This window comes from Streptomyces sp. SID14515, assembly GCF_010548505.1.
GTDB classification, from domain to species: domain Bacteria; phylum Actinomycetota; class Actinomycetes; order Streptomycetales; family Streptomycetaceae; genus Streptomyces; species Streptomyces caviscabies.
Map to the genome: position 1 here is coordinate 1 of NZ_JAAGMH010000083.1, position 47,907 is coordinate 47,907.

Below are 47,907 nucleotides of genomic sequence, written 5' to 3' on the forward strand. Positions count from 1 at the left end.
GGGGGCCGCTCCGCTGGCGGCGCCGCCGACCCATGTCCGGGGCTCCGCGCAGGGCGGCGCGCCGCTCGCGTACGCTCCCCCGGCGCAGGTTCCGGTTCCGGCGCCCCGGGCGGCGGAGCAGGCGCAGGGCGGCACGGACGGACCGTACGTCGCGACCGCCCCGTACGGTCCCTTCGGGGCGACCGCCGGAGGTGTCCGGCTCGCCCTGTTCGACACCCGGGCCACCTCGCTGGCGCTGCCGGTCCCCCGGGTCGACGCGATGGACCCGAACGCCGGTTTCCTCGCCGGTCTGATGGCCTCCGCCCCGGCCGAGCTGATCACCGCCCTGCACACGGTGCCGGCCCCCTCGCTGGAGACCCGGCTGCGGGAGCTGCGGGCCCGGCTGGAGATGCGGGAGCTGGATTCGGCCGCGCGTGCGCTGACCACCCTGGAGGGTGAACACGCGGACGACTGGCGGGTCGTCTGGTATCGGGGCGTCACCTCGCTGGTGACCGGCGACCACGAGACGGCGGCGCTCTCCTTCGACGCGGTCTACGACGCGTTCCCCGGCGAGATGGCGCCCAAGCTGGCGCTCGGGATCTGCGCGGAGGTGCTGGGTCAGCTGGACAACGCCGCCGAGTACTACCGCCTGGTGTGGGCGACCGATCCGGGCTTCGTCAGCGCCGCGTTCGGCCTGGCCCGGGTGCAGATCGCCGCCGGGGAGCGGGCCGCGGCGGTGAGCACCCTGGAGTCGGTGCCGGAGGCCTCGATCCACTACACGGCGGCCCGGGTCGCCGCCGTCCGGGCGCGGCTGCGCGAGCGCTCGCACCGGGAGCCGCTGCTGGTCGACCTGACGGCCGCCGGGATCCAGGTGGCGGCGCTGGCCGCCTTCGGCCTGGACCCGGTGCGCCACGAGCAGTTGTCGACCGAGGTACTGGGCAAGGCACTGGACTGGGTACTCTCCGGTAGTCCCGGTGTCCCGGGGCTGGGCGGACCGGCCGCCGGTTCGCCGGACGCACGCAAGCTGCTCGGCGCCGAACTGAACGAGCGGGGGCTGCGGTTCGGGCTGGAGCGCTCGTACCGGATGCTCGCCCGGCTCGCGCAGCGGGGCGACGAGAGGATCGAACTGGTGGAGCGGGCCAACCGTTTCCGCCCCCGGACGTGGGTGTGAAGATGTCTCAGAGCCACCAGCAGCCCGCCCTGTCGAAGTGCCCCGGCTGCGAGGAGCCGCTGGATACGGGCGACCTGTTCTGCGGGGCGTGCGGCTACGACCTCTCGGCCGTTCCGGCGCGCCCCGACGACCGGCCCACGATGGCCATCACCGTGCCCCCGGCCGCCCCGGCCGCCGGGGCGGTGCAGTGGCCCGCCGCAGCGGAGACCGACAGTTCGGACGTGCCCGCGCCCGTGCACCATCCGGCGGACCTGCCGGGGACGGACTCGGGCGGCAGGCCGCTGGCCGAGCCGGAGCACGGTCAGGAGCCGGCGTCGGGCCGGGGCGCGGTGGACCGGCCGGCGGGCGGTCAGGCGGCCGGGCCCGTGCCGGTGCGCCACGACGACCGGGCGGCTCCGGGCGACGCGGCGGATTCCGGTGACTTCGCGCTGGCCGCGCCCGATCCCCGTACGGCGGAGCACGCCGCCGCGCCCGCCGCCGCTCCGGCCCCCGGGGCGAAGGTCTGTGTGGCCTGCCGCTCCGGCCGGGTGGACCCCGACGGCTACTGCGAGAACTGCGGGCACGCCCAGCCCCGTGAGCGCGACCACATGGAGCAGGAGCTCGACGCGGTGGCCGCCGTCAGCGACCGGGGCCTGCGCCACCACCGCAACGAGGACTCCTTCGCGGTGTCCTCGACCGCGCTGCCCGACGGTTCGCCCGCCGTCGTCGCGATCGTCTGCGACGGCGTCTCCTCGGCGAGCCGCCCCGACGAGGCGTCCGCGGCCGCCGCGAGCGCCGCCAACGAGGCGCTGCTGGAGTCCCTGCCGCGCGGTACGCATCCGCAGCAGGCGATGCACGAGGCGATCGTCGTCGCGTCCGAGGCGGTCAACGCCCTGGCGCAGGAGCCGGCCGGGGCGATGGAGCACGACGCGCCCCGCCATCAGAACGCCCCGGCCTGCACCCTGGTCGGCGCGATCACGGCGGGCGGTCTGCTGGTCGTCGGCTGGGTCGGCGACAGCCGGGTCTACTGGGTGCCGGAGGACCGGACCCAGCCGACCGCCCGGCTCACCGAGGACGACTCCTGGGCCGCGCAGATGGTGGCGGCCGGCCTGATGAACGAGGCGGAGGCGTACGCGGACGAGCGCGCCCACGCCATCACCGGCTGGCTCGGCGCCGACTCGTACGAACTGGAGCCGCACACCGCCGCGTTCAAGCCGGACCGGCCGGGCCTGGTGGTCGTGTGCACGGACGGCCTGTGGAACTACGCGGAATCCGCCGAGGAGATGGCCGCCGCCGTCCCGGCAGACGCCCAGGAACGACCGCTGCACGCCGCCCAGGTGCTCGTCGGCCACGCGCTCGACGGCGGGGGCCACGACAACGTAACAGTGGCGCTTCTGCCGTTCGCCGTACGGCCGCAAGGGGCAGGATCGGCCTGCGAAACCGCTTAACCCTCAAGGAGCCGACCAGATGGCCAACTTCTCCAAGTCGAACGTGCCGCAGTTCTCCGTCGAGGTGTATCAGAACGAGTTCCTGCCCGAGGGCGGCCGTGAGGTCAACGCGATCGTCACCGTCACCTCGACCGGCGGCGGCACCACCGGCGGCATACCGCTGGCGGGTGCGTCGACCTCGCCCGCGTACGTACCGGTGCCGTCCCCCGACGCGGCCGTGGTGCTGATGGTCGACTGTTCCGGCTCGATGGACTATCCGCCGACGAAGATGCGCAACGCCCGCGACGCGACGGCGGCGGCCATCGACACGCTGCGCGATGGCACCCGGTTCGCGGTGGTCGCGGGGACGCACGTGGCCAAGGACGTCTATCCGGGCAACGGGCGGCTCGCGGTCGCCGACGTACAGACGAAGGCCCAGGCCAAGGACGCCCTGCGGAAGCTGAGCGCGGGCGGGGGCACCGCGATCGGCACCTGGCTGCGGCTGGCCGACCGGCTGCTGAACTCCGCTGACGTGTCCATCCGGCACGGCATCCTGCTGACCGACGGCCGCAACGAGCACGAGTCGCCGGAGGATCTGCGGGCGGCCCTGGACTCCTGCGCCGGCCGGTTCACCTGCGACGCCCGCGGGGTGGGCACCGACTGGGAGGTGAAGGAGGTCACCGGCATCGCCGCCGCCCTCCTCGGCACGGCCGACATCGTCGCCGACCCGGCGGGCCTGGCCGCGGACTTCACGCGGATGATGGAGAACGCCATGGGCAAGGAGGTCGCGGACGTTGCGCTGCGGCTCTGGACGCCGGTGGGGGTGGAGATCCGGTTCGTGAAGCAGGTCGCGCCCACGGTCGCGGATCTGACCGGGCGGCGCACCGAGGCGGGCCCCCGGGCCGGGGACTACCCGACCGGTTCCTGGGGCGACGAGTCCCGCGACTACCACGTGTGCGTCCTGGTGCCGGAGGCCGGGATCGGCCAGGAGATGCTGGCCGCCCGGGTCTCGCTGATCCTGCCCGACCCCTCGGGCGCGGGCGCCCCGCAGACCCTGTCGCAGGGGCTCGTCCGGGCCGTGTGGACGGACGACATGGTGGCGTCGACCTCGATCAATCCGCAGGTCGCGCACTACACGGGCCAGGCGGAACTGGCACAAGTCATCCAGCAGGGGCTGGACGCACGCAAGTCGGGCGACTTCGACGGCGCGACGGCGAAGCTGGGCCGTGCGGTGCAGCTGGCGTCGGCGTCCGGGAACCAGGACACCGCGAAGCTGCTTTCGAAGGTGGTCGACGTCGTCGATGCCGCGACAGGTACTGTGCGACTGAAGGCGAAGGTCGCGGAAGCGGACGAGATGACCCTCGAAACGCGCTCCACCAAGACCGTTCGCGTCAAGAAGTAGCACCACACGATCACCACTCGATCACCTCGCGGACATGCGCCGCGATCGACAGCATGCGGCCTCCGCGGCCGGAAGAGGAGAGGGGGAAGCGCCGACATGCCGACCTGCCCGAACGGACACCAGTCGGGTTCCGAGGACTGGTGTGAGGTCTGCGGACACCGCATGGCGCCCGCGGGTGCCGTGCCCCCGCCTCCTCCGCCGCCGCCAGCGCCCGGTTACGGCTACCCGCAGCCGGGTTCCGACGGTGGCCAGCCCACCATGCAGGCGGAGCTCTGCCCGCAGTGCCGTACGCCGCGTGAGGCGATGGCTCCGTACTGCGAGGAGTGCCGCTGGAACTTCCTCACCAACACGGCGACCTCGTACACCCCGCTGGCCCCGCAGCACGGCACGCCCAGCGGTCCTCCGCCCGGCCTCAATCTGCCGCCCGGATTCCAGGCGCAGGGCCCCGGTGGTCAGCCCGGACCCGGCGGCCAGGGCGGTCCCGGCGCGCAGGGCGGTCCGCCCGGTGCGCCGCAGCCGCGCGACCCGTTCGACTACCAGGGCTCGCGCCCCTCGCAGATGAACCGCCCCGCCGAGCCGCTCGCTCCCGAGCAGAACGGTCCGCACGGAAACGGCGGACAGGGCGGCAACGGCGGTCAGGGCGGGCCTCCGCCGTCGTTCCAGCAGCAGGGCCCCCCGCCGCCGCCCTCGTTCCAGCAGCAGGGGCACCAGCCGCCTCCGCAGCAGCAGGCGGGGCCCTCGACGCACTCGCCGTTCGAGCCGCAGCAGGCCTCGCCCTTCGCGCCTCCGCAGCAGCAACAGCAGTCGGCGCCGCCCGCGCCGCCGCAGCCGTCGGGGCACACCGGCGGCGGGGACGACTGGATGCTGCCGCCGCCTTCGCAGAGCCGGCCGCCGCAGCCGCCCCAGCAGTTCCAGCAGCCCCAGGGCCCCCACCAGGGCCAGCAGAGCCAGGGCCAGGACCCGGGGCAGGGCTACGACCAGGGGCAGCAGCACGGCCAGGACCAGGGTTACGACCAGGGTCAACAGCACGGCGGGGTTCCCGGCCAGGGCCGGCCTCAGCAGTCCACCTCCTGGACCGCCGTGATCGCCCCGGACCGCGCGTACTTCCTCGCGATGATGCAGCGCAGCGGCCCCGAGGCGACCGGGCTGAACCTGCCCGCGTACTCCCCGGAGCAGCGTCTTCCGCTCACCGGGAGCCAGATCACCATCGGGCGTCGCCGGCACAGCACCGGCGAGTCCCCCGACGTCGATCTGTCGGTGCCCCCGGAGGACCCGGGCGTCTCGCACCAGCACGCGGTGCTGGTCCAGCAGCCCGACGGCGGCTGGGCGGTCGTCGACCAGAACTCCACCAACGGCACCACGCTGAACGGCGCCGAGGAGCCGATCCAGCCCTACGTCCCCGTACCGCTGCAGGACGGCGACCAGGTGCACGTCGGGGCATGGACGACGATCACGGTCCGCCGGGACTGAGCGCACACCGCCGCACGCACCACCTCGTACACCTGGCCGCTCGCCGCCTCACCCGGTGGCGAGCGGCCAGGTGTACGGGCCCTGCGGGTCGTCGAGCCAGGCCCACTGCCGGCCCTGGCCGACCGTGATGCCGTACCTCTCCCGCTGCGGGCGCTCCTCGCGCTCCCAGAGGGAGAGGGCCTCGTGCGGATCGAGGGTGCCCGCGGTCAGGGTCAGGAGGAAGCGGAAGAGGTCGTCCCCGGCCACCCGGCGCGGCAGTCCGCCGAGATACGGAAGACCGCCGGGCAGCGGGAGCGCCCCGCGCAGGGGCACGAAGTACGCCGGGGTGTGCAGGAAGTGCCCCTCGGCGCGCGGTCCGTGCGCCGTCGCACGGACCTGGAGCGAGACCAGGCCGGTGGCGAGCGGCGCGAGGATCCGCGCCCCCGGACGGCACTGTTCCGGCCAGCTCTGCGGTACGGCCGGCAGGGTGCAGGTCGCGATGATCCGGTCGTACGGGGCGCGCTGCGGGCAGCCCCGGGCCCCGTCGCCGGTGATCACCGTCGGGCGGTATCCGGCCGCGGCGAGGTGGGCGCGGGCCGACTCCGTGATCTCCGGGTCCAGGTCGACGCTGGTCACGGCGGAATCGCCGAGCCGGTGGGCGAGCAGCGCCGCGTTGTAGCCGGGGCCGGTGCCGATCTCCAGGACCGTGTCTCCGTCCCGTATGTCGAGGGCGTCGAGCATCAGGGCCATCAGGGACGGCTGGCTGGAGGACGAGACGAGTTCGCCGTCCTTGAGCCGGGTGGCCAGCGCCCCGTCCGCGTACACGCCGCGCAACCAGCGGGAGCGCCGTTCGGGGTCGGGGTCCTCGCCCCAGACGCGCTCGAAGCCGCCGTTTCCGTGCACGTAGTAGAACGGCACGAACAGATGGCGGGGCACCTCGGCGAAGGCCGTACGCCAGGCGGGGTCGGCGAATCCGCCCCGCGCGGCGATCTCCCGCACCAGGGCCTCCCGCGCCGCGTCGGCCTCGGCGTCGGGGACGGGCGGGGAGGGACCTTGCCGGTACGCACCCGGGTCTCCCGGGTCGCCCGGGCCTTCCGAGTCGCCCATGCCTCCCACGTCTCCCGTCTCTCCCGTCTCTCCCATCTCTCCACTGTCCTGCGCCGGGGCCGCGCGGGCGAGCGGCGGACCGGGGGTTCCCGGCCCTTGGTCCTAGGACCCCTGTCCTCGGCCGGTGCGTCTGCGACCATGGACGGGTGACTGAGATTCCGCGCGACACGCTTCAGGAGCAGACCTTCTACGAGCAGGTCGGCGGCGAGGCGACCTTCCGGCGCCTGGTCCACCGCTTCTACGAGGGCGTGGCGGGCGACGAGCTGCTGCGGCCGATGTATCCGGAGGAGGATCTGGGCCCGGCCGAGGAGCGGTTCGCACTGTTCCTGATGCAGTACTGGGGCGGCCCGCGCACCTACAGCGACCACCGGGGGCACCCGCGGCTGCGGATGCGGCACGCGCCGTTCCGGGTGGACCGGGCGGCGCATGACGCCTGGCTCGGCCATATGCGGGTCGCGCTGGACGAGCTGGGGCTCGCGCCCGAGCACGAGCGGCAGTTGTGGGACTACCTGACGTACGCCGCCGCCTCGATGGTCAACACCGCGGACTGATCGGTTCCGGACCGCAGCGCAACGATCTGTGACCGGACAACTCCGGAATCCGGCGTTCCAACCCCGAATAACGATCACGATCGCATCAAGGTGCACCGGCAAGCGGTTACCAGAACCTGTTGCCTCTGAAAGCATCACCCGTACGCCGGGGGGCGTGCGCATGCGGTGTTTCCGGGGCTGGGGGATCAGGTGACGGGTTTCGTCCTACTGCGGGTGAGGGCTCATCGCCTTCTGCTCTCCGCGGCGGTGCTCGCCGTCCTGCTGACCACATCTGTCCTGGCCGCGCTCACCGCGCTCGTAGGTTCCGTGGGCGACGCGGCCCTGCGCCACACGCTCACCCACGGATCGGCCGCGTCCGCCGCCCTAGTCGTCTCCGCTTCGGTGGACCACGAGAAGCGCACGGAGGCCGATGCCGCCGTCCGCAAGGCCTCGCGCGACGCCTTCGACGGACTGCCCGTGACCGTCGGGAAGCTGGAGAGCTCGGGGTCGTACGCGCTGCCGCGGAGCCTCCAGGACCCGGCCGCCCGGCGCGGCGAGCCGGACCTCACCCACTTCGCCGCCCTCGACCGGAGCCGGGTGCGGATCACCGAGGGCAAGGCGCCCGCGGCCCCCGACGGCGCCGGACCCGTCCAGGTCGCGCTGCCCGTCGTCGCCGCCGAGGCCCTGAAGCTGAAGCCTGGCGCCCGGCTCACCGTCACCGACCGGCTGCGCGAGAAGAAGCAGCGGGTCCTGGTCACCGGCGTCTACGAGGCCGCCGACCGCTCCGACCCGTACTGGCAGCTGGATCCGCTCGGCGGGCGCGGGGTGCGCAAGCTCGCGTTCACGACGTACGGTCCGCTGCTCACCGACCCCTCGGTCCTCGCCTCCGGCGCGCTCGGCAAGGGCGAGACGTCCTGGCTGGCGGCCGCCGACTTCGCCACGCTGACCACCGGCTCCATGGACGGGCTGCGCGATGCGTCGGCGAAGGCCCCGAAGGCTCTGACAGCCGCACCGGTGTTCGCGTCCGGCGTCACCGCGCGGATGTCGCTGCCCACCGTGCTCGACCAGCTCGACCGGGCGCTGCTCGTCTCCCGTTCCACGCTGATGATCGTCGCGGTGCAGCTGGTGCTGCTCGCCGCGTACGCCCTGCTGCTGGTGGCCCGGCTGCTGAACAGCGAGCGCGACGGGGAGCGTGAACTGCTGCGGGCCCGGGGCGGTTCCCGGGGCCGGATCACCTCGTTCGCCGCGATCGAGGCGCTGTTGCTCGCGGTGCCCGCCGCGGTGGTCGCCCCGCTGCTCGCGGGGCCGCTGACCGGGCTGCTGGCGGAGCGCGGCGCCCTGTCCCGGATCGGGCTGAAGGTCGGACAGGCCTCGACCGGGACCGTGTGGCTGGTCTCGGCGGCCGTCGCGCTTGCCTGTGCCCTGGCGGTGGTGGCCCCGTCGCTGACGGCCGGGGCGAGCGGCCGCAGGTCCCGGGCGGCTTCGCTGCCCGGCCCGGTGCGGGCGGGCGCGGACCTCGGGCTGCTGCTCATCGCGGCCGTGGCGTACTGGCAGCTGGACCGGCAGGCCGGCAGCGGGGCGCTCAGCGGCGACCGGGCGGGCAACCTCGGCATCGACCCCCTGCTGGTCACCGCCCCCGCGCTGGCGCTGCTCGCCGGAACGGTCCTCACGCTGCGCCTGCTGCCGCCCGCCGCGAAGCTCGCCGAACGGCGTGCGGCCAAGGGCCGGGGGCTGCCCGCGGCGCTGGCGGGCTGGCAGTTCAGCCGCCGCCCGTTGCGCGGGGCGGGGCCGGTGCTGCTGCTGGTCCTGTCGGTCGCGATGGGCATGCTGGCGATCGGGCAGAGCGCCTCCTGGGACCGCTCGCAGTCCGACCAGGCGGACTTCGGCTCCGGCGCCTCGGTCCGGCTCGTGGGCGGGCACGGGAGCGGTACGGCGACGGCCGGCGCCTACAGCGCCCTGGAAGGGGTGCGGCAGGCGGCCCCCGCCTACCGGGCGGACGTGGAGGTCTCCGGCGGGCGCATGGCCGAGGTCCTCGCCCTGGACACGGCCCACGCGGACGAGCGGATGCTGATGCGCTCCGACCTCGCCGACACGAGCCCGCGCCGGATGTTCGAGACCATCGCCCCGGAGCGGGCCCCGCGCCCCGGACTCGTACTCCCGAAGGACAGCACCCGGCTGAAGCTGGACGTGCGGATCACCACGGTTTCGCCGAAGCGCTCCGGCGCCTCCTCGGACGCGGACCCGGCGCCACCGGTGGTCACCGTGCTCCTGGAGGACCGCTACGGCCTCCCCTACCGGGCCCTGGCCGGCACCGTGCCCGCGGACGGCCGCCCGGTCGCGGTGTCCGTACCGGTGTCGGCGGCGGGTGGTCTGGCCGTGACCGGCATCGAGGTGGACGGCGAAGCACCGTACCGCTACGCGCAGCAGCGCAGGGTCTCGGTGGGCGACGTACGGGTGGTCACCGGCTCCGGCGCCGAACGCCCGGTGCCGACGACGGGATCGGTGCGCTGGGACGCGGCCATGACGCTCACCGAGTTCGGTGAGGTGCGGCCGGGCAAGCCGCCGGTCCGCAACGGGAGGTCGGGCCTGCCGGACTTCACGTACGACACCGGTACGAACAGCGAGGACAGCTGGGAGCTGACCAGCGGCCTCCTGCGGATCACCGCCGCCCGGCCGAAGGCCACGGTGGTCAAGGCGGTCGCGACGGACGCCTATCTGAAGAACACGAACGCGAAGCTGGGCGACGAGATCGACCTCACCCTGGCCGGGAACACCATCCGGGTCACCCTGGCGGAGTCGGTACGGCGGCTGCCGACCACCGAGGCCGCCGCGCTGCCCGGGGCCGCGGACCCGGTGGCGAGCGGCGGCGCGCTGCTGCTGGACCTCAAGGCCGTCACCGCGGTCCTGGCCGACCGGCCGACCGCGACGATCGAGGCGTCCGAGTGGTGGCTGAGCACCGCCCCGGGCGACGCCGCGAAGGCGGCCGCCGCCCTGCGCGCCCTGCCGGACACCGACCCGGCCCAGGTGCTGGTCCGCGCGGAGGCCGCCCAGCAGTTGGTGGACGACCCGCTGGGTGCGGGACCGCAGTCGGCGCTGCCGGCCGTCGCGGTGGTCGCCGCCGCGCTGGCGGCCGTCGGCTTCGCGGTCAGCGCCTCCGGTTCCCGGCGAGAACGGTCGGCCGAACTCGGCGTGTTGCGGGCGCTCGGTGCGCCGCGCCGCCAGCTGGCCCGCATGATCGCCGCCGAGCAGGGTGTGCTGATCGCCCTCGCGCTGCTGATCGGGCTCGGCATCGGCACGGTGCTGACCCGGGCCGTCGTCCCGCTGATCGTGCTGACCGGGCAGGCGGACCGGCCCGTTCCGCCGGTGCTGGTCGAGCTGCCCGCCGGGCAGGTCGCCGCGCTGCTGGCCGGGGTCGCCGCCCTGCCGCTCGTGATCGTCGCGACGATGGCGCTGCGCCGCGGAGACCCGGCGGTCACGCTGCGCCACCAGGGGGACCACTGATATGAGCAACGACAAGCGGGCGGCCTCCGCCCCGTGGGCACGTACCCGGCTGCGCACCGCGCCCGGTGCGGCGGCGGCCCTCGCGGTGCTGGTGCTGGTGACGGCGTTCCTCGCCGCGGCGTTCCCGCGGGCCGTGGACGCGTACGAGACGAAGGGGCTGCGCCACGACATCCTGACGGCGGACGCGGGCCGCAGCACCGTGGAGATCGCCCGCCCGCAGCCCGGTCTCGAACTGCCGCAGGACCAGCGGGAGGCCGAGGCGCGGAGCCCCGAGCTGACACGGGTCGGCAAGGCGCTCCTGAAGGCCCTGCCCGCACCGCTGCGGGCCGACGCCTCGTCGGTCGCGTTCGGCGTGCGCACCACGAAGCCGGCCGTCGCGACGGAGCCCTGGCTGGCGAGGCCCGACGCGGTGCCGCCGCGGCTCACGTATGTGGCGCAGTCGGGGCTGAAGGACCACGCCACGCTGGCCTCGGGCGCCTGGCCGGCGGCTCCTGGCGGGGTGACGGCGGACTCCCGTGCGGTGCAGGGCGCGGTCACCGAGGAGACGGCGGCCGAGCTGAAGGTGAAGGTCGGCGCGACCATCACCCTGCTCACCGCGGCCCAGGAACCCATCACGGTGACGATCACCGGCATCGTGGCTCCGCGTGACCCGCGGGGCAGCTACTGGTCCACCGATCCGCTGCTGCGCACCCCGTCGCTGGTCCCGGACCCCACCGACCCCTTGCCGGTGCACTTCTGGACCGGCACCGTCCTGCTGGCGGAGGACGCCGGTCCGGTGCTCCTGAGCACGGCGGCCGAGCCTGCCCTATTCTGGCGGATCCCGCCCGACCCCACAGCGCTGACCGGCCCCGACGGCGCCCGGCTGACGTCCGTCATCGCCTCGCTGGAGAGCGGCCCCGGGCTGCTGAAGGTGCGCGGGATCGCCGGGGACACCGCGGCGGTCTCCACCGGACTCGGCACGATCGTGGAGTCCAACGCGCGGATGCGCGACGCGATCAGTCCCGTGATCGCGGTCGCCGCCCTCGGCATCGGCTCCGTGGCCGCCGTCGTCCTGCTGATGACCGGCGCCCTGATCGCCGGCCGGCGCCGCAGCGAACTGGCGCTGATGCGTTCGCGCGGCGGTTCGCTGCGCGGCATCGGCGGCCGGCTGCTCGCGGAGACCGCGGTGACCGTGCTGCCCGCGAGCGCGCTCGGCCTGCTCCTCGCGGTGCTGCTGGTGGGCGAGGGCCGGTGGTGGCCGGGAGCGCTGGCCGCGGCCGGCGTCGGCCTCCTGGTGTGCGTCGCCCTTCCCGTACGGACGACGCTCCAGCACATCCGGCCCACGCTGCACGGTGCCCGCGAGGACATGGTGAGCGCCCGGCCCTCGCGCCGCCGGACCGTGGCCGAACTGACCCTGCTCGTCCTGGCGGTGGGCGCGGTGACGGCGCTGCGGCGGCGCGGTACGTCGACCGGGGGCGGTACCGACCTGCTGGTCAGCGGCGCGCCCGTGCTGGTCGCGCTGATCGCGGCGCTGGTGCTGGTACGGCTGTATCCGCTGCCCCTGCGGCTCGCGACCCGGCCCATGGCCCGGCTGCGCGGGGCGATCGGCTTCCTGTCGCTGGCCCGTGCCGGCCGGTCCTCGGCCGGTGGGGCGCTGCCGTTGCTGGCGCTGCTGCTGGCGCTGGCCACGGCGGCGTTCGGCGGTTCGGTGATCGCGGGCATCGGCGACGCACGGGACGACGCGGCGCTGGCGACCGTCGGCGCGGACGCCCGGATCAGCGGACTGAGCGACCGGGCGACGCTGCCCGACGAGCTGGTCCGTACGGTGCGCGACCTGGACGGTGTGCGGGACGCGGCGCCGGTACGGGTCGAGTACAGCGTGGCGATGCCGGAGGCGGCGGCCGGTGACGACTCCGGTACGGGTACGGGCACGGGCACGGATACAGATCCGGAAACGGGTACGGGCACGGCCGACGACGCGGCGGGCGCGGGCGACGCGGCGACCGCGGCCCTGGTGGGCGTCGAGCCCGCCTCGTACGCCCGGCTGGCCCGTGCCCAGGGGCTGCCGGCCTTCCCGGCCACCCGGCTGAAGGCCACCGGCCCCTCCGCCCCGCTGCCCGAGGGCACGAAGGCCGGCCGGGAGCGGGTCCTGTCGGCCATCGCCTCCCCGGCGGTGGCGGCCCGGCTGGGCAAGGAGCCGCGCGCGATCAGGACGCTGTCCGGGGACTTCCAGGTCCAGGTCGTGGGAACCACGGCACGCGCCGCCGCGGTCTCCCCCACCGACTTCCTGATCGTGAACGCCGCTTCGCTGGAGCAGAGGGCGCCCACCACCCTGCTCCTCGCCGGCGCCCCGGACCCCGGGAAGCTGCGCGCGGCGGTCGACGGGAACGGCAAGAAGTTCGTCGTACAGCTGCGTTCCGAGGAACGCGCACGCTATGTGAACACCCCGATGCAGGCGGGGGCCGAGCGGATCTACCTCGCGGCCGTCGCGGCGGGCGCCGGATACGCGCTGCTGGCCGTCCTGCTGTCGCTGCTCCAGACCGCGCCGGAGCGCAAGACGCTGCTGGCGCGGCTGCGCACGATGGGGCTCACCACCGCACAGGGCAGGCGGCTGCTGGCCCTTGAGGCGACCCCGCAGGCGCTGCTGGCGGCGGGCGGCGGACTGTTCACCGGCTGGGCGACCATCGCCCTGCTCTCCCCCGGCGTCGATCTGGTTCCGCTGGCGCTCGCCGGCGTCGCCGGATCGGACACCGACCCCGTCGCGCTGCGCACCGACCTCTGGTCGCTGGGGGTGCCGGCCGCCGGGGTCGTGGCGCTCGCCGCGGCGGTCGCGGGTGTGCAGGCGTGGTGGGCGAGCCGCCGCGGATCGATCACCGAACTCAGGGCAGGAGACTCCCGATGACCTCGTCCACCGAGACGGCAGACACGGCCCGCGCGGCCGGAACGACGCTGGCGGAGCTGGAGCAGCGGGCCGCGGCCCGCCGGGACCGCCCTTCCTACGGGCACGACGCGCTGATCGCCTGCGACCGGGTGGTGCGGATCTTCACCACGGACGGCGTGGAGGTGCAGGCCCTCCAGGGGCTCGATCTGCTGGTCACCGAGGGCGAGTTGATGGCCCTGGTGGGGGCGTCGGGCAGCGGCAAGTCGACGCTGATGAACATCCTGGCGGGCCTGGACGTGCCGACGGCCGGCTCGGCGAAGGTCGCGGGCTGCGATCTGCTGTCGATGGGCCCGAAGGAACGGCTGCGCTACCGCCGGGACGTGGTCGGGTTCGTCTGGCAGCAGACCGCCCGCAATCTGCTCCCGTATCTCACCGCGATCCAGAACATCACCCTGCCCATGCAGCTGCGCGGCGGTGGCAGCAAGCGCGAACGGGCGGCCCGCGCCGAGTCGTTGCTCACCATGCTCGACATCGCGGACTGCCGCGACCGGCGGCCCCAGCAGCTGTCCGGCGGGCAGCAGCAGCGGGTGGCCATCGCGGTGGCGCTGGCCAACAACCCGTCCGTGCTGCTCGCGGACGAGCCGACCGGTGAGCTGGACTCGGCCACCGGGGAGCAGGTCTTCGCCGCGTTCCGGCGCGCCAACGAGGAGCTGGGCACCTCGATCGTGATCGTCACCCATGACCAGGCGGTCGCGAACGAGGTGCGGCGTACGGTCGCCATCCGCGACGGCCGTACGTCCTCCGAGGTGCTGCGCCGCACGGAGGTGGACGCGGCGACGGGCCAGGAGTCGCAGGTGGCCCGGGAGTACGCGATGCTCGACCGGGCGGGACGGCTCCAGCTGCCCGCGGACTACACGCAGACGCTGGGCATGGAGCACCGGGTGCTGCTGGAGCTGGAACAGGACCACATCGGCGTCTGGCCGGACGCGCACGGGGCGCCGGAGGGGTCTTCGGACCCGCAGGAGAAGTAGCGGCGGAGGCGATCGGCCTCGCCGGTCTCCCGCCTCCGGTGGTCCGGCGGTTCAGCCGGGCTCGACCGACAGTCCGAGCCCACCGAGCCCGCCGGCCGGGTCGCGGCGCAGCGCGATCGAGCCGAAGGGCGTCCGCAGCCGCAGCCAGCCGCCCGCGGAGAGCAGCGAGACGGGGAAGTCCGGGTCGGGGCGCAGGAAGCCGAGGGACTGGGCGGCGTGCACGGCGCGCAGGGGCAGGTCCGTGGCGCCGACCGGCCGGGACCAGATCTCGCGGCCGATCCGGTCGCGTTCGGCGCGGGTGCGCAGCTCGTCGGGCAGCGCCTCGTCCCGGGTACGGAACTCGGCGACGGCCGTGTCGAGGGCGGCGCGCAGAGCGTCGGGCCGGGGCAGCCCGGCCTGCTCCCGCCAGGGCCCGCGGGGCGGCAGGACACCGGTCCAGGGCGGCCCGGTGACCGGGGCGGGCAGCGCACCGCCCCGCTCTCCGGAGCCCTCCCCCGAGACGTCGAGGCTCTCCAGCAGCTCCCCGGCCGACACCGTGACGTCGAGCGTCTCGGGGCGGTCCAGGCGGGCGGTGCGGATGGCGAGGACCTCGAAGGAGGGCGGACGGCCGAACACGGCCAGTGCGTCGCCGCCGCCCGCCTGCAACCGGACCGCGGCGGCCCGGTCGTAGTGGAGCAGCCGACTGAGGAAGGCGGCGAGATCCGCCGCCTCCCTCGCGTCGGCGAACTGCAGCGACTGCACAGGCACGGTCATGCCGCGGCGGGCTCCTCTGCCAGGTACTGCTGGAGGAAGAGCTTCTCCTCGGCGGAGATCCGCCGGGGCCGCTCCGCCGCCAGGTCGTACGGCACGACGACGGTCGAGGCGCGTACGTAGACCTGGTCGGGGTCCTTGATCTCATAGGCGATCGTCAGGGACGCGGCGCCTATCTTCGTGACCCACGACTCGACGGTCACCGGCTCGTGCCGGTGGACCAACGGCCGTACGTAGTCGATCTCGTGCCGGGCCACGACGGACCCGCCCGAGAACGACGGCGAACCGTCCCCGGGCGCCAGCCGGAACATGAAGTCGATGCGCGCCTCCTCCAGGTAGCGGAGGAAGACCACGTTGTTGACGTGGCCGAAGGCATCCATGTCCGACCAGCGCAGGGGGCAGCTGTAGAGGTGACGAGCCAAGACGATCAGCCTCGCGTGAGCTTCTTGTACGTGGCACGGTGCGGGCGGGCCGCGTCCGCGCCGAGACGCTCGACCTTGTTCTTCTCGTACGACTCGAAGTTGCCCTCGAACCAGTACCACTTGGAGTCACCCTCGTAGGCGAGGATGTGCGTGGCGACGCGGTCCAGGAACCAGCGGTCGTGGGAGATGACCACGGCCGCACCGGGGAACTCCAGCAGCGCGTTCTCGAGCGAGGACAGGGTCTCCACGTCGAGGTCGTTGGTGGGCTCGTCGAGGAGCAGCAGGTTGCCGCCCTCCTTGAGCGTCAGCGCCAGGTTGAGGCGGTTGCGCTCACCACCGGACAGGACGCCGGCCGGCTTCTGCTGGTCCGGGCCCTTGAAGCCGAACGCGGAGACGTAGGCGCGCGAGGGCATCTCGACCTGGCCGACGTTGATGTAGTCCAGCTCGTCCGAGACGACGGCCCAGAGGGTCTTCTTCGGGTCGATGTTGGCGCGGGACTGGTCGACGTAGGAGATCTTGACCGTGTCGCCGATCTTGACGGAACCGCTGTCCGGCGTCTCCAGGCCCTGGATCATCTTGAACAGCGTGGTCTTGCCCGCGCCGTTCGGACCGATGACGCCGACGATGCCGTTACGGGGCAGCGTGAACGACAGGTCGTCGATGAGGACCTTGTCGCCGAAGGCCTTCGAGAGGTTCTCGACCTCGACGACGATGGAACCGAGCCGCGGGCCCGGCGGAATCTGGATCTCCTCGAAGTCCAGCTTCCGCATCTTGTCGGCCTCGGCCGCCATCTCCTCGTACCGGGCGAGACGGGCCTTGGACTTGGTCTGGCGCCCCTTGGCGTTCGACCGCACCCACTCCAGCTCTTCCTTGAGCCGCTTCTGGCGCTTCTCGTCCTTGCGCCCCTCGACCTTGAGGCGGGCGGCCTTCTTGTCGAGGTAGGTGGAGTAGTTGCCCTCGTAGGGGATCGCGCGGCCGCGGTCGAGCTCCAGGATCCACTCGGCGACGTTGTTCAGGAAGTACCGGTCGTGGGTGACGGCGACGACGGCACCCGAGTACTTCGAGAGGTGCTGCTCCAGCCAGTTCACCGACTCGGCGTCCAGGTGGTTGGTGGGCTCGTCGAGGAGGAGCAGGTCCGGGGCCTCGATGAGGAGCTTGCAGAGCGCCACGCGGCGCTTCTCGCCACCGGAGAGGTTGGTGACCGGCCAGTCGCCGGGCGGGCAGCCCAGGGCGTCCATGGCCTGCTCCAGCTGGGCGTCCAGGTCCCACGCGTTGGCGTGGTCCAGGTCCTCCTGGAGCTTGCCCATCTCCTCCATCAGCGCGTCGGAGTAGTCGGTCGCCATGAGCTCGGCGACCTCGTTGAAGCGCTTGAGCTTGCCCATGATCTCGGCGGCGCCGTCCTGGACGTTCTCCAGGACGGTCTTCTCCTCGTCCAGCTTCGGCTCCTGCATGAGGATGCCGACGCTGAACCCGGGCGAGATGAACGCGTCACCGTTGGACGGCTGCTCCAGGCCCGCCATGATCTTCAGCACCGTGGACTTACCGGCGCCGTTGGGCCCCACGACACCGATCTTCGCGCCGGGCAGGAAGTTCAGGTTGACGTCATCGAGAATCACCTTGTCGCCGTGCGCTTTGCGCGTCTTGCGCATGGTGTAGATGTACTCAGCCAAGAGAAACCGTCCGGCAGCAATAGAGGTGTGGGCAGATACATCCATCTTGCCTGACACCCGCCCCCGGACGGAAACCCGTCCACCCACCGGCACCGGAACACCGGTCACCTCATGCGCGTGGGCGCTCACTCACCGTCGGCGCCCGGCTGCTTCCGGCGGAGGAGGAAGACCGCGCCGCCGCCCACGACGAGCAGCCCGATGGCGACCGCGGCGAGCATCGGGGTGGCGCTGGAGCCGCCGGTCGCGGCGAGATCGCCCTCCAGCCCCGACGTGGTGGAGCCGGTGGTGGCCGGGACGGACCGCTGGGCGCTCTGCGTGCCGATGTCGTTGCCGTCGGCGCCCTCGCCCTCCCGGTCCAGGACACTGCCGCTGGTGGCGCAGTCCAGCACCCCGGTGAAGGTCCTGCCGAACCCGGCGGGCCCGGTGACGGTGAAGTCGTACGCCTGGTCCTCGGCGACGGGGACCGTCACCGTGCGGGTGGCCCCGGCGGCGACGGTGTGCTCGGCGCCGGCCAGCTCGAAGGTGAACGGCTGGTCGCCCCGGTTGGCGGCCGTGACGTCCACACCGCCCGCGGCGCAGTTCTTCCGGGCGGTCACCGCGGGGGCTGCGCCGGTCTCGGCCCAGGTGGCGCTCGCCCGGGCGGAGACGGTGGACTCGCTGGAGCCGGCCAGGATCTGGGTCTGGGTGCGGCCGGCCCCGGCGAAGGCCCGGCCGACCGGCACAGAGGTGGTGGCCTGGACGGTCAGCGAGGCGGTGCCGTCGGCGGTGTCCTTCGGTACGGCGAAGTAGAGCCGGTCCCCGTCCGCGGCGGCGGTGACGGGGGCGCCCTTCTCGTCCGTGACGGCGATGCCGCTGGCCGCCGCGTCCACCGGGGGCGACACCGAGACCTGGTCCGCGTCGGTGCGTACGGTCACAGGGCCGAGCCGCTCACCGGCCCGCCCGGCGACGGCGGCCGGTTCCAGGGTGAGCGAGGCCCGCGGCTCCTTCGTGTCGCGCGCGCTGCGCTGCAGCCAGTCGGCGAGCTTCTCCGCCTGCTTGTCCGACGCGGTGACATCGGCGTCGTCCGAGTAGCGCCAGATGGCGACCTGGGTGCCGGCGGCGGCGGTCCGCTCGGTCAGCGGGCCCGTACCGGCGGCGTCGGCGAGCGCGGCCAGGTCGTCGACCTGCGGGTAGGAGTGCTGGAGGATCCAGCGGATCTTCCCCGCGTTCCGGTTGCCGCCGAGCGAGGTCTCGGCCCAGGGGGTCTCCAGATACTTCGCCTGGTCCTGGGTGGGGTTGTGGAGGTCGATGCAGTAGGTCTTGAGCTTGCCGCCGCCGTCCACGGTCATCTCGAACAGTCCGGCGGGCAGTTCCTGGGTCCGGTCGGGCGCGCCGCCCTTCCCCGCGATGCGAAGCACGGCGCTGTCGAAGGTCTTCAGCCCGTCGAGCACCGCGGCCGCGCCGCCGTGATGCCGGCCCGGGTCGTCGGCCGCCGCGGGTCCGGCGCCGACGAGTGCGGCAGCCGCGACGAGACCGGAGAGCAGCAGCGCGGCGACCGGGCGGAGGATCCCGCGGCCGGGGGGCGCGCCTGTCATGCCGGACGACGCAGCGGACGCTGAAGACGCAGAAAACACAGAATTCCCCTCCGGGCGAGGCCCTCGCGCATGGTGCGCGTGTGGGGAATGCCTCGCCAGCAGACCCAAGTGACCCGTGAGCACTGGGAATCCTAAAGAACGGGCGAAGGGCAGTCCCCCGTACTGCCCTTGCACAACCATTCCGAATCGGAATCGTTATCGCGGGATGCTGTCGCCCATGGCGCCGATCAGCCTTTTCAGGACACTGCCGCCATTACGCCTGCGTGTTCCGGCTGTTTCGGCGCCTCCTCCGCGTCGCCGTCCGTGACCCGTCCCGGACGCTCCGTCAGAACGGGTTCCGCTCTGACCGCCCGGCGGAAGGCGGCCGTTCCCCGGCTCAGGTCGTGGCCGACCGCGACGGCCTCGACGTCGACGAACGTCCTTCGCTGACCGGCCTGTTCCTCCTCGCGGACCTTCAACCGACCGTGCACGACCAGTGGTTCCCCGACCGAAACGGAACCGGCCAGATTCGTGGCGAGTGTTCGCCAGGACCAGACGGTGTAGAAGCTGGTGCGGCCGTCGGCCCAGAGCTGTTTCTCACGGTCCCAGCGCCGCGGAGTGACGGCGAAACGGAATCGCGCCATTCCTCCGGTGGCCGTCTCCCGGAACTCCACCGCCGTGGCGGCGTTTCCCACCAGGGTCACCAAGGTCTCGTTCATTTTCCCGCCCCCGCTTTCCTTGTCGCACCGCTTCGTACGGCGTCGGGCGACTCCGTACCGCTGCGATCTCCATGGTGGACGCCGGGCGGGAAACGCGTCGGGGCCTGTGGACTACCGGCCGGTTGTGGAAAACTCCGTCACCGTCACATACCGCTCACGCACTTCCCGGTAGCGCACCAGCTCGGCCGCGACCGGATCCAGAACCCTGGCCCGGCCGCACCCGGCGGCCGCCTCGCGCAGCCGCCGCTCGGCGTCCTGCCCGTACCGTCTGGCCGGACCCCGGATGGCCGCGGCACAGGACCACTCCACCAGCGGGCCGCCGACGACTCCGGCCAGCATGATGAGCGCGGGCGTGACGAGCCCGGGCTCCAGAACGCCGATGATCTGGCCGACCAGCCACAGGCCGCCGAAGATCTGGAGGAGCGTCATCGACACCTGGGCCAGCACCGCGGCCGGCCACCACTTCGGCCTGGGCGGCTTGGCCGGGCGGCCGCCGAGCGGGGAGCCGAGCGGTGCGCCTGCGATGGCGGCCTGCCCCGCCTCCGGGTGGCCGCCCCGCTTGGACGGGGCGGGGGCTCCGGCCTTGACCGCCAGTTCGTCCAGCGCCTCGGGCAGCCCCTGCGCCCCGGTGAACGCGGCCTCGCGCACCGCCTGCGCCCAGGGCCCCGGCAGCCCGTCGGCGGCGTCGTCCGCGACGATCCGTACCGCCTGCTCGACGCGCTGACGGGCCGTCAGTTCCTCCTCGGGCGGGGTGAGCGCCTGGCCCATCCGGTCCAGGCTGCCGGGCAGGCCCCGGTTCTCGTACCAGCGCCAGAGCCGCAGCCACGGTGTCCCGCAGGCCCGCCCGGCGTTCCTGCGCCACTCCCGCTCGGCGGCCTGCCCGGCGGCGGCCGCGCCGACGGCCTCGGCCAGCCGGTCGGTGAACTCCTCGCGGGCCCGCTCGCCGAGGCCTGGCCGGCCCTCGGCCACGTACACCGGGCGCAGCCGCGCCGCCGCCGCGTCGATGTCGGCGGAGAGCCGGCGGGTGGCGGCCGTGCGGTCCTGGACGAAGCGGCCGACCATCTCGCGGAGTTCGGGCACGCCGTCGCCGGTGAGCGCGGACAGGGACATGACGGTGGCGCCGGGTTCGCCGTGCTCGCCGAGCGCGATGCCGTCCTCGTCGAGCAGGCGGCGCAGATCGTCGAGGACGAGGTCGGCCGCCTCGCCGGGCAGCCGGTCGGTCTGGTTGAGGACGACGAAGGTGACCTCCGCGTGTCCGGCGAGCGGGCGGAGATAGCGCTCGTGGAGGGCGGCGTCGGCGTACTTCTCCGGGTCGACGACCCAGATCACCGCGTCGACCAGGGCCAGCACCCGGTCCACCTGGTCGCGGTGTTCGGTGGCGGCCGAGTCGTGGTCGGGCAGATCGACCAGGACGAGCCCTTGGAGCGCCTCGTCGAAGGCGGCGGGCCCGGGGTGGGGCCTGCGCCGCAGCCGGCCGGGGACGGCGAGCCGGTCCAGCAGACCGGCGGCCCCGTCGGTCCAGCTGCACGCGATGGGCTGGGAGGTGGTGGGCCGGCGCAGTCCGGTGTCGGAGATCGGGGCCCCGGCGAGCGCGTTGAACAGGGTCGACTTCCCGCTGCCGGTGGCTCCCGCGATGGCGATGACCGTGTGCCGCGAGGAGAGCCGCTGCCGGGCTGCGGCCTCGTCCAGCACGCGGCCCGCCTCGGCGAGGGTGTCCCGGTCGAGCCGGGCGCGGGAGAGCCCGACCAGTTCGCGCAGGGCGTCCAGCCGGGGCGGCAGCGGCCCGCCGGAGGGGACGTACGCCTCGACCTGCGGCTCCGCCTCGTCCTGGTCGGGCGTACGCGGTACGGGTTCCCCGGCCTCGCGGGCCTCGGCCGCCGCGGCGCGCCGGGCGATGAGCCCGTCGTCCCAGCGCCCGTCCTCGCGCCCGGGTCCGCCTCCGTCCGCAGGAGCCGCCTCCTCGCCCTCCTTCTTCCCTCTCCCCTTGCCCTGGTCCTCGTCCGTGACGGCAGTCATCGCTGCCACCTCTCCTTCTGCAGTACGGAAAGCGCGGCGATCAGTTCGGCCTGGGGTTCGGGGGCGACGTCGAGGGCGTCGAGCGGGGCGAGGCGGCGGTCGCGTTCGCCGCCGAGGACCTGGTCGAGGTAGGTGGTCAGCAGCTCGCCGCCCTTGTCGCGGAGGCGCAGCGCGCCCTGGGCTCCGATGCGTTCGGCGAGCTGCTCCCCCGCCGCACGGGCGCGCCGTCCGCCGAGGAGGGCGGCGGCGAGCAGCGCGGCGACGCTCTCGGGGGCGGGTGCCACGCTGCGTTCGAGCTGGCGCACCTCCTCCTCGGCCAGCTCCTCCAGGACCCGCCGCCACCGGCGTACGGCGACGGCGATCCGTCCTTCGACGTCCTCGGCGGGCCCCCAGCCCCCGGCCCCCCGCCCGGCCTCCTCGAAGCGGAACAGGCTTCCGGCGGGCTCGCGGCGCCACTGGGTGCGGATCTGTTCGTCGGCGGCGGAGACCGAGCACTGGAGCAGGGCCACCAGGCTGTCGACGAGGGCTTCGAGGAGTTCCTCGGGCGAGCTGTAGAGCGGGTAGCCGCGCCACCGGGTCCGCGCGTCCCCGGAGAGCACCGCCCCGCTCTTGAGGCGACGCCGGATCCGGGCGGCCTCCTTGCCGTACGCGTCCTCGACCACTCCGGTCAGCCGTACGGAGGCGGCGTACTGGGCGGCGACGGCGGAGGCCAGTCCGGGCATCCGTACGTTGAGCGACTCGATGACGCCGGAGGCGGTGCGCCCCACCGCCTGCTGCCGGGCGGCGGGGTCCTGGGCCCGGTGGGCGAGCCAGGCGCGCAGCGGGGCGACGGCGGTGGTGGGGAGCAGTCCGCTGCCGCCGCCCGCGGATTCGGGGAGTTCGGGGATGGTGAACCGGGGTACGTCCCCGAGTCCGGCCCGGGTGAGCAGCGCCGCGTACTGCCGGGACACCTCGGCGATCACCTGGTGGGGCACCCGGTCGAGGACGGTGACGAGGGCCGCGTCGTACTCCTTCGCGGTACGCAGCAGATGCCAGGGCACCGCGTCGGCGTAGCGCGAGGCGGTGGTGACCATCACCCAGACGTCGGCGGCGCAGATGAGTTCGGCGGCGAGGACGCGGTTGCGGACGACGAGCGAGTCGATGTCGGGGGCGTCCAGCAGCGCGAGCCCGCGGGGCAGGCTCACCGCGGTCTCCACCCGCAGCGCGGTCTCCTCGTCCGCTCCCCGCGCGGCGAGGTCGTCGAGCCCGTCCGGGTCGGGCGCCTGCCCCGGCGGCAGCCAGATCCGGGTCAGCTGCGGCAGCACCCGCACCCCGGCGAACCAGTGGTGATCGTCCGGGTGGCAGACCAGCACCGGGGTCCGGGTGGTGGGCCGCAGCACCCCGGCCTGACTGACCCGGCACCCCACCAGCGAGTTGACCAGGGTGGACTTCCCGGCCCCGGTGGATCCGCCGATCACGGCGAGCAGCGGGGCCTCGGGGTCCTTGAGGCGTGGCAGGAGGTAGTCGTCGAGCTGGGCGAGGAGTTCGACCCTGGTCTGCCGGGCGCGTTCGGCCCCCGGCAGGGGCAGTGGAAGACGCACGGCGGCGACACGGTCGCGCAGGGCGGAAAGTGCGTCGATGAGCTGAGGCCGTACGTCCATGGTCACCACATGCGAAGAATGCCCAATTTTGAAGCCTTTTTGAAGCGTATAGCCCCCTCTGCGCGGCGGTTCCACCCTCTGGACAGAGTCAGGACAGAGGGGACGAGTGGGGCAGGGGCATAACGAGTGCACAACACCCGGCGCGTGGAAAGCGAAAACCGATGCAGGAATCGCACCTACCTGCGATTATCGGTTCGCTTCACCGAACCTCCACATCGTGCCACGCAGGTGAAGCAACCGGGTCCAGGGGATCGGAGCCCTATCCTTGTCCCGGCACGGCCACGGAACCACCGATCAGGACTCCCGGCCCCCGTAGCTCAGTGGATAGAGCAGGCGCCTTCTAAGCGCTTGGCCGCAGGTTCGAGTCCTGCCGGGGGCGCACCGACCGCACGACCGTGAGGCCCTCCGCACAGGAGGGCCTTTTCGTCGCCCAGGGGGACGTTAGCGAGCACGGCGTCATGGCGACGTAAGCGATGGGCGGCGGCGACCGGACCCGCCGAGACCGACCCCGTCGAGGGCGGCACCACCCACCGGTCGGCCCCGCCCTCGTCACCACGGCCGATGGCGGAGCGTCCTCGGGCACCTCTCGTCCTACCGCAGGCTCGCCGACCTGGCCCACGGCTACGGCGTCGGCTGAGCGGGCGAGCGGGGCGGAGGCCGACGCGGCAGGCAAGCTCCCCGTACGGCCTCGCCCTCATTCCGCTGCACGCTCATCGAACCAACAGCAGCCCGCAGCTGTAGGCCCGCCCGTGCCCCAGCCCCGTCGTCAAGGCCCCCACGAACGTCTTCGGATCCGTCACCGTCAGCTTGCCCCTGATCTCCGCACGAACCAGGCGGAGGCCCTTGTGCGGGGCAGGGCTGGAGATGCGAGGGAGCATACGGACGGCCAGCTGGTCAGCCGGGGCGTCCGCCCCCAGACGGGTCAGGCCGTCCGAAGCGACGGAAGGTTCACCGGGCGGCTGGAGACGCCGGACGAACCAGGCCTTCACATGGTCGGGGCGCGTGTGGGCGACCCGTTGGCCGCGGGTCTTCTCCGGGGAGCCCGGTGCGGGTGGGCGGCTGTACACGGGGTTGACGACCGTACGGAAGTCGACCGTGTCGCCCACGGAGTAGGTCCGGTCGAGGGTCAGCGTCTCCGGTTCCTCGGCGAGGGCCGCTTTCGGGACGCGTCCCCAGTCTCCGGGCACCTGGGACTGCACGACGAGCGAGAGCTGGGCCTCGCGTAGGTTCAGCGTCCAGGTCGACAGAACACCCATCTGCGCACGGGCGTCACGGCTGCCGTCGTCGACCCAGCCCTGGAAGCCGCTCATCACCGTCCGGTGCATGTCCTGGGCGTCGATCAGCGACTTGGCGGCGTAGGGGTGCCGGGCGTCCAGAGTGAGGAGAGTCTGCGTGGCGACAAACCGTGCGGCCGTGGCACGGGGCTGCCGCACGGAGTGCTGGTTCGCGGGCTGCCGGTTCGCGGGTTGCTGCTTCACAGAATGATGTCCCAGTCCCTGGCGTGCGGATCGATGGTGACGCGGGCCTCTGTCTCCCAGCGGGCGGCGTGCTTCGGGCCCATGGCGTGGAAGCTCACCGGCTGGTCCATGACCGGGCCGACGCCGGGCACCGGGCGCTCGCTCTCGATCCAGGCCCACGGCCTGCCGTCCCGGATGCGCGCGGAGCCGTCGGAGGGCGAGGGCAGCAGCGCCACGGAAGCGAAGGCCTCGGCGAGCGTGCAGGACATGACGCCCAGGGCCAACTGCCCCGACGGCGGACAGGACTTGCGCCCGAGCCAGAGCAGCCGCTTCGGGTGCTCCAGAGCGTGGGCGATCCGTTCCAGGACCTCTCTCTCGGTGTGCTGAAGGCCCACGAGGAAGGCGGCGTCGGCGAGATACCAACGTTCGGTGACCATCGCGGTCCTGCGTACTTCGGCGGAGACGAGCGCGCCGGAGAGCGGATCGGCGGAGATCCTCTTCGGGGCTCCGTACCAGTTCTCGACCTCGTGATGACCGAAGGTGTCCCCGGTCTCCGCCTCCACCGACGCGGCGGCCGCGGCAGCGCGCCGGTGGTCGGTGACCAGGTCACGGGGACGCAGCGGATAGCGGCCGGCGCCGACGGTGTGGAAGTCCCGCACCGGTTTGCCGGGGTGGTCGGCCCGTACGCCGAAGAGCAGAGGAGTCAGTTCGGCGAGCGGATCCTGCTCGGGTGCGTCCGGTGGAGGCTCGCGCGGCAGGCCGAGCGCGGCGGCGCACATCCCGATCACCCCCGATTTGGTGGGCCTGCTGTGGGTGTCGCGCTGCCAGAAGCGGCCGGCGACGCCCCAGGACTGCAGCGGGGCGGCGAGCCGGATGAGCAGCACGTGGTTCACGGTGCGAGCTCCCCGATCTCCGTCACCGACGCCACATCGCTCCTGCCCGCCGTCTCGAACTCCTTGACCACGGCGTCGATCTGCGGGTCGTAGGTCAGGACGCGCGCGCTCGTCAGGTCGGGGCGGCGCTCGCTGACGAAGGCGTGGTGGGCGAGCAGTCTGCGCACCGCCGCAGGCCCAGCCGGCCCTTCGCCGCCCGCGCTCGTCGGGCTCTCGTCGACGGGGCTCTGAAAGGCGGCGGCGTAGTTGTAGGGGCGTGCGCCCTCGAAGGCGAGGACCAGGGCGGGCAGCGAGCCGGTGGAGGCCGTGGAGTTCTTCTTCGCCTCGGGGAAGGCTTCCACGAAGGCGTTGACGAACTCCTTCTCGGCCTCGACCGCCGTCTCCGCCGCCTCGGCCTCGGCCATTCCGGCCGCCCGGAGGTTGGTGGTCAGCTGGGCACGGTCGAGGACGGCGTGGCGGTAGAAGGTGCCGGAGATGAGCGACTGGTAGCCGGTCATCCCGGCTCCGGAGTCGTCCGCCGAGTCGAGGAAGTCCAGGGCGTTGCGCTTGCGGTGCAGCTTGGCGTCGTCCGCGGCCGCGTAGAAGTCGTCGACCTGCTCGGCCTCCTGGACGGTGAAGGCATGGCTGCTCTGCACGGCGCCGTCCACGTTCGGCGAGTCCGCGATCTCGGCCAGGAAGCGCCCGTAGAGCGCGATGTCGATGGCGTCGCGCGGGGCGATGGCGAACAGCACGGCGTCACGGTGCGGCTTGGGGAGGGGCGGCAACGTGGCCTCGGCGGCAGCTGCCGCACCCTCCTCCGTACCCGCTTCGGAACCCTGAGGCGCCGTCGTCGTCCGGCCGCCCCTGCGGGTGGACTTCTTCCTGATCTCCTCCTGTGCGAGGAGATACGCGTCGCGCCAGTCGCCCAGCTCGTCCGCGTGCTCCTGGATGTGGGCGGCGATCCGGGTCCCGGTGTCCGCCGGGGCGAAGAGCAGCACCTTGGTCAGGTTGGCCACGGTCTTCTTGGCGGGGTCGCCGAACTTCAGGCCGACGGCCTCGATGACCGCGCGAGCCGTGGCGACGGCGGCGTCGCCGTCCCACCCGTGGTCCTTCTCCAGGGACCGTGCGGTGATGAGCGCCCACTCACGGGTACGAAGCCCCGTGCTGCGGCCCGCCAGGGCACCGATACCGGCGTTGGCCCGGTCCCGGGTGTGGACGCGTTCGGCCCTGCGGCGCGCCTGGCTGGTGATCATGTGACGTTCCACGCCGCCGTAGACCAGGCTCTTGGGTGATCCGTTCTCGTCCCGAACGGGGAGCACGGCGACCAGTGTCTCCAGGACGTGCAAGGAGAGGAACTGGCTTCGGGGGGCCTTGGTCACGTACTCGTGTCCTTCCGCGTCGACTGATCGTTCGTTCCGCCGCCTGCCGTGGTCGCGCTTCGGTCGGCCTTGGCGCTGCGACTTCGCGTGGGCGGCTCGTGGAAGTCCACGGTCCACAGGTAGGGAATCCGCGCCTTGCGGTCGTGCCACCGGGTCAGATCGACGGTGAGCCGGCTCCAGGAGGGCGGCGGCTGTTCACAGGCGCGCAGGCGGGTGATCGTGTGCTGGAGATGGCGCCACGGGAGGCGACGGCTCGCGACGACGCGTGACAGCAGCCGCTGCGCTCCGGGGTTGTCGGGTCCACGACCGGACCCGTCACCGATCCTTCGGGCGGCGGCGCCAAGGCTGCCCCTTCCGCGCTGGGGGACTGCCGCGCCCTGGTGGTAGACGCCGAAGAGGAACGCGACCTTCTCGTAGACCTCTCGGTGTTCTTCCGGGGCGTACCACCCGGCACGGATGTGAGAGTCGGTCGGCTTGGTGCGGCGCAACTCGGCGAGCTTCCCGTACTCACGGTTGCGTACGAGGCTCATGAGCCAGGCGGTGAGCTGATCACCACCGTGTCCCTCCACGGCGGACGGGGGACGTTCCGTCATCTCGGCCTCTCCTCCCTGAGTTCGGCGGGAGCCTTCGCATCGGCCATGTCCGCTTGGAAGCATCGCTCGGCACGGGCGCGGGCGAGCATGCCCTTCCGGTCCTGTTGCTGCGCGTCGAGCCGGTTCCTGAGGAACTCCTCCGCGTTGGTGCGGAGCTCCCCGGCGTAGTCACGCAGGGCGAGGGGAACGTCCCCGCCCCGGGCCGTCTGATCGAGCAGACGCATGAACGGCTCCTTAGCCGCGGGCCAGAACTCCCGCCGGGCGTCGAAGCGGGCCATCTGAGCCTTGCGGTCGGTGGGTTTCGGATTCGGGTAGGCCACCTTCCAGGCGGCGTAAGCGGCCCGCTCCAGGGCCCGGGCCACGTACTCGGCGATCTCCGAGCCGTGCCGGGACGCCTCGCACAGGGCCTCCCCCTGACTCGGGGCGTACGGAAAGTGCCCCTCCGTCCAGGCGGCGGCCACGGTCTTGTCGGCGATGAGCCCGACGGCCCAGAGCACGCACGGCGATCCGCCGCCTTCGTATGGAAACGTGATCCGCCTCAGCCGTCCGAACAGGCCCGTCGTCTCTCTGGTCGCGGCGGTGTAGAGCGCGTGGGCCTCACGCCACAGAGCGCGGGTGGGGGACGGCCAGAGCGGCTTGCGGTGGCCGTTCGACATCGTGCCGAGGACGGCGTCGTCCAGGTCGCGCTCGGGATCGAGAGCGAGGAGTTCACCGGCCCCGATCAACACCCGGTCCACGAACACGGGCCGGCCCTTCGCCGCCGGGACCGGCTCCAGGAGCACGGAGCGGCCGAGGTAGCTGTGCAGGTCGGCGGGCCCGGATGTGGGGCGGGGCGGCGGCTTGGTGTCGAACTTCCGGCGCGATAACGGCCCCGTGGTCCACGACCGGTTGAAGAACCCCGCTTCTCCGCCCGGTGCGGGGTAGAGGTTCAGGCGCAGCGTGTCCGCGAGGGTGCGGCCCTGCACCACGACCCGGATCCTGCCCTGGAGCCGGCCCGCGGCGAGGTTGGTCAGCTTCGGGCCCAGCGCCCTGCCCGAGATCCGGGCTCGGCCGGACAGCCCGTAGTGGTGCTGGGTCAGCAGGGCTCTGAACGCGGCGGCGGCCGGAAGCGGCTCGGGGTGTTCGAGGTGATGGTGATCGAAGAACTGAACGTAATCCCCCACGCGCTCGATGACGAGCTGAGCGGGTCCGGTCGCGTCTTCATCGAACTGTTGACGCAATTGACTGTTCTGTCCCAGGGGCCGTTCCGGATGGAACAGGTCCCACTCGTCGGCGGGTTCGCGGACGAGCCACTTCTCCACCGTGTCGAGGCTGTGCTCCTGGGCCACCCAGGAGGACCACTCCTCATCGGAGGACGGAAAGGTCCCGGAGGCGAAGCACAACGCGAGCAGATGTTCGAGGAGGGCGACCCCTTCACCCGGGGTGGGGCAGAAGAGTCCGCTCAAGTCCTGTGCTCGCTGGAGCACTTCGGCCAACGACAGGTCGGCGACTTCACCTTCCAGGGAGACCACCGGCACACAGGGCCGATACCGGGGATCCCAGGTAGGGCGTTGCTCGACCGGAGGGAGGACTAAGGACAAGGTGCGGCTACCACTCTCACGTACGATCACCTACAGCTACCCATCAGACGCTAACAGTAGGCGAGTTGAGGTGCGGGTGATTCATGGAACCGCCACCCTCACCTCGGCGGCCGTCGCTTCAGCAGAATCGTCAGGGTGGCCCGCGCATCACGGCGGCGGTCGGAGGTAGGAGCCAGGACCGAGGTGAGGGCGACCACCGCGAGCACCGCCGTGTAGGTCATGGCGCCGGCTGCCGCCAACGTCGCCGCGTCGAAGAGGGCAGGGAGTACAGACAACGGGATTCCTTCCGGTTCGCGCCCGGTCGTCCGCCTGCCGGGCCGATGCCACCTTGACCGGCCGACCTTCCCTCCAGAAACCCGGTACACGGCCTCGAACCCCCTTTTTTCGCAGGTCAGAAGCTTGAGGAGAATCTTTCGACCCACGTTTGGGAGGCACGGGTGGAAGGCGGGACGGAAGCCGTCCAGGATGCGCGAAAGCGGTTCGGCGGCATGCTGGACCGCTTGCGGCGCAGGGCCGAGGAGTCGGGTATCGGCAGCATCTCGGCGTGTGCCCGTGCCGCGGGCGTGCATGAGAACTCCGTTCGGCTGTGGTGCGGCGGCGGGGCGGCCCCTCGTCGGGTCAACACCGAAGCCGTGGAACGGCTGGTGGTCTTCCTCCGGCGGGAGGCCGGGGAACCTGCCGAGTTCGACGATCACTGGCGCCGGGCCCTCGAAGCCGCACAGCAGGAGGCCGACGACGCTCGTGGCGCTTCCCGGGAGCGCCACGAGCGAGGGCTCTTCATGGAGACCATCGGCGCCCGCCGGTTTCTGGAGAGACCCCTCGACGGCCGCACGGCCGAGCTGCGGCTCATGGACGGCTTCCTCAGGACGAAGGACGACGCGCCGTCCTGTCTCTGGCTGCAAGGGGATCCCCTCGCGGGGAAGTCGGCGCTGCTGGGCCGGGAAGCGCAACACCTGTGGTCGTCACCGAAGTTCGATGTCGTGGGCTATTTCGTCTCCGCGACCGACGGCTGGGACCGGGCCGGTCACTTCACGGGGGTGATGGTCCGGCAGCTGACCGGCCTCCTGGGAAGGAAGAGGCCTCCTGTCCGCCCCGAGGAAACCCCGCTCACGAAACTCCGGGCGTTGTTCCATGCCGCTGCTGTCCGCTCGGCCGGGAACGGCCGGCGGCTGGTGGTCGTGGTCGACGGGCTGGACCAGGACGCCGCATGGCGAGGCGGAGTGCCGGACAGCGAGCGGCCCGCCACCAGCATCGCGTCCCTGCTCCCCTGGCCGGCCGCGCGTACGGACGAGGGATCCGGGCGGAAGCGGCACGGCGGGCGCTCGATCCGCGTCATCGTGTCGAGCCGGCCCGCCGCGGTACCACCTGCCGACGTGCCGGCCGAGCACCCCTTGCGACGCGCCGAATCCGTACGCCTGCTCCGTCCTTCACCTCATGCGAAGGATGACGGGGACAGCCTGCGGGACGGGCTGGACCGCCTTCGTGGTTCCGCCTTGGGCCGCGCCCTCGTCGGGTTCCTCGCCACGGCCGGGGCAGGTCTGTGCGCCGACGACCTCGCCGAGCTGACGGGGAGCGGACGGGCCGGGATCGCGCGGATGCTGGAGGCCTTCTGGGGCCGGTGTCTCGTACCGGACGATCTCGGCGCCGGCAGCTATGTCTTCGCCGATGAGGAACTCCTGCGCGCCGCCCGGGAGAGGAGCGGGCCGGATCTTCGCACGGAGTGCGTCCGCCGACTGCACGCCTGGGCCGACTCCTGGCACACGGGGGAACGGTCCGGGCCCATGCCTCGCTACCTGCTCTCGCACTACCCCGCCCTGCTCTGTGAAGGGCCACGGCTTGAGCGGTACGTGCTCGACCCGCGTCGCCAGCGGCGGCTCGTGGAGGCGGGCCGGCTCGACGAAGCGCTGGCGCAGCTCGGCCTCCTTCCTGACGGGGCGGACCGCACGCCGGAAGTGGCCGCGCGCGTGGCCCTCTCCCGGGCTGTGCTGTCCGGCCGTACCCGGCCGCCCGTACCGCGGGAGCTTCCGCGTCTGTTCGCGCTCGCCGGAGACGGGACGCGGGCCCGACAGCTCGCTCTCTCGGCGGCCGAGGACGCGGTCAAAGCAGCGCGCCTGGCCGAGGTCGTGTCCGTGCTGTCCGGGACGGATCCTCCGAAGGCCGCGGAACTCGCGAGCGAAGCGGTCGGGTGGGCGGAGCGTGCCGCCGAAGCCACACCGCGGATCGCCGAGCGGAACGACGGCATGGAGGAGCTGGCCGAGGCGGGCCGCTCACTCGTCGAGTGCGGTGCGGAAGAGGCGGGGCGCGCTGTGCTGCGCGCTGTCATCCGCTGTGAGGCCGTGGGCTGGGCTTCCCGGATCAAGGCCGCGCGGGCTCTCGGCCCGGAGCGGGAGGACTGGCTCACCGAGGTCGCCCGGTACGCGTCGGTGCTCGCCGAGGGAGGGTTCGACGAGCAGGCCGAGGCCTTGGAGATCTGGGGGCGGATGATCGCGCAGCATGCTCCGGGCACTGTCGCGCTGCGGGACACCGTGGAGGATCTCTGTGCCGAGCTGGATCCCGCGTCGGACCTGACCCACGCCGATCTGCTCGCCCTCGGAGCGAGTGCGCTCGCGAGGGACCGGCGGAACCAGGCACGCGAGATGGCCGGCAGAGCCGTGGCGGCGCTGACCGCGGCTTTCACCGTCCCCGAGGCGCTGTCTCCGGCCGACCGCGCCCATCTGGATCTCGAACTGTCCACCACGTTGGTACGCGTCGTACAGGCGCTGCACGACGTGGACTACAGCGCGAAGAAGCTCCTGGACGCGGTTCCTGCCGAACTGTGCAAGGACACGCTCGACGAGGACGTCCAGGAACAGGCCCGCTCGGTGAAAGGACGGAGCACGGACTCCTCGCCGAAGGGCCCGGCGAGGGCGGCGGACAGCGCGGAACTCCTGGGCATCGCGGAACTCCTGGGCATCAGGGAGGAACTGACCAGCAACCCCGTCCGTGGACGCCATCTCCTCGCGGAGGCCTTCACCCGCTGGGAGCGCTCATCAGCCGCCACGGCCGACGGCTGGCGGCTCCCCCTGGCCCAGGCGCTCGCCGCCGCCGGGCACGCCCAGGAGGCGGTGCGGCTCGCGGGCCGGTCGCCGGACCCGGCCGGGCGGGCAGGGGCTCTGGCCGTCGTGGCGTCGGGGTGCGCGGCGGGTGGGCGTGGTGCCGAAGCGTTGCGGTACGCGGAGGAGGCCGCGCGGGCTGCCGTGGACCTGGCCGACCCGGCCGTGCGTGGTCTCGTCGCCCAGGCCTTCGCTCATGCCGGTGCGTCCGAGTCCGCGTCGAGCTGGGCCGCTGGTGGCGGGCCTTCGGGGAAGGAGCGTGAGCAGGTCGAGCGGTCGCAGGCCGCCGTGGCCGTGGGGCTCGCCCCGTACGACCCCGAAACCGCCGCGCGGATCGTCGGGCGGCAGCTCCTGGAGGTGAAGCGGGCGGCCCTCGTGCCGGGCGGGGAAAGGCGTCTTCCCCGGATCATGGGGCTTCTCCTCGCCCTCCCCGATCCCCGGCGGCCCGGCAGCGCCTTGTGCGCGGCGCTCCAGGGGCTGTGCGCCGGGCCGGCCGAGAACATCCAGGGCCGGGACATGCACGCGGTCCTGTTCCATGCGCTGCTCGATGTGAGCGGGTGCCGTTCCGGGGTGGTGCCGCTCGGGGGCAGGTTCGGCCGCTGGGAGCAGTACGTGGGCTCCACGCCGTTGCCCGAGGGCGTGCTTCCCGTTGCCGAGTGGGCCGTCCTGCATGCCGTCCGGGGCGATGTGCCGGCCGCGCGGGACACGGCCGGGCGGGCCGGGACACCGGAGAGGCGGGCGGCGGCTCTGGCCGCTGTGGCGACCTACCTGGCGGGCGCTCCGGTGATCGTCCCGGCCGCGGACGGCTGGGCGCCGCAGGACACTTCCGTACTGCGATTCCTCGCACTCGCCGACGCCCTCGGCACCGAGGCCGCCCGCGACGAGCACGAGGCCCGCCGCCTCGTACGCGAGGTGCTGGCGGGCGAGCACTGGCGGTACGCCGTGCCGCTCCTGCCCCGGTTGGCGCCGGAGGCCCTTCCCCGGCTGGCGGAGGCCGCTTTCGTGCATGGAGTGGCCGCTGCCGGAGGGTGAGGCCCCTCACGCGTCCCGCCGCCGCAGCAGCACCAGCGCGCCCAGTGTGAGCGCCGTCGTGCAGGCGGCGACCAGGAGCAGGGAGGGCCAGGGGCCCAGGCTGCCCACCGTGTCGGCGGCGGCGTCCGAGGTCTGGGTGAGCTTTTCCAGGGCGGCCGTCGGGGAGAGGCCGGCGATCCAGCGTTCGGCGTCGCCGAAGAGCGGGCCGAACAGGGACGGCAGGAGCAGCAGGCCGATCACCGTGGTGACCGCGCCCGCGGAGTGGCGTACGAGGGTGCCGACGGCGAGGCCCAGCACGGCGGCCACCGCGAAGGACGCGGCGATCCCGAACAGGGCGGGCAGCGGCTCGCCCTGGGCGTACCGGCCGTCGGGCAGCATGGCGTCGCCGGCCAGGTAGGCGGCCGTGCAGGAGGCCAGGGCGAGGACGTACGTCACGCCCGCCACCAGGGTGGCCTTGGCGGCGAGGACCGTGGGGCGGCGGGGGACGGCGGCGAACGTCGTGCGGATGGTGCCGCTGCTGTACTCCCCCGTCACCACCAGCGCACCCACCACCGCCGCGAGCATCTGGGCGACGACGGAGAGCGTGAGGCTGCCGCCCAGGACCGTGTCGTCGGACTGGAGGCTTCCGGTCGTGGCGACGAACACCGCGCCCAGAACCGGCAGTACGGCGGTCGCCACCGTCGTCCACACCGTGGAGCGCACGCTGCGGAACTTGATCCACTCGTAGGCCAGGGCCTCCCGGAAGCCGGTTCCGCCCCGGTGCTCGGCGGGGAGCGTCGACGTGGTCATCGGGCTGTCTCCTTCTGGCTGGGCGCTGTGGGCCGGTCCTCGGTCCGGTACTCCACCGAGGACTGCGAGAGCGCCGTGTAGACCTCCTCCAAGGAGGAGTGGGCCGGGGTGAGTTCATGGACGGCGATGCCGTGGGCGCGGGCCAGGTCGCCGATGGTGGCCGCGTCCGGTCCTTCGACCCGCCAGCCGCCCGCGGCGTCCAGGCGGACCCGCGCCCCGGCCGTTTCCAGCAGGGCCCGGAGCTTCTCCGGTTCGGGGGACCGTACGAGGGTGTGCGCGCGGGAGTTGGTCTCGATGAAGTCGCGCATCGTCGTGTCCGCGATGAGCCGGCCCTGTCCGATCACGACGATGTGGTCGGCCGTCAGTTCCATCTCGCTCATGAGGTGGCTGGAGAGGAAGACCGTGCGGCCCTCCGCCGCCAGGGACCGCATCAGTCCGCGGATCCAGCGGATGCCTTCGGTGTCGAGGCCGTTGACCGGTTCGTCGAGGATCAGCACTTCCGGGTCGCCGATCAGCGCCGCCGCGATGCCGAGCCGCTGGCCCATGCCGAGCGAGAAGCCCTTGGTGCGCCTGCGGGCCGTCGCCGCGGGCAGGCCCACCAGGTCCAGCACCTCATCGACGCGGCGGCGCGGGATGCCGTTGCTCGCGGCGAGTCCGGCCAGGTGGTGGTAGGCGGAGCGGCCGCCGTGGACGCCCTTGGCGTCGAGCAGCGAGCCGACCGACCGCAGCGGTACGGGCAGGTCCGCGTAGGCCTTTCCGCCCACGGTGACGCGCCCCGCGCTCGCGGAGTCCAGGCCGAGGATCAGGCGCATGGTGGTCGATTTCCCGGCGCCGTTCGGGCCGAGGAAGCCGGTCACCCGGCCGGGCCGGACGGTGAACGACAGCCGGTCGACGGCGGTGCGCCCGCCGTAGCGTTTGGTGAGTTCCGTTGCTTCGATCATGCGGCCGACGCTACGAGCGGGCCCCCGATCGCGAATCCTCCGGCGGGAGCCGGGGCCTACTCCCGCCGGAGTAGGCCCCGGAGTATGGCCTGCTTCAGCGCCGGAGTAGGGCCTGCTTCAGCGTTCGCCTGCTCTGACCAGGCCCGTTTCGTAGGCGATGACCACCAGCTGGGCCCGGTCGCGGGCGCCCAGCTTCGTCATGGTCCGGCTCACATGGGTCTTCGCGGTCAGCGGGCTCATGATCAGCTCCTTGCCGATCTCCTCGTTGGACAGTCCGGCGGCGACGAGCGCCATCACCTCACGTTCCCGGCCGGTGAGGACGGCGAGCCGTTCGGCGCCCGCCGCCTCGGGGGCCTTCAGCCGGGCGAACTCCTCGATCACCTGGCGGGTGACGGCGGGGGCGAGCAGGCTCCGGCCCGCCGCGACGTCACGGATAGCGGTGCGCAGGTCGTCCGGCTCGATGTCCTTGAGGAGGAAGCCCGCCGCGCCGTGGCGGAGGGCCTCGAAGACGTACGCGTCCACCTGGTACGTGGTGAGCATGACCACGCGGACCCGGTCGAGGGTGTTGTCGGCGGCGATCAGGCGGGTGGCCTCCAGGCCGTCGACGCCGGGCATCCGGATGTCCATCAGCACGACGTCCGGGCGGGTCGTCCGGACCTCCTCGACGGCGCGGGCCCCGTCAGCGGCCTCCGCGACGACGACCAGGTCGTCGGTGAGGTCGAGCAGGGCGCGGAATCCGGCCCGTACGACGGTCTGGTCGTCGGCGAGGACCACGCGGATCGGCCTGCCGTCGCGCCCTGCCGCGGGTCGTGTCATGACGTCGCTCCCTCGGTCGGCAGCACGGCGTGGACGCGGAATCCGCCGCCCGGCACCGGACCGTACGTGACGCCGCCGCCCACCGCGACCGCCCGCTCCCGCATGCCGATCAGGCCGAAGCCCCGGTCGACGGGCGTGGCCGCGGGCGGCGGTACCGGCGGGCCCTCGTCCACCACCTCGACGGTCAGCCGACCGGCGGAGCGGGTCACCGACACCGCGGCGTGCCGTGCCGCGGAGTGCTTCACCACGTTGGTCAGCGCCTCCTGCACGATCCGGTACGCCGTGGCCTCGACGACCGCGGGAAGGCCGGCGTCCCCCGTGTCCCGCCGCAGGCTGACCCGCACGCCGCCCGCCTCGACCCCCGCCACCAGCTCGTCCAGCTGGTCGAGGCGGGGCGCCGGAGCCGTGGACTCCGCCTCGCGCAGGACGGACAGCGTGGCGCGCAGTTCCCGTACGGCTTCCTTGCCGGAGGCGCGCACCTGTGTCATCGCCTGCCGTGACACCTCCGGCGCGGCGTCCAGCGCGTCGAGGGCCACCCCGGCCTGCACGGTCATCGCGCTCACCGTGTGCGCGAGGATGTCGTGGATCTCCCGGGCGACCCGCACCCGCTCCTGGCGGACCCGGCGGGCGGCCTCGCGTTCGCGGTCCTCCTCGGCCCGGGCGGCGCGCGCCGCGTACTCCGCCAGCAGCTCCCGGCGGGTCCGCACCACCTCGCCCAGGAGCAGCGGAACGAGCGGCCAGACCATCTCCAGGACCGGCAGCCCCTGCGGGTTGACCACGTCCCGGCCGACCTTCAGCGCCACCGCGCCCGAGACCGTCGCGGCGATCACCCCGGTCCACAGCGTGCGCCGGCGGTCGCCCAGCACCGCGACCGTGTACAGCGCCACGATCACCGGGAGGTTCAGCAGTTCGCCGATGTGCCCGTGCAGCGCCCACCCGGCACACGCCGCCCCGGTCACGCAGACCACCGGAACGGGCCAACGGCGGCGGAAGACGAGCGCTGCCAACGAGACCACGAGGAGGGTCCAGGTCAGCGCGTCCGCCTGGCGGTAGCCGGGTTCGTTGACGGCCGCGTCGGCGGTGGTGAACGCCCCCACCACCGCCACCACCACCAGATCCGCGACGATCGGCGGCAGAGCGCGCGCACGGGCGGCCAGGCGGTCGAAGGTCATCACCCCCTCACGGTAGGAGGCGGGGCGTCCGGCCGCATACGACAGCGGGAGTAGCCACGGGAGTGGCGGCGGGCGGCTTCGGCGGCCGTGCGCGTCGGGCAGGAGTTCGGACATACCCGGACGGGAGTTCGGATCCGGCGAAACCTTCCGTCCGACGGGACGTTCGGCGGGGCCCGGGAGCGGGCAAATCGATCAGGTGGGCCCGAAGGCGGAACCCCTCCGCAGGGCGCTCCCGACCGCCCCGGCATCCGGCGGGTGTACGCGGCTCCGCGCCGCCGTCCGTCCGCCGGTCCCGCCGCCCGCACACCGAAGCGCCCGCGTGACCTACGCACCATCAGGGAAAGGAGCGCCGCGATGGCGACGCCGCTGTCAGCCGACAAGCTGCTCAAAGCCCTCCGCGACGAAGGCCTCCAGGTCGTCGAACACCGGAGCTGGCGTACCAACAACCGGAACCACAAGGGTCCCTGGGGTCCGACGCACGGAGTGATGATCCATCACACCGTCACCTCGGGCACCGCGTCCTCCGTCGAGCTCTGCTACAACGGCCACTCCGCCCTGCCCGGTCCGCTCTGCCACGGGGTGATCGCCAAGGACGGGACCGTCCACCTCGTGGGGAACGGGCGGGCCAACCACGCCGGGCTCGGCGACGACGACGTGCTGCGCGCCGTCATCGCGGAGAAGGCGCTGCCCCCGGACAACGAGGCCAACACCGACGGCAACCGGCACTTCTACGGCTTCGAGTGCGTCAACCTCGGCGACGGCAAGGATCCCTGGCCTGCGGCCCAACTGCTGGCGATCGAGCGGGCCGCCGCGGCCGTCTGCCGGGCGCACGGCTGGTCGCAGCGGTCGGTGATCGGGCACCTGGAGTGGCAGCCGGGCAAGGTCGATCCGCGCGGGTTCACCATGAACTCGATGCGCACCCGGATCGGCAAGCGGCTCGGCGGCGCCCCGGACGGGCCCTCCAAGCCGCCGCCGAAGCCGACCTACGAGCCGTTCCCCGGGGCCGCGTTCTTCAAGGTCGGCCGCAACAGCGCGATCGTCACGGCGATGGGCAAGCGGCTGGTGGCCGAGGGCTGCGGGCGGTACACGGTGGGTCCGGGCCCGGCCTGGTCCGAGGCCGACCGGAAGTCGTACGCCGCATGGCAGCGCAAGCTGGGTTACACGGGCGCCGACGCCGACGGCATTCCCGGAAAGAGCAGTTGGGACCGGCTCAAGGTGCCCAACGTGTGACGGATGCGGCCGGTGGGCCCGGTGGGCCTGGTGGGCCTGGTGGGCCTGGTGGGCCTGGTGGGCTGATGCGTACGGCTCTCCTTCCCCCGTGGAGGAGAGCCGTACGCGGGTCAGCGGTTGAAGCCGCTGCCCAGTTGCGCCTTCGTGGCGACCGTGCCGAGCGTCCCGTGGCCGAAGCTGGACGAGCCCTTGGCCACGAGGCCCGAGGCGGTGGCCGGGGCGAGGGCCACGTGGGCGGTGGCGGGCAGGGCGACGACCCGTACTGCTTGAGACCGGCGTACCGGGCGAAGGGTTGTGCGTCGTACGGCAGTTCACGCTCTAGGGTTTCCTCGCTGAAGCGGCGGCGGCCCGGTGGACCGGTGACCTGTCGATGGTCCGCCCATGGCGTGGAAGGACGGTGCGATGACGACCGAGGTGCGAACGGTGCGGGCCGGGGAGCTGGACCGGTACGCCGATGGGATCCGTGAGGTGTACGCGCGGGCGTTCGCCGCCCCGCCCTGGAACGAGGATCCGGCGACGGCCGACGCCTATGCGGAGCGGCTCGCACAGGACGCGCTGCGGCCCGGGTTCACCGCGGCGGTGGCGACGGCCGGAGGTGCAGTGACCGGTTTCGCCACGGCCTGGATCACCCCGGAGGTCTTTCCGGCCGACCGCAGCTACGGGCAGGTCGCCGAGGCCCTCGGGCCCGGGCGCACGCAGGCGTGGCTGTGCGGCGCGCTGGAGGTGAACGAACTGGCGGTCGCGCCGGAGGCGCACGGTGCGGGGCTCGGCGCGGCGCTGCTGCACACGGTCACCGAGCCCGCCCCGGACGGCCGTTGCTGGCTGCTGACCTCCGTACGGGCCGAGGCGGCGCTGCGCCTGTACGAGCGGACCGGCTGGCGGCGGATCAGCACACCCGTGCCGGGCCCGGCCGCCCTCGTGGTGCTGCTCGGCCCCCGCCATCCGCAACGGGCCGAGGCGGGCCGGCGAGCGAGCGGGACCGCGGCCGGGTGACTCCTACAGCGCGACGGCCAGCAGGACGCACGCCACCAGGTTGAACGCGGTGCGCACCTGGTGGAAGGTGTTCCAGCGGGACTCGAAGGCCGCGCGGGCCGCATGGTCGTCGCCGCCCTCGGAGGCGGTGAGGGCGTTGTTGAGCGGGATGTTGCCGGCGATGGTCACCAGGTGGCTGATGACCACGCAGATCAGCGCTCCCAGGATGGCCGGCCCCGTGGTCTCGTCGTGCTCGCCGAGGCCGGTGAAGAACGCGGCGGCGGGCAGCGCGACGGCCCCGACGAACAGGACGAGGAAGATGGGCCCGGGGACCTTCTCGTTGAAACGGCGCATGGCCGCGGTGAACTGTTCGTCCGTCAGCTCGGCCAGACCGGGCATGATCGCGATCAGGAAAGTCAGCATGAAGCCCGCGTAGAGGCCGTTGACGATCGCCGAGAGCACCAGGAACAGGGAGGTCATGGCGGACATCATGACCTGGAACGGCGGCCCGCACCGACCTTTTCCCGAATGGACGTACGAGCCCGGGAGCCGGTCCGGGGCGGGGCGAGCCGGGGCGGGGCCAGCCGGGGCAAGCCGAGCCTGGGCAAGCCGAGCCTGGGCGGGGCGAGCCTGGGCGGGGCGAGCCTGGGCAAGCCGGGACGGGGCGAGCCGGACTCAGGGGCGCCCGGCCCGGCCAGGCGCCCCCTGCCCCCGCCCCTTCCCGCCCCCGCTCTCCCGCTCAGCCGATCTCGCCCTCGTCCGGTTCCGGCTCGTCGTCCGTGCCGGCTCCGCCCTCCAGCCGGTCCGCCTGTCCGATGGCCGTGGCCAGCTTCCTGACGGCGCTGTCCTCGGTCGTCTCGGCCAGCGCGGACGCCCGGGACGCGAGTTCGCCGAGGCCGGGTGCGCCGGGCAGGTCGCCGTGCCGCAGGTGGTCGGCGAAGTAGGCGGCCACGGCCGCCACTTGCAGCCGGTCGTGCTCGCCGGCCCACAGCGGGCCGTCGATCGCCCCGGTCGTGACGGTCCCGGTCTTCTCCTGGGCCTTGCGGGTCTTGGGGTCGAGCCAGCGCACGGTGGCCTTGGCCACGGTGCCGGATGCGCCCTCGCGCAGCCGTACGGCGTACAGAGCGGTCACCGTGTGGCCCGGGCCGACCTCACCGCCGTCGACGCTGTCGTCGCGGAAGTCCTCGTCGGCGACCTTGCGGTTCTCGTAGCCGATCAGCCGGAACTGCTGCACGGTCTTCCGGTCGAACGCCACCTGGGCCTTGGCGTCGCGGGCCTGGATCTCGAGGTGGGCGGGCAGTTGGTCGACGAAGACCTTGCGGGCCTGCTCCTCGTCGCCGACGTAGGTGGTGTTCCCGTCGCCCTTGTTGGTGAGCTGTTCCATGAACGCGTCGCCGTAGTCGCTGCCGACGCCGACGCCGAAGAGGGTGATGCCGTACTCGCGGCGGGCGGAGTCGATCTTCTTCAGGATTCCCTCGGCCTCGGTGTCACCGGTGTTGGCGAGGGCGTCGGAGAGGAGCACCACCCGGTTGGTGGCGCCTTCGCGGTGGCCGTCGACGGACTTCTCGTAGCCGAGGGTGATGCCCGCCTCGACGTTGGTGGACTGCGCCGGCCGCATCTCCTCCACCGCGTCCTTGATCCGGTTCCGGTTGCCCTTCACCCGGGTCATCGGCAGCCGGGTCTCGGCCTCGTTGCTGAAGGTGACCAGGGCGATGGAGTCGTCGTCGCGCAGTTCGTCGGTGAGGATGTTCAGCGACTTCCTGACCAGGTCGAGGCGGCCGGTCTCGGCCATGGACCCCGAGATGTCGACGACGAACGTGAGCGCGGCGGGCGGCCGTTCGGCGGTGGACGGGGCGGCCTCGGTGGCCAGGCCGACCCGTAGCAGCGACCAGTCGGAGGCTCCGGTTCCGCCGCCTCCGGCCTTCCCGCCGTCGATGCGCGCCCCGTCGACGTTCACCGAGAAGCCGGGGCCCTTCGGCCGTTCGTACCCCTGGCGGAAACTGTTGACGAACTCCTCGGGGCGTACGTCCTCGGGCTGGGGCAGACCGCCGTCGCCGAGGGTGCGGCGCGCGTAGCCGTAGCTGGCGGTGTCCACGTCCAGGGCGAAGGTGGAGAGATAGTCGGGCGCCTTGACGTCCGGCGCGGCGGAGGCCCCGTTCTCCCCGGACTGCCGGCCCTTCTCGGGCGCCGCCGCGTCCGGCGCGGGCTGCCCGCCGCCGGTCGATCCCTGCCCGTTGCGCTTGCCCGAGCTCAGATCGCGCGTGCTCTCCGTGCCGCCGTCGCCCGCGCCGCAGGCGGTGAGCAGCAGGGCGCCCGCCAGGAGCAGCGCCACACCGCCGGCCCGGCGCCCCGCCCCGGCTCCGGCGCGGCCCCCCGCCCAGCCTGCCGTCCGGTGCCCGGCGCCGATTCCAGCACCGCCCCCTGCGCCGCTTCCTGCCCGCTGTTCGTCTCGCCGGCTGATCCGGTCCATGCGTAACCCCCCACGTCGTCACGGTGTCCTCGACACCTGTGAATGTGACGTACGGGACCGCCGACCGGAGTCGACGAAAGCGTTGCGGAACCATCTCGATGCGGCAACAGCGGGCCGTCCGCGGGCAGGAACCGGCGGAACATCAGGTTCAGGACACGATGTCCTTACGACTGAACCCTCGGAAGGCCAGCGCGAACAGGATCAGGGCATAGGTCACTGATACGGCCGTGCCCTTGATCATGCCGCCCCACTCCAGTTGCGGCTGGAGTGCGTCGGCCCAGGCGAACTGCCAGTGCGCGGGCAGGAAGTCGCGCCAGGAGCCGAGTGCGGTGACCGCGTCGAGCACATTGCCGACGATGGTGAGGCCCACCGCTCCGCCGACCGCGCCGAGCGGGGCGTCCGTCTTCGTGGACAGCCAGAACGCCAGGCCCGCGGTGACCAGTTGGGAGACGAAGATGAACGCCACGACGATCGCGAGACGCGGCACCGTGTCCCCGGCGGCCAGCGCTCCCCCGGTGGGCAGTTTCAGCGGCCCCCAGCCGTAGGCCGCCGTGCCCGCCGCCAGTGCGACGAGCGGCAGCAGCACCATCGCGGCCAGGCTGAAGCCGAGCGCGACGACGAGCTTGGACCACAGCAGCCGGACGCGTGGCACGGGTGCGGCGAGCAGATAGCGCAGCGAGGACCAGCTCGCCTCGGAGGCGACGGTGTCCCCGCAGAACAGGGCCACCGGCACCACCAGCAGGAATCCGGCCGAGACGAACAGCGAGGTGGCGGCGAAGTTCGCGGCGGACTCGGTCGCCACGTCCATCAGGTTGATCCGGCTGCCGCCGCCCCGGCCGCCGCCGCCGTCCTCGCCGTCCGGCGTGCCGCCGATCGCGAAGGCGATGATCAGGATGAAGGGCAGGGCGGCGAGCACCCCGCCCATGAGCAGGGTGCGGCGGCGGCGCAACTGCCGCATGGCCTCGACGCGGAGGGGAAGCGTGCGCCGGGCGCGGTAGCCGACGGCCTCCGGGTGCTCGGTGTCGTCCCGGGCCTCGGGGGGCTGGACGGGGGCGCTCATGCTGCTCCTCCGGAGATCAGGGTGAGGAAGGCGTCCTCCAGGCGGCGGTGGGGTCCGACGCCGGTGACCGGGACGTCGAGCCGGACGAGGTCGGCGACGAGCCGCGAGGTGGTGGCCCCGTCGAGGCGGACGAGCAGCCCGCGTCCGTCGTCGGTGCGGACGGCGGATCCGATGCCGGGCAGGGCGGCGATCTTCTCCGCCAGCGGCTCGGACACCTCGTCCGCCGTGGTCACCAGGATCATGTCGCCGGATCCGGTGATCTCGGCGACGGGTCCGGCCTGGACGAGCCGGCCCCGGTCCATGACGACCAGGTGGGTGCAGGACTGCTCGACCTCGGAGAGGAGGTGGCTGGAGACGATGACGGTCCGGCCGCCGGCCGCGTACCGGATCATCACGTCCCGCATCTCGCGGATCTGCGGCGGGTCGAGCCCGTTGGTCGGCTCGTCGAGGATGAGGAGGTCCGGCATGCCGAGCATGGCCTGCGCGATGGCGAGCCGCTGCCGCATGCCCTGGGAGTACGTCCGTACGGCACGGGCGAGCGCGTCGCCGAGGCCGGCGATCTCCAGGGCCTCGTCGATGTGGGAGTCCTCGGCGGGGCGGCCGGTGGCCTGCCAGTACAGATCGAGGTTGGCGCGCCCGGAGAGGTGCGGCAGGAAGCCCGCGCCCTCGACGAACGCCCCGACCCGGGACAGCACCGGGGCACCCGGCCGGATGGCCTGACCGAAGACGCGGATCTCGCCCTCGTCGGGGGCGATGAGCCCCATGAGCATGCGCAGGGTGGTCGTCTTGCCCGCGCCGTTGGGCCCGAGGAGTCCGAGGACCTGGCCCTTCTCGACGCGGAAGGACAGCTCGCGCACGGCGTACCGGTCCACGGACTTCGCGTACTTCTTCGAAAGACCGGTGATCTGGAGCGGTACGTCGGTGAGCGCGGGGTCCGGCGCGGGCGTCGCGGTGCGGCGGCGGGCGGTGAGCAGGAGCACGGCCGCGATGACGAGGGCGGCGGCCGGGAGGCCCCAGGTCCACCAGGGGAGAGCGGCCGCGGCGGTCTTCACGGCGGGTGCGGTGGGGATGGTCAGCGGTCCGTCGGCGGTGACGGTGTACGTGGCGGGCTCGGCCGGGGAGGCGTAGCCGAGGTCCGTCGCGGAGAACACGAGGCGCAGCCGGTGTCCGGCGTCGAACTCGTGGTCCACGGCGGGCAGCGCCAGCTCGACCGGCTTGCCCTGCTGGTCGGGGGTGATCCGGTAGGGGGCGACGAGCTGGTGGGGCAGCACCTGCTGCCTGCCGTCCGGCGACACGTCGTACACCTTGCCGAAGAGCACCGCGTCCCGGTCGCCGCTCGCCGTCACGTTCACCTTGACGGTGGGGGTGCCGGTGACGCGTACGGAGGTGTCCAGCGGGGCGGACTCGAACCGGCCGAACTGCCCCGGGAAGTCCAGCGAGAGCCCGACGCCGAGTGAGGAGAGCTGGGCGAGTCCGCCGCCGACGCCGGGCACGGCGGAGATGGCGGGCGGCGCGGCCCCGGCCGGGTTGCGGAAGGTCTTGGTCCCGCCGCCGAGCGCGATGTCCTTGCCGCCGCTGCGCAGCCCCGGGTAGCTGTCGCTGCTCGCGCCGCGCAGGAGGGCGGCGCCGTCGGTGGAGTCGACGCCTCCGGTCCGGGTGACGCGGAAGGCGGGCCCGGTGTCGGCGCCGGTGTCCTCCTTGAGATACCGGTCGAACCAGGAGCCGACGCGCCCTTCGACCCGGCTCGTCTCGCTGTCGCCGCCGTCGTGTCCGCCGGAGATCCAGTCGACGGACACGGGTGCGCCGTTGGCGCTGATGGCCTTCTGCATGGCGTCGGCCTGGCCGAGCGGGAAGAGCGAGTCGGACTGCCCCTGGAGGAGCAGCGAGGGCACCTTGATGCGGTCGGCGACGGCGGACGGCGAACGCTCGGTGAGCAGTTTCACCGCTTCGGCGTCGGGCTTCCCGCTGACGGCGACCCGTTCGTACATCTCGCAGAGCCGCTTCTCGAACTTCTCGCAGCCGCCGCCGGTGGTGATGAAGATGCCGGCCCAGAGCTTCTTGAAGACCCCGTCGGGGAAGAGGGCGTCGGCGAGGTTCCAGTAGGTGATCACGGGTGCGATGGCGTCGACCCGCTCGTCGTGCCCGGCGGCGAGCAGGGAGACGGCCCCGCCGTAGGAGGCGCCGGTCAGGCCGACCCGGGGGTCGCCCTTCGCGTCGAGCTCCACCTCGGGCCGCTCCGCCAGCCAGTCGATGAGCCGGGAGACGTCCCTGACCTCGTGGTCCGGGTCGTTGAGGGTGATCTCCCCGCCGGACTTGCCGAAGCCGCGCGCCGACCAGGTCAGCACGGCGTACCCGTCGGCGGCCAGCTTCTCGGCCTGGGCCCGTACGTCGTTCTTGCTGCCGCCGAAACCGTGCCCGATGAGCACGGCGGGCCGCTTACCGGAACCTCCCACGTGGAAGTACGAGGTGTCGATCGGCACCCCGTCCATGCGCAGCGTCCGGTCCTCGCGCTGCACGGCGGGCGAGCCGTCGTCGGCGACGGCGGTCCAGGTGCCGCCGCCCACGAGCACGGCGAGCACGGCCACGGCCGCGGCCCACCGGCCGCGGGTACGGGGCAGCAGGCGCCACCGTCGAGCAGTAGGGGTCTCCATCCCTCGACCCTAAACGGAGGACGCAAGCCGGTTGAGTGCCGCCAGGGGGAGGTGGGCGGCCTCCCTGAGAGGTACGGTCCGCCCCCGCCGTACTCCGGACGCGGTACAGAATGCGTTCAGAACCCTTGCCTCGGGAGGCCATTGTGGACATTCGCCGCGCCACGACCGTCACGGAGCTCCTGGCCGCCGGTCACCTCTACGACGCACCGCCCCGCGAGGTGTGGGCCGCCCGCTTCCTCGCCGCGGACGGCCACGTGATGCTGATCGCGTACGTGGACGGCGTCCCGGCGGGCTTCGTCTCCGGCATCGAGATGCTGCACCCGGACAAGGGCACGGAGATGTGCCTGTACGAACTGGGCGTCGACGAACCGTTCCGCCGCCGGGGCATCGGCAGGGCCCTGACGCTGGCGCTCGTGGACCTCGCCCGGGAGCGGGGGTGCTACGACCTGTGGGTCGGGGTGGAGCACGACAACGCGGCGGCCCTGGCGACGTACGGGTCGGCGGGGGCGCGGGACGACGGCGGGTTCCGGGTGCTGACGTGGGAGTTCGGGGGCGACGCCTCGCAGTAGCCTCGGAGCGGAGGCGGCGCTCCCGGGCGTCAACCCTGACGTTCGTCGGGGGGTGCTCCTGCCGTTCGGCCACCGCGCCGGGCCGTCGTGCCTTCGTACGTTCGCCGCATGGCAAAGCACACACATCAACACCACTGGCCCGTCCGGCTGTTCGGATCGGCCGCGCTGCTGGCGTCGGCGGTGGCCGTGATCGGGATGCTGTCGCCCGGCGGCCTGGGGCGGCCCGGCCCGACCGAGGTCACGCGGGGCGCCTCCGTATCCGCCTACCGGTCGCTGACGGAAGCGGTCGGGGACGGCCCGGGGTGGCTGGGGCACCTTCTGGAGCTGTCCTCGGAGGCCACGCTGATCGTCCTCGGCCTGCTGCTGCTCGGGGTCTGCTGGACGGCCGTACGCCGGAGGGACGCGGTCGCGGTGGCGGGGGCCCTGCTCATCGGCGCCGGAACGGTGGTGGCGTACGCGGTCAGCGAGGCGCTCAAGCTGGTCGTCGACGAGGAGCGTCCGTGCCGGGCCGTGGACGGGGCCCAAGCGGTCGCCGCGTGCCCCGAGCCGGGCGACTGGTCCTTCCCGAGCAACCACGCCACCCTGGCCGCCGCGCTCGCGGTCGGGCTGGCCGTGCGGCGGCCCCGACTGGCGGTCGTGACCCTGCCGGTGGCGGTGGCAGCGGCACTGCTGCGGGTCCTGGTGGGGGTCCACTACCCGCACGACGTGTTCGCCGGGGCGCTGCTCGGCGGGGCGGTCGTCACCGCGGTGATCGTCGTGCTGATCCGCCCCGCCGGTCTGCTCGGCTCAGCGCTGTTCGGACGGTGGCGGGGGTGGCGGGGGCAGGATTCCGGCCTCGTGGGCGACCACGGCGGCCGCGGCCCGGTTGTCGACGCCGAGGCGGGCCAGGACGGAGCTGACGTGCGCCTTGACCGTGCCTTCGACCAGGTGCAGCCGTCGGGCGATCTGCCCGTTGGACAGCCCGCCGCCGAGGTGCGACAGCACTTCGCGCTCCCTGGGCGTGAGCCCGGCGACCCGCTCCCGGGCCGCGTCCCGCCGGCCGGCCAGGGCCCCGGCCCCGGTGGAGGCGAGGTGCGCCACCACGCGGGCGGCGACCTTCGGTGAAAGATAGGCGGCGCCGTCGGCCACGGCCCGTACCCCGGCGAGGAGTTCCTCGGGCTCGCCGGACTTGATCAGAAATCCGGCGGCCCCGCAGCCCAGCGCCCGCAGGATGTAGTCGTCCTCGCCGAACGTGGTCAGCATGACGACGCCGGTGGCGGGCAGCGTGCGCCGGATCTCGGCCGCGGCCTCGATGCCGTTGGTCCTCGGCATCCGTACGTCGAGGACGGCCACCTGCGGGCGGTGCGCCCGGACCAGCTCCACGGCCTCGTGCCCGTCGGCCGCCTCGGCGACGACCTCGATGCCCGGATCGGTGGCGAGCACGGCGCGTACACCGGCACGGATCATGGGCTCGTCGTCGGCGACGAGCACCCGGATCGTCCCGGGGCGGGTGGGGTGCTCGTCACCGGCCGGGTCCGGCGTCCGGGTCGTGTCCGGCGTCCGGGCCGGGTCCACCTGCTGGGTCGTGTTCACCGCCCGGGGCTCGTCCGCCGCGCTCATCGGGTGCTCACGGGGTGAGCGCGTCGCGGGAGACGAGCCTGCCGTCCCGGAAGCAGAGCCGGTACGCGTCTCCGGACCGGTCGTCGAAGCGGTCGGCCGTCATCGCGTAGAACTCGCACGTCACCCCTCGTTCCTCCGGCCCGGCGCCCGCCGGCCGCTCCACCGACTGCCGGTCCGGCAGCACCTTCCGTATCTCGGACCGATCCTGCCCCACCCGCAGTCGGGCGTAGTCGCGCGGGTCGAGTACGGACCGGGACGCGGCCACCGTTTCCCAGGTCCCGACCACGGCGAGCAGCACCGCACCCGCGGTCAGCGGCACCGCCAGCGCGGTGAGCAGGGTACGGCGGACCCGCCGCCGGGCCCGCCGGTATCCGGCGGGTTCGGGGCCGGCCGCGCTGTCGGCGGGCCGGGGCGGGGGCTGCGCGGG

The 47,907-nt window shown here is 73.2% G+C and carries 36 protein-coding genes, 1 tRNA gene and 2 pseudogenes; 14 read left to right on the forward strand and 25 right to left on the reverse strand.

Features of this window, described 5'->3' with window-relative positions:
- From G3I54_RS17960 to G3I54_RS17975, 4 genes are all read left to right on the forward strand, one after another.
- Window positions 1-1,150, forward strand: a 1,150-nt coding sequence (locus tag G3I54_RS17960) for a tetratricopeptide repeat protein (RefSeq protein ID WP_239144419.1), incomplete at its 5' end; no start/stop codon positions are given.
- Window positions 1,151-1,152: 2 nt separating this feature from the next.
- Window positions 1,153-2,577, forward strand: coding sequence for a protein phosphatase 2C domain-containing protein (locus G3I54_RS17965; protein WP_164615875.1), 1,425 nt, complete (start codon window positions 1,153-1,155; stop codon window positions 2,575-2,577).
- A gap of 19 nt (window positions 2,578-2,596) precedes the next feature.
- Window positions 2,597-3,958: a VWA domain-containing protein gene (locus G3I54_RS17970; protein ID WP_164615876.1), complete on the forward strand. Its 1,362-nt coding sequence runs from the start codon at window positions 2,597-2,599 to the stop codon at window positions 3,956-3,958.
- A gap of 96 nt (window positions 3,959-4,054) precedes the next feature.
- Window positions 4,055-5,428: an FHA domain-containing protein gene (locus G3I54_RS17975; RefSeq protein ID WP_164615877.1), complete on the forward strand. Its 1,374-nt coding sequence runs from the start codon at window positions 4,055-4,057 to the stop codon at window positions 5,426-5,428.
- 48 nt (window positions 5,429-5,476) lie between these two features.
- Here G3I54_RS17975 and G3I54_RS17980 read toward each other — a convergent pair whose 3' ends face one another.
- Entirely contained in the window at window positions 5,477-6,514 is a 1,038-nt protein-coding gene (locus G3I54_RS17980) for a methyltransferase domain-containing protein (protein ID WP_164615903.1), read from the reverse strand.
- Window positions 6,515-6,660: 146 nt separating this feature from the next.
- On the opposite strand from G3I54_RS17980, the gene G3I54_RS17985 reads away from it, so the two are divergent.
- The 4 genes from G3I54_RS17985 (at window position 6,661) to G3I54_RS18000 (ending at window position 14,436) form a co-directional block, all read left to right on the forward strand.
- Window positions 6,661-7,065, forward strand: coding sequence for a globin (locus tag G3I54_RS17985; protein WP_030077640.1), 405 nt, complete (start codon window positions 6,661-6,663; stop codon window positions 7,063-7,065).
- A gap of 189 nt (window positions 7,066-7,254) precedes the next feature.
- Complete coding sequence (locus tag G3I54_RS17990; protein ID WP_164615878.1) at window positions 7,255-10,545, forward strand: FtsX-like permease family protein; 3,291 nt, start codon at window positions 7,255-7,257, stop codon at window positions 10,543-10,545.
- Between the two features lies 1 nt (window position 10,546).
- The gene (locus G3I54_RS17995) at window positions 10,547-13,426 is read left to right on the forward strand and encodes an ABC transporter permease (RefSeq protein WP_164615879.1); all 2,880 of its coding nucleotides are present in this window, start codon (window positions 10,547-10,549) and stop codon (window positions 13,424-13,426) included.
- Entirely contained in the window at window positions 13,423-14,436 is a 1,014-nt protein-coding gene (locus G3I54_RS18000; protein ID WP_164615880.1) for an ABC transporter ATP-binding protein, read from the forward strand. Before G3I54_RS17995 ends, G3I54_RS18000 begins: the two co-directional genes overlap by 4 nt.
- A 51-nt stretch (window positions 14,437-14,487) precedes the next feature.
- Here the strand turns inward: G3I54_RS18000 and G3I54_RS18005 are convergent, their stop codons facing one another.
- The 7 genes from G3I54_RS18005 to G3I54_RS18035 form a co-directional block, all read right to left on the reverse strand.
- Window positions 14,488-15,189 (reverse strand): hypothetical protein, encoded by a 702-nt coding sequence (locus G3I54_RS18005; RefSeq protein ID WP_164615881.1) that lies wholly within the window; start codon window positions 15,187-15,189, stop codon window positions 14,488-14,490.
- A complete protein-coding gene (locus tag G3I54_RS18010; RefSeq protein WP_007448086.1) occupies window positions 15,186-15,608 on the reverse strand; it encodes a thioesterase family protein in 423 nt (140 codons plus the stop codon). Before G3I54_RS18010 ends, G3I54_RS18005 begins: the two co-directional genes overlap by 4 nt.
- Before the next feature lie 5 nt (window positions 15,609-15,613).
- The gene (gene ettA, locus G3I54_RS18015; RefSeq protein WP_164615882.1) at window positions 15,614-17,278 is read right to left on the reverse strand and encodes an energy-dependent translational throttle protein EttA; all 1,665 of its coding nucleotides are present in this window, start codon (window positions 17,276-17,278) and stop codon (window positions 15,614-15,616) included.
- A gap of 125 nt (window positions 17,279-17,403) precedes the next feature.
- Window positions 17,404-18,891 carry a Cys-Gln thioester bond-forming surface protein gene (locus G3I54_RS18020; protein WP_164615883.1) on the reverse strand — a complete coding sequence of 496 codons (1,488 nt, stop codon included), beginning with the start codon at window positions 18,889-18,891 and terminating at the stop codon, window positions 17,404-17,406.
- Between the two features lie 197 nt (window positions 18,892-19,088).
- Complete coding sequence (locus tag G3I54_RS18025) at window positions 19,089-19,550, reverse strand: single-stranded DNA-binding protein (RefSeq protein WP_164615884.1); 462 nt, start codon at window positions 19,548-19,550, stop codon at window positions 19,089-19,091.
- 111 nt (window positions 19,551-19,661) lie between these two features.
- Window positions 19,662-21,566 carry a YfjP family GTPase gene (locus G3I54_RS18030; RefSeq protein ID WP_164615885.1) on the reverse strand — a complete coding sequence of 635 codons (1,905 nt, stop codon included), beginning with the start codon at window positions 21,564-21,566 and terminating at the stop codon, window positions 19,662-19,664.
- Window positions 21,563-23,206, reverse strand: coding sequence for a dynamin family protein (locus G3I54_RS18035; RefSeq protein ID WP_164615886.1), 1,644 nt, complete (start codon window positions 23,204-23,206; stop codon window positions 21,563-21,565). Before G3I54_RS18035 ends, G3I54_RS18030 begins: the two co-directional genes overlap by 4 nt.
- Before the next feature lie 306 nt (window positions 23,207-23,512).
- Here G3I54_RS18035 and G3I54_RS18040 point away from each other — a divergent pair.
- A tRNA-Arg gene (locus tag G3I54_RS18040) sits at window positions 23,513-23,585 on the forward strand.
- A gap of 331 nt (window positions 23,586-23,916) precedes the next feature.
- On the opposite strand, the gene G3I54_RS18045 is transcribed toward G3I54_RS18040, so the two are convergent.
- From G3I54_RS18045 to G3I54_RS39015, 6 genes are all read right to left on the reverse strand, one after another.
- Window positions 23,917-24,684: a type I-E CRISPR-associated protein Cas6/Cse3/CasE gene (locus G3I54_RS18045; protein ID WP_343240356.1), complete on the reverse strand. Its 768-nt coding sequence runs from the start codon at window positions 24,682-24,684 to the stop codon at window positions 23,917-23,919.
- Window positions 24,681-25,556 (reverse strand): type I-E CRISPR-associated protein Cas5/CasD, encoded by an 876-nt coding sequence (cas5e, locus tag G3I54_RS18050; protein ID WP_164615887.1) that lies wholly within the window; start codon window positions 25,554-25,556, stop codon window positions 24,681-24,683. The genes G3I54_RS18045 and cas5e overlap by 4 nt, the downstream gene beginning before the upstream one ends.
- Window positions 25,553-26,914 carry a type I-E CRISPR-associated protein Cas7/Cse4/CasC gene (locus G3I54_RS18055; protein WP_164615888.1) on the reverse strand — a complete coding sequence of 454 codons (1,362 nt, stop codon included), beginning with the start codon at window positions 26,912-26,914 and terminating at the stop codon, window positions 25,553-25,555. The genes cas5e and G3I54_RS18055 overlap by 4 nt, the downstream gene beginning before the upstream one ends.
- Window positions 26,911-27,507: a type I-E CRISPR-associated protein Cse2/CasB gene (casB, locus tag G3I54_RS18060; protein WP_164615889.1), complete on the reverse strand. Its 597-nt coding sequence runs from the start codon at window positions 27,505-27,507 to the stop codon at window positions 26,911-26,913. Before casB ends, G3I54_RS18055 begins: the two co-directional genes overlap by 4 nt.
- Window positions 27,504-29,024 carry a type I-E CRISPR-associated protein Cse1/CasA gene (locus G3I54_RS18065; protein WP_343240357.1) on the reverse strand — a complete coding sequence of 507 codons (1,521 nt, stop codon included), beginning with the start codon at window positions 29,022-29,024 and terminating at the stop codon, window positions 27,504-27,506. Before G3I54_RS18065 ends, casB begins: the two co-directional genes overlap by 4 nt.
- A 161-nt stretch (window positions 29,025-29,185) precedes the next feature.
- On the reverse strand, window positions 29,186-29,362 hold the full coding sequence (locus tag G3I54_RS39015) for a hypothetical protein (RefSeq protein WP_203686601.1): 177 nt from the start codon (window positions 29,360-29,362) through the stop codon (window positions 29,186-29,188).
- A 213-nt stretch (window positions 29,363-29,575) separates the two neighbouring features.
- Here G3I54_RS39015 and G3I54_RS18070 point away from each other — a divergent pair, with 213 nt between their 5' ends.
- Window positions 29,576-33,211, forward strand: coding sequence for an ATP-binding protein (locus G3I54_RS18070; RefSeq protein ID WP_164615891.1), 3,636 nt, complete (start codon window positions 29,576-29,578; stop codon window positions 33,209-33,211).
- Window positions 33,212-33,217: 6 nt separating this feature from the next.
- Here the strand turns inward: G3I54_RS18070 and G3I54_RS18075 are convergent, their stop codons facing one another.
- The 4 genes from G3I54_RS18075 to G3I54_RS18090 all read right to left on the reverse strand — a co-directional run bounded on the left by G3I54_RS18075 (window position 33,218) and on the right by G3I54_RS18090 (window position 36,929).
- On the reverse strand, window positions 33,218-34,000 hold the full coding sequence (locus tag G3I54_RS18075; protein ID WP_164615892.1) for an ABC transporter permease subunit: 783 nt from the start codon (window positions 33,998-34,000) through the stop codon (window positions 33,218-33,220).
- On the reverse strand, window positions 33,997-34,941 hold the full coding sequence (locus G3I54_RS18080) for an ABC transporter ATP-binding protein (RefSeq protein ID WP_164615893.1): 945 nt from the start codon (window positions 34,939-34,941) through the stop codon (window positions 33,997-33,999). Before G3I54_RS18080 ends, G3I54_RS18075 begins: the two co-directional genes overlap by 4 nt.
- A 117-nt stretch (window positions 34,942-35,058) precedes the next feature.
- A complete protein-coding gene (locus G3I54_RS18085; RefSeq protein WP_164615894.1) occupies window positions 35,059-35,757 on the reverse strand; it encodes a response regulator transcription factor in 699 nt (232 codons plus the stop codon).
- Complete coding sequence (locus tag G3I54_RS18090) at window positions 35,754-36,929, reverse strand: histidine kinase (protein WP_164615895.1); 1,176 nt, start codon at window positions 36,927-36,929, stop codon at window positions 35,754-35,756. The genes G3I54_RS18085 and G3I54_RS18090 overlap by 4 nt, the downstream gene beginning before the upstream one ends.
- A gap of 354 nt (window positions 36,930-37,283) precedes the next feature.
- Between G3I54_RS18090 and G3I54_RS18095 the strand changes: the two genes are divergently transcribed.
- Together G3I54_RS18095 and G3I54_RS18100 are read left to right on the forward strand one after the other, a co-directional pair.
- On the forward strand, window positions 37,284-38,159 hold the full coding sequence (locus G3I54_RS18095; protein ID WP_164615896.1) for a peptidoglycan-binding protein: 876 nt from the start codon (window positions 37,284-37,286) through the stop codon (window positions 38,157-38,159).
- Window positions 38,160-38,561: 402 nt separating this feature from the next.
- Window positions 38,562-39,152, forward strand: a complete 591-nt coding sequence (locus G3I54_RS18100) for a GNAT family N-acetyltransferase (protein WP_164615897.1) — start codon at window positions 38,562-38,564, stop codon at window positions 39,150-39,152.
- A 3-nt stretch (window positions 39,153-39,155) separates the two neighbouring features.
- Here G3I54_RS18100 and G3I54_RS18105 read toward each other — a convergent pair whose 3' ends face one another.
- From G3I54_RS18105 to G3I54_RS18120, 4 genes are all read right to left on the reverse strand, one after another.
- Window positions 39,156-39,623: an anthrone oxygenase family protein gene (locus G3I54_RS18105; protein WP_164615898.1), complete on the reverse strand. Its 468-nt coding sequence runs from the start codon at window positions 39,621-39,623 to the stop codon at window positions 39,156-39,158.
- A gap of 247 nt (window positions 39,624-39,870) precedes the next feature.
- Window positions 39,871-41,601: a von Willebrand factor type A domain-containing protein gene (locus tag G3I54_RS18110; protein ID WP_164615899.1), complete on the reverse strand. Its 1,731-nt coding sequence runs from the start codon at window positions 41,599-41,601 to the stop codon at window positions 39,871-39,873.
- Window positions 41,602-41,749: 148 nt separating this feature from the next.
- Window positions 41,750-42,661: an ABC transporter permease gene (locus tag G3I54_RS18115; protein WP_164615900.1), complete on the reverse strand. Its 912-nt coding sequence runs from the start codon at window positions 42,659-42,661 to the stop codon at window positions 41,750-41,752.
- Complete coding sequence (locus G3I54_RS18120) at window positions 42,658-45,312, reverse strand: alpha/beta fold hydrolase (protein WP_203686603.1); 2,655 nt, start codon at window positions 45,310-45,312, stop codon at window positions 42,658-42,660. The genes G3I54_RS18115 and G3I54_RS18120 overlap by 4 nt, the downstream gene beginning before the upstream one ends.
- Before the next feature lie 143 nt (window positions 45,313-45,455).
- Between G3I54_RS18120 and G3I54_RS18125 the strand changes: the two genes are divergently transcribed.
- Window positions 45,456-45,881, forward strand: a complete 426-nt coding sequence (locus G3I54_RS18125; protein ID WP_164615901.1) for a GNAT family N-acetyltransferase — start codon at window positions 45,456-45,458, stop codon at window positions 45,879-45,881.
- Window positions 45,882-46,144: 263 nt separating this feature from the next.
- On the opposite strand, the gene G3I54_RS39520 is transcribed toward G3I54_RS18125, so the two are convergent.
- Complete coding sequence (locus G3I54_RS39520) at window positions 46,145-46,453, reverse strand: hypothetical protein (RefSeq protein WP_239144422.1); 309 nt, start codon at window positions 46,451-46,453, stop codon at window positions 46,145-46,147.
- On the opposite strand from G3I54_RS39520, the pseudogene G3I54_RS39525 reads away from it, so the two are divergent.
- Window positions 46,359-46,577 (forward strand): annotated as a pseudogene (locus tag G3I54_RS39525) (phosphatase PAP2 family protein); the annotation flags it as partial. The gene G3I54_RS39520 and the pseudogene G3I54_RS39525 sit on opposite strands and share 95 nt — an antisense overlap.
- Window positions 46,578-46,667: 90 nt before the next feature.
- Here G3I54_RS39525 and G3I54_RS18135 read toward each other — a convergent pair.
- Window positions 46,668-47,480 carry a response regulator transcription factor gene (locus tag G3I54_RS18135; protein WP_275407976.1) on the reverse strand — a complete coding sequence of 271 codons (813 nt, stop codon included), beginning with the start codon at window positions 47,478-47,480 and terminating at the stop codon, window positions 46,668-46,670.
- 7 nt (window positions 47,481-47,487) lie between these two features.
- Window positions 47,488-47,907: pseudogene (locus G3I54_RS18140) on the reverse strand (sensor histidine kinase); the annotation flags it as partial.

Coding starts and splice junctions, on each gene's coding strand:
- G3I54_RS17965 (WP_164615875.1), top strand. CDS start 1,153: ATGTCTCAGAGCCACCAGCAGCCCGCCCTGTCGAAGTGCCCCGGCTGC.
- G3I54_RS17970 (WP_164615876.1), top strand. CDS start 2,597: ATGGCCAACTTCTCCAAGTCGAACGTGCCGCAGTTCTCCGTCGAGGTG.
- G3I54_RS17975 (WP_164615877.1), top strand. CDS start 4,055: ATGCCGACCTGCCCGAACGGACACCAGTCGGGTTCCGAGGACTGGTGT.
- G3I54_RS17980 (WP_164615903.1), bottom strand. CDS start 6,514: ATGGGCGACTCGGAAGGCCCGGGCGACCCGGGAGACCCGGGTGCGTAC.
- G3I54_RS17995 (WP_164615879.1), top strand. CDS start 10,547: ATGAGCAACGACAAGCGGGCGGCCTCCGCCCCGTGGGCACGTACCCGG.
- G3I54_RS18000 (WP_164615880.1), top strand. CDS start 13,423: ATGACCTCGTCCACCGAGACGGCAGACACGGCCCGCGCGGCCGGAACG.
- G3I54_RS18005 (WP_164615881.1), bottom strand. CDS start 15,189: ATGACCGTGCCTGTGCAGTCGCTGCAGTTCGCCGACGCGAGGGAGGCG.
- G3I54_RS18025 (WP_164615884.1), bottom strand. CDS start 19,550: ATGAACGAGACCTTGGTGACCCTGGTGGGAAACGCCGCCACGGCGGTG.
- G3I54_RS18030 (WP_164615885.1), bottom strand. CDS start 21,566: ATGACTGCCGTCACGGACGAGGACCAGGGCAAGGGGAGAGGGAAGAAG.
- G3I54_RS18035 (WP_164615886.1), bottom strand. CDS start 23,206: ATGGACGTACGGCCTCAGCTCATCGACGCACTTTCCGCCCTGCGCGAC.
- casB (WP_164615889.1), bottom strand. CDS start 27,507: ATGACGGAACGTCCCCCGTCCGCCGTGGAGGGACACGGTGGTGATCAG.
- G3I54_RS18070 (WP_164615891.1), top strand. CDS start 29,576: ATGCTGGACCGCTTGCGGCGCAGGGCCGAGGAGTCGGGTATCGGCAGC.
- G3I54_RS18075 (WP_164615892.1), bottom strand. CDS start 34,000: ATGACCACGTCGACGCTCCCCGCCGAGCACCGGGGCGGAACCGGCTTC.
- G3I54_RS18080 (WP_164615893.1), bottom strand. CDS start 34,941: ATGATCGAAGCAACGGAACTCACCAAACGCTACGGCGGGCGCACCGCC.
- G3I54_RS18085 (WP_164615894.1), bottom strand. CDS start 35,757: ATGACACGACCCGCGGCAGGGCGCGACGGCAGGCCGATCCGCGTGGTC.
- G3I54_RS18090 (WP_164615895.1), bottom strand. CDS start 36,929: ATGACCTTCGACCGCCTGGCCGCCCGTGCGCGCGCTCTGCCGCCGATC.
- G3I54_RS18095 (WP_164615896.1), top strand. CDS start 37,284: ATGGCGACGCCGCTGTCAGCCGACAAGCTGCTCAAAGCCCTCCGCGAC.
- G3I54_RS18100 (WP_164615897.1), top strand. CDS start 38,562: ATGACGACCGAGGTGCGAACGGTGCGGGCCGGGGAGCTGGACCGGTAC.
- G3I54_RS18105 (WP_164615898.1), bottom strand. CDS start 39,623: ATGATGTCCGCCATGACCTCCCTGTTCCTGGTGCTCTCGGCGATCGTC.
- G3I54_RS18110 (WP_164615899.1), bottom strand. CDS start 41,601: ATGGACCGGATCAGCCGGCGAGACGAACAGCGGGCAGGAAGCGGCGCA.
- G3I54_RS18115 (WP_164615900.1), bottom strand. CDS start 42,661: ATGAGCGCCCCCGTCCAGCCCCCCGAGGCCCGGGACGACACCGAGCAC.
- G3I54_RS18120 (WP_203686603.1), bottom strand. CDS start 45,312: ATGGAGACCCCTACTGCTCGACGGTGGCGCCTGCTGCCCCGTACCCGC.
- G3I54_RS18135 (WP_275407976.1), bottom strand. CDS start 47,480: ATGAGCGCGGCGGACGAGCCCCGGGCGGTGAACACGACCCAGCAGGTG.